A 54,498-nucleotide genomic window follows, 5' to 3' on the forward strand; every position below is an offset into this window, starting at 1 on the left:
ACACTCACGCTAATCAGCAATGCGCCAGATACTAACCAGTACAGGCCTAGGTTTGTATGAAAGTGTGCACTAACTTGTTTTTTATCACTCATCTAAACTTCCTGTTAAAAGAATTTAAATTCACTTTTTTTAGTTATTTATTCTTGATTAAGTGTTTGGTTACAATTACATTACCGGCTTGTGTTGACATTGTTAAATAATAACTTAACTTGGACAGGTAAATTAGAATCCAAGAAAGTAGTTAGCGGTAATATTGTTATCGCAGTTTGCAGTAGTCATGGATATAAAACAATAATTTAACGTTAAGGATGATCATGAAAAAAACTACCCTGTTACGAAGCGCTTGCGCTGTCGCTGTTTCACTCTCTCTTGCTCCGGTTTCACTTATTGCTCAAGCGGCTGATGACGCTCAGGCAAAAGTTGAGCGTATCGAAGTGACGGGTTCTCGTATCAAACGGACTGATATTGAAGGCCCATCACCAGTACAATCACTTAACAAAGAAGACATTGCTAACATGGGGTTTGATAACCTTCAGCAATTGCTTGAACGTATGCCTGCCAATGGTTCTGGTGCATTTTCTACTCGCGGAAACAGCCAAGATTCTACCGCCAACGGTGGCGCATCTATCAGTTTACGTGGCTTAGGCCCAGATGCGACATTGGTATTAATTAACGGCCGTCGTGTTGGTGCAAGTGCCTTTGCCGAAGGCATTTCAAATTCGTTTGTTGATATTAACAACATTCCTGTGTCTGCCATTGAGCGTATCGATATCTTAAAAGATGGTGCCTCGGCTATTTATGGGTCTGACGCGATTGCGGGTGTGGTTAACATTGTCTTGAAAAAAGACATTGAAGGTCTTGAAATTAACCTAGGCTATGGCGATGACAGTGGCACAGGCTACGACGAAACTACAGCCAGTTTAGTGTGGGGCGTAAAAGCTGATAAAGGTAGTGCGTCAGTGATTCTCGATTATTTTACTAACGGCACTTTATCTGCAGAAGACATGGGGCGTTTTGGTACTGCTAACCAATCTCCTTATGGTGGTGAAGATTACCGTTCATCACGCGGATTCCCAGGGTATTTTTATGTTAATGGCGTTAAAACCATCGACCCAGACTGCCCAGCAGACAGCGCAACAGCAAGTGGTAGCTGTTTGTTTGATTACGGCCCATACAATTTAACTATTCCTACGGCTGAGCGTGTCGGTGCCATTGGCCAGTTTGATTATATGTTGGGTGAAGACTTAACCGCATTTTTAGAGTTGTCGGTACAGCACAACACCTCAGAAGCAGGCGGCGCACCAACACCTTTAGATGAAGATGCAGGCTTAACCGTACCAGGTACGCACCCTGACAATCCATTTGGGCAAGACATTGATATTGGTCGTTACCGTACCGTTGATGCTGGTGCTCGTCGTTGGGATATCGAATCGGACACCATGCGTATTGTGGCTGGGCTTCGTGGTGTGATTAACGATTGGGACTGGGAAGTGTCGGCGCAACGTGGCCGTAGCGAATCAACTCAAACGGGCGATCGTTCACAAGGCTGGGTAAGAACAGACTATTTACAAGCCGAAATTGACGCCGGTAACTACAACCCATTTGGCGGCACCATTAACTCACAAGATGTGATCGATCGTATTACCACTAGCCTTGTAAGGCAGGGTAAGTCGAGTATTACCTCTTATGATGCCAGCATTTCTGGCCAGGCATTCACCATTGCTGACCGCGATATTATGATGGCAGCAGGCGCTGAATACCGTGAAGAAAGCGTTAGCGATGTGCCGGATGAGCAGTTCCAACGTGGTTTAATTTTTGGTACTGAAGCGATATCAGCCTTTGGCTCGCGCGATCAACATGCCGCTTATGTTGAATTCTCTATTCCAGTCGCAGACAACTTTGAGTTACAACTTGCTGGCCGCTATGACAGCTACAGTGACTTTGGCTCAACCACTAACCCTAAGGTTGCTTTCCAATGGGGTATTAGTGATGAGTTAACCGCGCGTGGTTCTTGGTCTACGGGGTTCCGTGCTCCATCGCTTGCGCAAATTGGTTTAGGCCCTTCTGAAAAGAGTGACTTTTTAGTCGACAGCTACCGCTGTGCTGCTGACAATGTTGATTGTGAGCTGCTTGATTATAACTTTATCTTTTCGGGCAACCCTGATCTTGATGCTGAAGAATCTGAAACCTGGAACGTGGGTATGATTTGGGCTCCAAGCCAGCAGTTTGATATAGGTTTTGATTTATTCAATATTGTGCAAGACAACAAAATTGACTCACTGCAAAACCAAGATCTGTACGATGAACATTGTGGCGATCAAAACAGCACCGTGTGTGTACGTAATGCACCGCAAGCAGGTGAAACCTTTGGTACGATCGACGTGATCAAATCTGGGTTTGTTAACATTGGTTCGCAAGAAGTCCAAGGCCTTGACTTATCAACTCACTATGGCCTTGAGCTAAACAGCTATGGCGATGTTAAGTTTGGCCTAGAGTACAGTTACTTAATCAGCTTCGAAAAAGAAGTTGATGGCACAACGATTGATTACACTGGTGAGTACGAGTACCCGCAACACCGTTGGTTAGCGACAACTAACTGGATGATGGATGACTTTGCCGCTAACCTAAACCTAAGCTATATCGGTGAGTTTGAAGACTACAACAAAACTCGCACGGTTGATGCGCAACTGTTGGTGGATATGTCTGGTTCGTATCGCGTTAACGACATGGTTAAACTGTCTGTTGGTGTAAATAACGTATTTGACGAAGAGCCATCTTTTGCCATTGGCGACGGCGATGCTGACCTTTACGGTTATGCAATGGGGGTTCATAACCCGTTAGGTCGTTATATTTATACTAAAGTCACAATGAACTTCTAATCTCAGCGTCATAATATAAACAATAGCCACATTCACTTAGGTGCAATGTGGCTTTTTTATTGTAAAAAAAATAGTTATACCATTTCCATTCATTATATGACCAAACAGAGTCACTCAGACTGTTCAGTTTGAGGCGAATTGTTGAAACAATGGTTATTACCTTCTAAGGCAATACAACAAAGAAATGGACAGTCTGAGCGTCTCTTGCAAGGTGGGTTTATGTGCCTTCTGGCATTTTGACGTACGACTGCAAGGACGCAGGAGGTAGAACAACGAAGTAGCAGTTGTCGAGAACAACTATGCCTACAATCCTATTACTTGCCTAGAAGACACAGAGCTCCCGCTGAATGACCAGATCATTGCTGGAATTGGTATTAATGGTTTAAATTCAATTCTATAACAGACCCTAAAACTACAACCCATCCAAAAGTAATCATAATTGATGATTTATAAAACACTTAAATGAGAATATGTTTCTTGTGCTGGCCATCGAATTTATAGGCGCAAGTGATTATGATTGCGAGTTCAAGTGACCCATTATTTTCGATGATAAAACCCGTAGATCACAGTATTTGGCCTAATCATGGAGGAGTCGAACAATGAGTTTTAGTTTGTATCTATTTGCCTTTAACAATCATCAAGTTGATCATCGGTATGGTAACGAGTTAGCCAGCGCACTGTCGGCGCATAGAGATATTAATACCATCGAAGCAAGGCGTTTTGAATATCAACATGAAGATGGTGGTCGTGCTTTATTTAGTATCGCCGCTGACGAAAACGTGTCGAGTATTGATGTCACTGTTTTTCAGATGTCTAAGGGATTGGCCGATTACTTATTTGAGCTACAGCAACAATGGCAATTAGTGCTGATTAATGTTCAAGGCGATGTTAAAACATCAAATAAAGAAGCTGAACACCCGACTATTTTTGTGTTGTCGCAAGCAGACCTTGAACACCTCCCAAGTGATTATCATTCACCGCGTTGCGTACTTGAAAATAACGTCATGCTATACGATTACTTATCTATCTCGTTTACTGCTTGGCAGCGTTATCGCGATCAAGTTATCGGCACTGGTAATTCTCAGTTTGTGGATGACAGCCAGTGTTTATTCGAACTGATTGCTGCACCACTACCGTTAATGTTACGTCAGCAGCTTTGGGCCAAAATTCGGCCTAAGCTAGTTGAGCATGGCGTTGAGGATGCTTTTCATGATGTGTTGTCATCATTAGATGCACAGTTAAATGGCCAAAAGCAGTGGGTATGGTTACAAGTAGATGTGCGCGATCATAATGAAGTGTTATGGCAAGCCAAGGCTATTGCAAAAACGATAGGTTTGGGCGAGTTTATTGATGATGAGCACGCTAAAGATGATTTGATGGCCGACTCTGCCTGTTTACATGCCTTGTCTGGATTTGACTTATGGCTGAGCCAATTTGGGCGCTCATTTATTCTGGTTGAAAATGGCGATACCTATTTCGGTTTTGTCGTAGCAGATGACGATGTCGACAATACGCTCGGGTTATTTAAGCGACTATCGTTGAATGGGCAAGCTATTCGACACATAGCCGATGATTATGTCGCAGCGGTAAAAGAGTCGCTTGATGAAGCCAAAGCGATGGCGACTGAGAAGGGGTTAATTAGTGAATTTTCGACAGATTACCCCATTTTAAAGCAAGATACTGCTCAATCTGGCGTGATGATTGTGCGTGTGGAGGCAAGTAAAACATCGTTGAAAAATAGCGTGGCAGAACAAGCTAACAATGCTTTAGCTTTAGGCAGAATACCATTGATTTGTTTATCAGCACCTTGGTGTGAACCTTGCCAAGATATGTTAGTTGTATTGCATCAACAAGGTGCGCAAACTGTGATGCAAAAGATTGCCATAATCCTATTGGATATAGAAGATTGGGGGGGACATTTACGCAGTATTGATATACAACCTAGCTGTATCCCTGTGTTCTTTGATGTCAATGTTGATGGTCGTGCAGGCAATAAATCGGTTGATGGTAATGCTTGGGGAGAACCTGCTGATGCTATTGAAATAGCAGGTATTTTACGTGAGACCTTTGGATTGCATTAAGCGGATTACATCCAATATTTAGCGCCCAATAAAAAGGAAAACCTATGTTTTCCTTTTTATTTTATGGCGGGGCTAAACGTTATACTAATTGAGTTGCAGCCCATTTGGCACGGCTTTCACGGCTTTCGCTTAAGCCGTTTTCAGCGCGGTAAGCTTTATAGGCTTCGGCATCTAACGCCACTAGGCTCACATCAACCTCAAGCACCAGTTTGCATTCTTTTTTAATGCGCCATGCGGCCGTGCTGTACAGCTCTGTTAATGGTAAGGAGCTTAAAAACTCAGGATTATATTGGGTGTAAACCGCTTGAGTTGGGTAAACCACAAAGGCTAAACGGCGCTTTGGCTCTTTTTTAAATAATTCTTCAATGCCGTCTGTTGTGTTTAGCACCTGCATTTCGATAATGTCATCAATATCGAGTAATTTTTTTTGCACAGCAACTGGAGCGTCTTTTTCGCCAGCTTCCCATGCAAATACGTCTTCGTTGCTGGTCGTGGTAATAGTGGCAACTTGTTCTGTGCTAAGGCCCAAAGACAAACGTAGGTATTGCATTTCAATGGCATTTAAGCCGGTGTTTTTTGACATGGTTATTCTCGTATTCGTTATTTTGTGTACATGCTTACGTTGGTGGCGACAGGGTTACTGCTCAAGCCACACGTCTTCAACCCAATCCCACAAAGATTCCCAACCGTCTTCGTTAAAATCGCCATCTTCCCAAAATTGCACTTCGCCTTCTTCGTTAATGCAATAAAAACCATCGCCAACCTGACAAATCGCAATTTGATCGCGCGGCATGCCAATAGACCAGGCATAACTGGTCACTTCTGGCAGGTAGGTGTGTGAGTGTGGATCGGCAACGGTAACAGGTTCTAAGGTGCCATAAATGACATCACTGGCATACAGTAAGAATTCTTTTAAATCATTGGGTAAACCAATTAGGATTTGTTCTTCAACCTCAACAAGTTGCTCAAATGTTGGCAGTTCAAGTGGTACGGGTACTGTTTCGCTTAATTCTTGCAGTTGGTCAATAATTTCGTTCATGTCAATGTCCTGCAGGGGAACTCTTGGGCGCGAGTATAGCAGATGAGTTTGTTAGTGCGGTTTTTTGATGAAAAAAAAGCGCTCATTGAGCGCTAAAGGGTGGAAAGAGTGATTCAATACGGGAGGTTAAGCCGCTTGAATGGTCGATGGGTACAGGCTTTGGCGTTTATAGTACAACCAGGCTTTGTGGTATTGCTTATGCGAATCTTGGCGTAATTTTGCAATGCTGGCGCGCTCAAGGTCGTTTAACGCTCTACGCTGCTTTTTAGCTTGTAGTTCAATGACTTGAATTTGTTCATACACCTGATGCTCTGGGCCACTTTTAATTTCGGCGATGTCATTTAAATGAAACTGCACTTCTACCACCATTTGGCTTTGTGGCAATTTCACTAATACGTTTAAGTCACGATACCCTGAGGTTTTAGGCTCAGCAAAACGGTTTTTTAATTGCACCACATTTGTAGATTGACGTAATAGTTGGTAACTGGTCAGTAAGCTATTAACATCATTGGCGACCACGCTCGCACGTGCAATATCGGTTAGCTGGCTAGCATCACCATTAAACTTTAATTGCACTTTTTGAGCTGCGCGCTGATAACTTTTTGTCGCGGGAATAATTGAGCTGGTTTGGCTTGCGTGGTTGATATGGTTTAGCAGCGCAATAAGCTCTTGTTGTGCTTGTGGGGCACGTGCCATTAAGGCATCTAAGTCTTGAGTGTCTTGTTGTGCAGATGCACTATGTTGATTGCTTAAGTTGATGAGTTGCTCAATGTCATTATATGACTTTTGACTGAAGTCAGACGGCTCTGCCAGTTTGTTATATTTAATCTCATTTGGCTGAGCAATCGCGCCGCGGGTAGACAGTAGTATTAAGAAAATAAAAAAGGTACGAAATAACTTATTCATTCACTCGCTCCAGCAATTAAACTCTGTGAAATTACTGTACCGTTTTTTGGCGCCATTGGGGGCTTAATGAACAAGGTTTAATCATAAAGCCGCTATCTACAGTTTAAAGTGTTTGGTATCAGCAGTTTATGCCGTTTTTTGGCATGAAAAAGGGCATCAAACGATGCCCTTTTTGTGTGTAAATGTGACCTAAGTCAGCGATTGATTTTGGTGATTACCAAATTTTAACGCGGTTTTCTGGGGCGATATACATTTTGTCGCCTTCTTTCACGTCATAAGTGCTATAAAACTCAGGCATGTTTGACAATGCGCCAAGTGCACGGAAGTGACCAGGTGAATGTGGGTCAGTCGCGACGCGATTACGCATGGCTTCTTCTTTCATCTTCACACGCCAAATTTGGGTAAAGCCCATAAAGAAGCGTTGATCGCCAGTTAGGCCGTCAATCACTGGGGCTTCTTTACCGTTAAGTGACATTTTGTAAGCTTTATAAGCGATGGTTACGCCAGATAAGTCACCAATGTTTTCACCTAAGGTTAGGCTACCGTTAACATTTAAATCGTCAAATACTTTATAGCCGTTGTACTGTGCGATTAACGCTTTACCTTTAGCTTCAAATGCTTTCAAGTCTGCTTCTGTCCACCAGTCGCGTAAGTTGCCTTCGCCGTCAAACTTAGCGCCTTGATCGTCAAAGCCGTGGCCCATTTCGTGACCAATTACCGCACCAATACCACCGTAGTTAACCGCATCATCTGCTTCTAGGTTAAAGAATGGCGGTTGTAAAATCGCTGCTGGGAATACGATTTCGTTCATGGTTGGGTTGTAATAAGCATTCACAGTTTGTGGCGTCATGTGCCACTCATCTTTATCAATTGGTTGACCTAATTTAGCAAGATTTTTGTTGTGCTCAAATATGGCCGCGCGTTTAGCGTTACCCACTAAATCGTCCGCTTTGATGGTGAGTTTGCTGTAGTCATCCCATTTGTTTGGGTAACCAATTTTGGGATTGAACTTAGCCAGTTTGTCTTTGGCAGCCACTTTTGTGTCAGCACTCATCCAGTCTAATGAATCAATACTTGAACCATAAGCGCTACGTAGGTTTTCAACTAGCTGCTCCATGCGGACTTTTGCTTCTGGAGCAAAATGACGCTTAACATAGACTTTGCCAACCACTTCACCAAGGGTGTCACTTACTGTGCTCACACCACGCTTCCAACGTGGTTCTTGCTCTGCTTGACCGTTTAAGGTTTTAGAGAAAAAGGCAAAGTTTTCGTTGTCTAGTGCTTCAGACATGTTGCTAGCATTGTGTGTTAATGTCATCCAGGTTAGGTAGTTTTTCCAGCTATCAAGGCTGTTGTTCTTGACCACTTCGCTTAACCCTTGCACATAGCTTGGTTGGTTAATGATGATGTCTGTTTGCTTATCACCACCTAACGCTGCTAGGTAACCTTGCCAATTGATGTCTGGTGCTAAGGTTGGTAAATCTTTAACTTGGTATAGGTTATAGGTTTTGGTGCTGTCACGTGTTTCAACCACGTCCCAATGTTTTTCTGCAATTTGCGTTTCTAGGGCAAGAATAGCTTCTGCATTGGCTTTGGCATTTGGTAAACCGGCTAGGGTGTACATTTTCTCAATGTGTTCAACATACGCTTTACGGATGTTAACAAAGCGCTCTTCTTGGTTAAAATAGTAATCTTTTTCAGGCAGGCTTAAACCGTACTGCCAAATATGGGTGGCGTAACGGCTAGAGTTCTTGGCATCGATTTCGACATAAAATGCTAAAGGTGTTCCGCCGCCATTTGCTTGGTTTTCACCAAAAAATGCGGTTAATTCATTTTTGTCTTTTAATGCGGCAATTTTGTCTAAATCAGCTTGAATTGGGGCAATACCGATTTTGTTTAGGGTTTCAACGTCCATAAACGAGCGGTATAAGTCAGCGACTTTTTGCTCGTCTGTGCCATCGGCTAAATTAGGGGTTGCACTTAAATCTTCAATAATGGCTTTCACGTCATCACGAGCATGTTCACGTAAATCGTAAAAGGCGCCAATGTTGGTACGGTCGCCAGGGATCTCAGCATTTTTCATCCATGCGCCGTTAACGTACATATAAAAGTCGTCTTGTGGGCGTACTGACTTGTCGATATTGTCAAAAGTAATGCCAGATGTCAGTGCTTTTTCAACGGCAACGGCTGCAGCTGTTTTTGCTACGTCTGCTGCCGGGGCTACTGCTGCTTTGTCGTCGCTACAGGCACTTAGGCCCGCGATAAGTGAGGCACAAAGACCTCCAATAACCAACTTTTTCATTGTGTTTCCTTTGCTTTAAATTGAGGCGCCTAGGGTTCGGCGTGCGAATATATCTTATCTTTATTATTTTTGGGTCAGTGTAATGCCAAAACGTTCACCGACTTTTTTGTGAATGCTATGTTAAGGCCTTCATAGCCTATAAAACAAGGCACTTTTGGGCCTTTTTACCCCATATTGACTGAGGATATGTAACCAAAAATTACGTATACCGTAAAAAGATCACTGATTGATTTCTATTTGCGCTTGTAGGCCGCATAATAGCGTCATTATCGTTAAAGTGAGTGTGTATAGTGCGTTTAGACAAATTTATCTGTGAAAGTACCGAGTTAACCCGTTCATTGGCCAAAAGGGCCTTGCATCGTGGTGATGTTACCTGTGATGGTGAGGTGGTTAAAGATTCTGGTTTTAAGGTGTTACCAAGCATGGATATACGCCTAGAAGGCCAATCGATCAGCGTTGTCGGTGAACGTTATGTGATGATGAATAAACCGGTCGATACAATTTGTTCTACAATCGATGAGCAATATCCGTCAGTGTTAAGTTTGATGGACATTGAAAAAGCTGACACGCTGCACATTGCTGGGCGACTTGACGCAGATACCACAGGTCTTGTGTTGATCACTAGCGACGGTCAATGGTCGCATAAAATTACCTCACCCAAAAAAGATTGTGGTAAGCGGTATTTGGTTGAGCTTGCCGATGCCATTGACGACAGCTTTATTCAGGTGTTTGCAGACGGTATTGAACTGCGTAATGAAGACGGATTAACTAAACCAGCGCTACTTGAAATTATTGAGCCTACTCAAGTGCGCTTGACTATTAGCGAAGGTAAATATCACCAAGTAAAACGTATGTTTGCAGCGGTAGGAAATAAAGTGGTTAATCTGCACCGTGAAGCGGTGGGTCGCATTGAGTTAGATGCCGATCTTGCCCCTGGTGAGTGGCGATATTTAACCGATGATGAAGTTAACTCGGTAAAATAAATGGTGTTTACGCTTTGTCTTTAGGTGAGATCATAAAACCACAGTGCCCAACGACAGTAATGTTACTGGGCACTGTGGTTTTAAGCGATTTTCCCATGCAATCTCTGTTCACTTATTTATTTTGATAGATATTAATCGTTTACAGATACATTTTTTGCGTATCGGCCTGGGTTTAACGGCTTAAAACGTTCATGGCCACATAACTTTGATAATGATTACTTAGTTTAGTTATTTGTTTCTTAGCCGATAACCTATAATGAACAATACAACAAAATAATAAAAAAACGGTGTAGTGTTCAACAAGAATTAAATGCTGTATTTTATTGAATTATAACAATTAAAATGGACTTTGCTTTTACTTTGAGGTGGTAATCACTATGCTTATTCGTTCTAAACTCATGTTGAGCGCGGCAATTTCCGTTTTATCTATTCTGGCGATGTTTGGTTTACAATCCTATTCGGAATCAGTGTTAACTGAGCTATCAACAACATCCAGTAATATTGTTGAAATAGAAAGGAAAGTTCTTGAATTAAGAACAGAGGAAAAGGATTTTCTGCATCGTGCAGACACTGAATATGTCGACAAGTTTACTCAAAGCATGGCTGATATTTTGGTTTATATGGCCGATGTGCGTGCCGCTTTAGAATACCAAAACATGGATGTGGCGGCGTTAGATCATTTCAAAATAAATCTCAATCAATATAACGTTATTTTTAAAGAAGTGGTGGCACTTAAACTCGCCATTGGTTTAACGCCAGAAACGGGCTTGTATGGTGATTTACGAGCCGCGGTAAAAAAAGTTGAAACGTTATTGAGTCAACATAACGAAGAGGCATTAATGGTCAATATGCTGCAACTACGCCGCAGCGAAAAAGATTTTATGCTGCGCCGAGATGTAAAATATGTTGAGGCTTTTGATCAAGGGATTATCGCGTTTTTATCACAATTGCAGGCGTCTTCGTTGACCTTTGATCAAAAGCAGCAAATTACCGCAGACATTAACAATTACCAAGTCAACTTTACCAATCTTGTTAATAAAGAAATGCAATTTGGTTTAACCGATAATGACGGCATTATGGCCACGTTACGCGATACCATTCATCAAACCGATGAAGACACGATTGTACTGCGCCAGCAAACGTTGGCTGAGATTAACGCAGGTAAGCACAGAGCCTTTGTGATTGGGCTGAGTATTTTTTTACTGATTACTGCAGCGCTCATTACTTCTACTTTATTGATTATTCGCAGTATTATTAAGCCTGTTCAAAGTATCACATCTGTGATGGTATCAATTGAGCAAAGCAAAAACTTATCGATGCGCTGTGATGAGTCTGGTAATGATGAATTAGCGCTAGTGGCTAAGCATTTCAATCGTATGGTGATGACATTTCAAGAATTAATTCAGCAAGTGAATGAATCTGTGACTGCGATGAATGCCTCGTGCCATGATTTATCCCGAAATGCCATTACCGCTTCAGAAGGTGTTTTGCGACAATTAAATGAAACCGATATGGTGGCGACTGCGGTCACTGAAATGGGTGCTACCATTGATGAAATTGCCCAAAATACAGAGTTAGCCGCGACCAAGGCAAGCCAAACCCACGACAATGCTAAAGCCGGTCAAGACGGAGTTGAGCAAACAATTTCTAAAATTAATTTATTAGCAAAACAATTAACCGACTCTGCCGCCGTGGTGTCTGAGCTTGAGCGCGATAGCGTAACGATTGGTAGCGTGCTAGATGTGATCCGCGGGATTGCAGAGCAAACCAACTTATTAGCATTAAATGCTGCCATTGAGGCGGCAAGAGCTGGTGAGCAAGGGCGAGGCTTTGCCGTTGTGGCAGATGAAGTTCGCTCACTCGCCATGCGCACTCAAAGCTCTACTCAGCAAATAACCACGATTATTTCAACCTTGCAAGAGCGTACTCGTTCGATAGTTGAACTGATGCAAGACAGCCAACAACAAGGGCGACAAAGTGCCGAGCAGGCAGCTGTGGCTGGTGATGTTTTACGCCAGATCACCAATGATGTGACCAATATTATGGACATGAGTACCCAAATTGCTGCAGCAATTGAGGAGCAAAGTATGGTCGCTGCCGAAGTCAATAAAAATGTGATTGTGATCCGTGATATTGCCGATGAGTCATCACAAGCAGCAAAAGAAAATGCAGCAGCATCTGAAGATGTGCGTATTCGTGCCAAAGCACTCAATGAGGCGGTAAGCCAATTTAAAGTGTAGTGTTATTGAGCGAGATAAAAAATGGCCGAGCGTGTTTGCTCGGCCATTTTGTTTAACAATGTTGTGGGTACATTACAAAGTAACGGTTTTTACGCCCTCTGGTGTACCAACGAGTAATACGTCTGCGCCGCGGTTTGCAAATAAACCATTGGTTACTACCCCCACGATGGCATTAATTTTTGTTTCCATTACTTTGGGATCTAATATTTGCATGTTATACACATCTAAAATCACGTTGCCGTTGTCGGTAACAACGCCTTGGCGGTAAACCGGATCGCCGCCTAATTTGACTAGCTCGCGAGCCACATAAGAGCGTGCCATTGGAATAACCTCAACCGGTAGAGGAAACTCACCTAAAATCGACACTTGCTTGGTGTTATCTACAATGCAAATAAATTGTTTAGCCACAGCAGCGACGATTTTTTCACGAGTCAATGCTGCGCCGCCGCCTTTGATCATGTCCATGCGGTCGTTAATTTCGTCTGCACCGTCAACGTAAACATCAATGCTATCAACACTGTTAAGGTCAAATACTTCAATGCCGAGTTCTTTGAGCTTTTTTGTTGACGCTTCAGAGCTTGATACCGCACCTTCAATGTCATCTTTTATGGTGGCTAATGCATCAATAAAATGATTAACAGTAGAGCCTGTACCAACACCTACTATGGTGTCTTTTTTAACATATTGCAGTGCAGCCCAGCCTGCGGCTTTTTTCATTTCATCTTGTGTCATGATGTCATTCCTAGTGCTTATCATTGGTGTCAGTTGTAATGGCGCGATTATAACGCACATTAATGCTGTATCGTTTGTTGTGCATCATAAAAGTGTGCATTTTTAAATGCGCTTAATACTCTTATGTTGATGTCACTGATAAATTTTTTCTCTAAACGCACATCCATAACATAGGCTTTAACGGTAATGGTTTGTAAAAATTCGCCTAACTCATATTCATTACCTAAGTTGACAATGATGGGTTTATTTAAAAAGGTGTAAGGCGAGCATTGCGTGGCCTCTCTTGCAAGCGCAATGGCTTTATTGTGATCTACTCTCATGGGCAGGGTAAATTTAACCACGACCATTTCATCAAGTGCGCCGCTGTTGGCATTTGACACCGCTGTTTTTAGGGCTTCTGCGTTAGGCACCATGACAGTATTGTCGTCAAAAGTGCGCAGCCAGGTCACGCTCCATTCAAGTTTGGTCACTTCGCCGTAATGGCCAGCCAGTGTCACCATGTCGCCAACCCGGTAAGGCGGGTTAAGCATAATGATAAACCCAGCTATCATGTTTTTAGCCGGCTCTTGTGTCGCTAAACCTACCACAATACTGATTGAGCCTACCACGGCTAAAATTAAGTTTTCATGCGGGTCAATAATGCCAACAATTGAGTAGATGATGACGCACAACCACACAAATAGGCGCACAAAGGGGTAAGTTCGATTCCAAATTAAGCGGTATTTGGGCAATTTATGATTGAGCTGGTTTAAGCAAAATTGCACTAAGAATAAAAAGACCCATGCGGTTAAACACAGCAATAAAATACTTAATATTCGGTCAAATGAAATAACATCTAACAATGCTTGTAATGCTTTGCGTGAATCGTCCATTGTCGCCTCGCTTAATTAAACAATTTATTGTTATTGACCAAATGATTGGCGATGATTTTGGTTAATGTTGGGGTAATAAAATAAAAGTGCTCGGCAAAGTCTTGTTGTGAATATTGTGCAATGACAAAACCATGGCGGGCTAGGTAGCTTAATTGTAGGCTGCTTTGTTCGATAGTTTGAGCAAAGATGTGGGCATGTTGCTCAACCTTTAGGCCGCCGTGGACATAAATCTCAGCCAGCGAAAACAAGTCGTTATCTTGGCATAGCTGTAAAGCCGAAGCGTTTATTTTACAAATGTCAGTTTTATGGTGCTCAACAGATGAGATTTCGTTTTGATGCGATAATGAGTATTGCAGTAACAATGCCGCTAATTTGGGGTGGCCTTGGCTAATGGTATACAACTGTTTTAATTGGTCATGGTAAGGATTTACAGCTTCTTTTTTATCATCTGAAACTGGCGCTTTTTTAGCGTGTTCATTTACCCCGTTGTCGATGGGTTCTAGGTAGTCGGTACTGATTAAGCCCAGGTCGACCAACTGCCGTGTTTGCAAAATGGCTAAATCGCTTGCGTTAAAATAATCAATTGTAATCACATGTTTAATAAAATGAGTGATTTGATATTGAGCACTGAGTCGTTGCCATGCGTATTTTTCACAGCCTAAAATCCAGCAATGATGTTTACGGGTTTCCATTATTATGGTGGCAAAGGTCACTAAAGCTTGGTTGTTTCCCATCATTCTTAGCATGAGTTTGTGCAGATCATCAATAATGATCAGTTGCGGTTGTTGCTGATTAATAGCATAAATGGTTTCGGTGATACTGCTGTCGGTGATGGTATTGGGCGGTGAAATATTAAAGCAATGACAGACATAAATGATGGCTTCAAGCGCACTGAGTGGTGCTTGATAAAAGCTCATGATTAACCATTTATCGGGTAACGCTTTAGCTTGCGGTGTTGGTTTGTTTTCGCTGTCGTCACGAATTTGCTGCAATAAGGTTGGCATGTGGCCTAAAAATGCCGACAAACCAGCCCCTGCTGGGGCTACAATCGCACAGACCTCGCCATGATGATGGCGCCAAAGATTAATCACCTCGATCATTTGTTCAGATTGAGATTGGCGGCTAATAAAATACTCTGTGGAATAAAATGGTCTTTGTGGGAGCGAGGGCTGCAACTGGCCTTGTGGATATTGGCTGGCAATGGTTTTGAGTGAAATAAGCCCTTGCTGTGCGTCATCTGATTCAGATTTTAATGAGCTGTTAGGGGCGATTACGTTCGTTACCCATTGGCTTAATCGGCTAAAAAAACGCAAGTTAATGTCCATTTAGACTCTCTTTTTACTTTCTTTTTAACGATTTACTTTATCTTATACCAATCCTTATTAGAATGTGATCTATTTTAGGCTGCGTCACTAGCCCCAGTACAATGAAAATGACTGCAGGTGTAGCCATCTACATCAAGGTCATTTGAAGCCGTAATGGGGTTTGTGACGTAGCCCCGAAGGGCGAATTTATCAGCGTGGTATTCTTTGTTAGCCTTTCTTAACATAGTGCACTATGCCCTCAAAAGGCTGCCTCGACTACCTCAATGATAACTTTCGCTAAAAGAGCACATTCTAATGCGGATTGGTATTAACATGACGCTAACAAAAGTGGTATTTGGCTGATTGCTGTAACTCGTTACCGTAAGCCAACGTCCACTGGTTAAACGCCCTAAGTGCTTAAATTGTGTGAATATTAGCCGAGACTAAATTTGAACACTTGATCTACGTTAATTAATTGCTAAAAACCGAGCCAAAAGTCGTATTTATCTATTGTCGAACTCAGCCTTTATCGTATACTCAGCGAAATATTGAGTCTAATTTTCCAAGTGAGAGTGATGAAGCTTCGTTTCCTTTTTGCCTGCACTTTATTGTGTGCGACTTCGCTTAATAGTGCGGTCTCTTTTGCTGCCCAGGCTGTGCAAGTCAAACCCCAACAAGAATTAGCATCGAGTAGCGCTATGTTAGTTGATTTAGCGACCAACGAAGTGCTGTATGCCAGTAACACTCATCAGGCAGTACCAATCGCTTCTGTGACTAAATTAATGGCTGCCATGGTCACCTTAGATGCAAGATTGCCTTTAGACGAAAAAATATCGGTGAAGATTACTGACTCTCCGGTGATGCGCAATGTGTATTCACGCGTGCGCCTTGGCAGTGTGGTTACTCGTGAGACCATGTTGTTATTGACCTTGATGTCATCTGAAAACCGCGCCGCGACTTCTCTTGCCCATCATTACCCTGGTGGATTTAAAGCGTTTGTACGGGCAATGAATGACAAAGCGGCAGCCCTTGGAATGAAGCAAACCCGTTATGTTGAGCCAACGGGCTTATCTCCCGATAACGTATCTAGTGCGAATGATCTGATTATATTGTTAAAAGAGAGCCAAACTTACCCTATGTTAGGTAAATTGAGCTCTACAACCAAAAAACACGTGATTTTTGAATCACCTCGTTATGCATTAGATTTTCAAAATACCAACAAGCTGGTATTTAAAAACAATTGGAATATTGCCTTAACGAAAACTGGTTTTACCAATAAAGCAGGCCATTGTTTGGTGATGTTAACCGAAATGAATAAGCGCAAAGTGGCGTTTGTGGTGTTGGACTCTTTTGGTAAATACACCCACATGGCAGATGCCAGTCGGTTGAAAAACTGGCTTGAAACAGGCCGCACAACTCCTATCCCTGAGTCAGCAAAAGCCTATAAAAAACAACGCCAAGCGATTCAGCAAAATCGTATTTAATGCTTTTGTGCGTTAATAAGCCATGCCCCTGGGGCTGCTGATCTTTTAAGGTTGTTTTTGCAGCGAATTGTTGGCCATTTATACATAACAGCCCATTTATTTGTATTAAATGGGCTTTTTTATTATGGGTATTAACACCTGATAGGTACCTAAAAGTACCTACTTTTTTATCTATATTGAAAGCCTTACACTGTTGTCATTCATCGTGTGTGAGGTATTAGTATGTTAAACATGGATTTTAGCCAGCGCGTGGTTATCAATACAGCAGCTATTGAATGGCAACCAAGCCCTGCAGCAGGCGTATTACGAAAGCGACTAGCGCGTGAAGAGGCTGAGCGTGGCCATGCGACTAGTATTGTTAAATATGAGGCTGGGGCGAGTTTTAACTCCCATCCTCATCCGTTAGGTGAAGAAATTTTAGTGCTTGATGGGGTGTTTTCTGACGAAACGGGTGACTACCCAGCAGGTACGTATTTACGTAACCCAGAAGGTTTTGTCCATGCGCCGTTTAGTGTTGAAGGTTGCACATTATTGGTTAAGTTACACCAATTTCAACCGACAGACTTACAACAAGTGGCTATTAATACCAATGAAACACCGTGGTTGCAGGGGCAGGGGCAGTTGCAAGTTATGCCGCTACACCAACATGGTACAGAATCTACTGCATTAGTGAAGTGGCCCGCTGGCGCACATTTTCAGCCGCATCGTCATTTTGGCGGTGAAGAAATCTATGTCATTAGCGGGGAGTTTATCGATGAGCTGGGGCGTTATCCTGCCGGAACCTGGATCCGCAGTCCGCATTTAAGTCAGCATAATCCGTATGTAGAGCAAGACACGGTGATTTTAGTGAAAGTGGGCCATCTGTAAGTTGATACTGTGTTATTTTGACATCAGGTTATTTAGTGTCTTGCTCATATGCCGAGCCAATGCGCCTAGTTTGGCGCATTTTAATGGTGGCTAAATGTCATTATCTTCGATACGATTAAATCATTAATACCAATTCCATTAATTATCTGGTCATTCAGCGGGAGTTCTGTGTCTTCTAGGCAAGTAATAGAATTGTAGGCATAGTTGTTCTCGACAACTGCTCCTGCGTTGTTCTACCTCCTGCGTCCATGCTGTCGTACGTCAAAATGCTATTAAGCAGCATAGAAGGCACAGAAACCCGCCTTGCAGGAGGCACTCAGACCGTTCATTTCTTTGTTGCATAGTCTTAGAAGGGAATAACCATTATTTCAACAATGCGCCTCAAACTGAACAATCTGAGTGACTCTGATTGGTCACATAATTAATGGAATTGGTATAAGCGGTTTTACAAAACCGAATCCACTTTGTCTGTTATCATTTATTTCAGCGTCACTCTTTAAGGATAAAAAGTGCACAGCGATGTCTCTATAGCACGGTTTAAACAGTTTCCACGGTTGATGTGGATTTTGTTGTTTGGTTCGTTTATTACCCGTGGAAGTTATTTCATGGTGTGGCCATTTTTGGCGGTCATTTTGTATGAAAAATTTGCCTTAAGTGCAACTGAAGTTGGCCTGATATTGTCTTGTGCTGCTTTTATTGCGGTATTCACAAGCTTTATTGGTAGTGCATTATCAGACCGAATTGGTCGTCAAAAACTCATGTACCTTACCGGCACTTTGTACATTATTTCATTTTCACTCTTGGCCGAGGTTGACTCTGTTAATGGCTATGCCATTGTGATGACGCTGTGTTCTATTGCCACCTCATTATGGCGACCGCTTACCTCTGCTACCATCGGCGATATTATTGACGATCCACAAACCCGTGAGCTAGCAATGCAGTCATTGTACTTTATTGTTAACGTTGGCTGCGCAGTTGGCCCTATGATGGGAATATGGTTAGGTTTAACGGGTCAGCAATCGAGTTTTTACATTACAGCTGCCGCATTTGCGGTATTGATATTATTGTTATATTGGGGTTTTGCACACCAGGCTTTGCAAGGTGTTAATGGCAAAGTTGAGCAAGTGCCAGATGAACTTATACCGGCCATGGGCGATGCAACCTCAGCTGTTAAACGAAAACCGGCGCATGTGAGTCACCAACAAGTCGTTGCGATTTTATTGCAAGATAAGCTTTTGCAATGCCTTATTTTTGCCAATATTTTGTGTATGTTTATTTATGCTCAAATGGACAGTTCGTTAATTCAATATCTCACCCGCGCTAATGCACCTGACTTATTGCAGCTCATCTCAGCGATGATTTTTACCAACGCGTTAGTGATAGTGTCGACCCAGTTTTTATTACTGCGCTTAATGGCGAGTTATAGCTTAATTCGTCGTATTCAGTTTGGGTTAGTGCTGCTTGTGGTTTCACAAGTTTGGCTTGCCCATAACCCGATAGATTTATTCTGGGGGTGGATTGGTGCCATTGTGGTGATGAGCCTAGCGGAAACCATTTTATTTCCAACCATGAATGTACATATTGACCGTTTAGCGCCTAGGCATTTACGTGGGGCTTATTTTGGGGCGTCATCATTTTATGAAGTGGGCTTTGCTATTGCACCATTGGGTGGCGGGATCATACTGGATCATCTAGGTGGCTATTGGTTGTTTATCATTGGCGCAATATTGTCTTTGGTGGTGATTTATTTATACAGCATGTTGGAAACGTTACCACGGCCAGATTTTGCTGCAATGAAACGGGAATAATTAAGGCTGTGATGTTTAACTCGCCCGTTAATTTCCCATTAACCGTATCGCGAAATTAGGTGATCTCAATGCTTGCTATATAAACGCTCGCTTATTAAATGGTGTCAGCTTTTTATATTAAGTCTTTTTCATTATCGGTTCGGCCGCTATTTTGTTATTGTTTTGCTAATTAAGTTGATGAAGTAGGGTAACGATTATGTCTGTAAAACAAGTGAATGAATTTATCACATCGTTAGATGTGAGAGCAGATGTTTTGCGCTTTGAAGAAACCATGGCTTTGATCGATGCGCATTACGACTTTACCCCAAGTGCTTTTAAAAATGGTGAGCAATTAAATGATGCAGGGCAAAACTCTGGATCTTGTAAAGTGTTTGCGTTTGGGCAAATCCATCAATTAACTAAGCTGCAAACATTAACCTTATTTGGCGAACACTATCGGGATGTGGTTGCGACACCACAGGGGGATGATCATCAAAATATTCGCCAATTTATGCAACATGGCTGGGATGGTGTGTTGTTTTCACAATTAGCATTAACGCTTAAGTAATACCATTGCGCAAATCAGCCATAGGTGTGATTAAATCTCTAAGCCTGATGTTTTATGTTGGCAAGCACAAATTGACAGGAACTATTATATGAAGCGCTATTTACTGCCTTTTACGGTACTGAGTACTTTACTGCTGTGCTCTTCTGGTGTGAGTGTTGCTAAAGACCATGAGTCTAAAGATCAAAGTAAGCATCAATCTGACAAACATGAAAAAAAACATAAATCTGATAATGACAATAACGATCAGGTTTATTTTAACAACGATCGCCAAGTCATTATTAATAACTACTATTACACCAAGGGTAATGCAAAGAGCTGCCCACCCGGATTAGCAAAGAAAAACAATGGCTGTAAAGCGCCTGGAAAAGTAAAAAAATGGCGTAAAGGTCAGCCTTTACCTTCTGATGTAATTTATTATGATGTGCAACCAGAGCTGATCGTGCAATTAGGTCGTATACCTGAAGGGCAAAAAATTGTCCGAGTAGGGGCCGATTTGCTATTAATTAGCATAGGTACTGGTATGGTGATTGACGCAATCCAAGACCTAAATGATATCTTTTAAGATTAAGTCATTAACTTGAATGGGCTAGGTTTGACCCAATAAGCATGCCCTCATTTGTGAAGGGCTGCGAGTCATCGAGTCTATTTAACTTTCCAATAAGATTAGCAGCATCAACTATTTTATCTACTGTGTTTTTATTGTGTTTATGCCACAGCGAATCACCTATTAGCAATAACTCGAAAATATGTTGGGGTTAAAATGATGCGCTGTGGCAGAGCTCTCAAATAATTCATTTGGTTGATATCTCCCGCAACTGTTGTGATTAACTCAACGACTTTGCGCGAAAAACTATCAAATAATCATGTTCATCCATACACTAAGATTAGCTTAACTATCGTGAGTGGTATTGATGAAACCCATTATTTGTCATACAGCATTAGAGGCTATTTCGTTAATTAAAAGTGGTGAAACCCTGTGGACTCATTCTATGGGCGCGACGCCACAATTACTGCTTGATGCGCTGGCTCAACATGCACTAACACGGTCAAATTTGACCTTATTGCAATTGCATACCGAGCATGCGGAGTCGTTAAGTCACCCTAGTTTAAAAAATCATCTTCGCCATCGTTGTTATTTTGGTGGCGCGCCAACTCGAAAATTATTGCAGCAAGGTGAAGCAGACTATGTACCGATTTTTTTGTCTGAAGTGCCTAAGTTGTTTCGCTCTGGCGAGCAAAAAATCGATACCGCTATTATCCAAGTGTCGCCGCCAGACAAGCATGGTATTTGTTCTTTAGGGATCTCGGTTGAGGCGACACTCGCAGCTTGCCAGGTTGCGGATAAAATTATTGCACACATTAATCCTATGATGCCCCGCACCCATGGTGATGGTTTTATTCATTACAACAACTTGACCGCCGTGTTTGAGCAGAGTAAGGCATTACCGCAACATGTTATTGATTCAAGTGATAAAACGAGCCAGGCAATTGGCCGCCATGTGGCCACTTTAGTGCGCGATGGCGATTGTTTACAAATGGGCATTGGGGCTATTCCTGACGCGGTATTATCGTGTTTATGCGGGCATAAAAATCTGGGTGTACATACCGAGTTATTTTCTGATGGTGTATTAAATCTAGTGGAGTTAGGTGCTATCAATAATAGTCGTAAAAAGGTCCATCCAGGTAAAACGGTTACGGGTTTTGCGCTTGGCAGCCAACGACTCTATGACTTTGTCGATGACAATCCGTCAGTGATTTTTATGGACATTGAACAGGTCAATGACACCGCGATTATTCGTAAAAACCCCAATGTCATGTCTATCAATTCTGCACTGCAAGTGGATATTTCAGGGCAGGTTTGTGCCGATTCTATTGGTACTCAGATTTACTCTGGTGTGGGCGGACAAATGGATTTTATTCGTGGTGCTGGGTTGTCCGAAGGTGGGCGCTCGGTCATTGCGCTACCGAGTACAGCGTTGAATGGCACTGTTTCTAGAATTGCCACAGTATTATCACCAGGGGCGGGAGTGGTGACGACTCGTGCTCATGTTCACTATATCGTTACAGAATATGGTTGTGCGTATTTACGTGGTAAGTCTTTAAAAGAACGTGCCCGTGCTCTGATTGATATTGCTCATCCTAAATTTAGAGAACAGCTTTGCCAAGAAACCTTTGAAATGTGGCGACTTCAGTTGTAGTGCTTGAGGTGATGTGAATAAGTGTATAGGTGGACTTGTGCAGCCCGCCTGTTGATTTATTCGCAGCATGCAGGCTTTATGACGAGGCGTTCTGTTTTCATTGCGACTGACTTACCCACAATAAAAATAACCCAGTTTGGTATCATTTTATTTACAATGTAAAAATTTTTGTAAACCTTTGTATACATTTGGTGGTTTTATTTCAGTAATTCTCTTGGTTGGTGTCACTGATAAAGTTAAAGATATTCGCTACACTGCGCGACTCTGAGCCTGTTGCGATAAGCGAGTGCTAGAGCAAAAGAGCCTAACTACTGGTTATGTCATTAAAGGATACACTTGCATGCAATTCCCAACACACCGATTTTACGAAGACATTATGGCTTTGTTTTGTGCCGGTGTGATGGTGTCTTTAGGGGTTACGCTCTACAACAGTAATCAGTTGATCACTGGCGGTACAGCTGGCATTGCAATTATTGGTATGCACCTGTCATCGTTAAGTTTTGGGATGTTATTTTTTTTAGTCAATGTGCCTTTTTATTATATTGCATGGACCAAGCTTTCTAGGCGATTTACCATTAACACCTTTATTTCGGTTTCTATTATCTCGGTAATGACAGATTACATGCCGATGGTTATCCATATCGACAATGTACACCCACTTTTTGCAGCAACCGTTGGCGGAATGTTAATTGGCGTTGGTATGCTGATTATGTTTAGGCACAAATCGAGTCTTGGCGGTTTAGGTATTTTGGCGCTTTACTTGCAAAATAAGTATGCGATCCGTGCGGGTAATTTTGGTTTGTTAATCGACACCATCATTTTAAGTGCTTCGTTATTCATGTTTCCCGTTGAGATAGTATTTTTGTCGGTAATGGGTGCAGCTATGCTCAATGTATTGATTGCGATAAACCACAAACCAGGCCGTTATCAAGCGTATGTTGAGGCTCAACCTAAAGAAAACGCTTTGGTTTACAAACAAGGTAATGTGTAACTTTATTACGTTGTAAACTTATTTACCTGCTGAAATAGCACACTAGGTCAGTTGGTGGTAAGCGAGTGATAAAGACAAGGTTGCGTTTTTTATATCGCCATCTCCCCCTAGATCTAGTTAACCATTTTACCTAAAGTCTATGTTATAGTTGGTAAAAATGTTAAAAATCTCCTCTTATAACAATCAGACAGTTAAACTGTCCCTGGAGCATTAGCCGTATGCACAGCGTTAAAGGTTCACGTCAAACTGGTTTTACCCTTATTGAGTTAGTGGTCGTTATCATTATTTTAGGTGTGTTGGCCGTAGTGGTGGCACCTAAATTTATCAATTTAAAAACCGATGCCAATATTGCCGCAATCAAAGGCGCTGTAGGGTCAATAAAAACTGCAGTGACATTATTTAAAACTAAAACCTTAGCCTCTGGTAATGCCATGACAGACACAGTGGAGTTTTCGGGTGTTAAAGGCAGCAATTATCAACCCTGGGCTGCTGCGGCTAATACTAGTGGCAGTGGTTTTAATGCCGGTTACACAACACCTTCTGAAATCTTTGAGGGTGCAGGTATAGATATGACTGAATGGGCTTATCGCATCTATGTATCAAATGGCAGTTATGCCGTAGCCGCTGCACCGCGTGCAGCACTTAATGTTGCACAGCCAACTTCTGCGCAAGTTATCGCAACCAATTGTTATTTTCAGTACCACTGGAAAAGTGCAGGAGAGCCAGAGATAACAACAGTAACTAGCGGATGTTAGTTGTTTTGCTGTATCACTAAGTGAGCTTGTGACAAGGCCAACATTTAGAGTAGATACCTTAGCGTTGGCCATAAATATAAGGATGTTTTATGATAGATTTTAACAATAAAGGCTTTTTTAAACTTAAACAAAACACTGATTTTGCAGAAAAAGTAACTGATTTACTGTTAGATGATGAGCACATCGTCGACTCGTATAAAACCATGCGTGATGGTGTTGTTTTTACCAATAAACGGATCATTGCGGTGAATGTTCAAGGTATTACGGGCAGTAAAAAAGATTTTACCTCTTTGCCTTACAAAAATATTGTGGCTTATTCGATTGAAACATCAGGCACGTTTGACCTTGATTCTGAATTAGAAATCTATTTCTCGGCCATCGGCAAAGTGAAATTTGAGTTTACGGGTAAATCGTCAATGTTAGAAATATCAAAAATAATATCGGGCTACTTACTATAAGCGCAATTGTTGCCATTATGGTGAGCTTACCTAGATTTACCTAGATGTAACAAACCGCTGCGGTTCAAATACCCTAAACATTAGGCATTTGCGGCCGCAAATGGTGTAAATAACCTGAGCTCGGGATAATAAATGCCTTTCAAACAGTCCTTTGCCCTGCTCACTGCGTTGAATCGACTTACAATAGGCTAGCTATTGACGCGTCAATTCGCCTTGTTAGCAGAACAAATGACAAGCTTGAAAGTGAGAATGGGTAACATGTTGATTTTAAATAGTATAAGTTCATCCCTTATCCCGAGCTCAGGTTAAATAGCATTGTTCATTCGATTAACACACCAACAAGGTTTATGATTTGAACGTCTCAATGATGAAGTAGATGAGGTCATATCATGATAATAGCTTGTCCACATTGCTCGACTTTAAATCGGGTGCCAGATGAACGTCTTGAACAACAACCAACTTGTGGAAAATGTAAACAGCCGGTGTTTGTGGGGGAACCCGTTGAACTCACTGCAGCTAATTTTGCCCACCATGCTAATAAATCTGAATTGCCATTAGTTGTCGACTTTTGGGCCAGTTGGTGCGGTCCGTGTAAAAGCTTTGCACCTGTGTTTACCCAAGCGGCTAAAAAGTGGGAGCCACGATTTCGCTTTGGTAAGCTCAATACCGAAGAGCAACAAGCTTTGGCCGCGCAGTTTAATATTCGCTCTATTCCAACCTTAATGGCATTTAAACAAGGTAAAGTGATTGCACAGCAGTCTGGCGCGATGCCTGCATTGTCGTTTAATCAATGGTTAGCGTCGCTGAAATAGCACTACATTTTTTAACGAGGCACAGAGCTAATTGTAAAAACGCGATAATATATCGCGTTTTTTAATGCGTAGTGCCACTAAGAATTGAATTTACATAACCTACGAGTCTCACAAGCATTGCTGGTTTTAGCCTTACGGTTATTAATAATCGAATGGGTTATTGTTTTTTTACGTAAAAGCCGTTATTCGTGATAATTTATTTTAACTCAACATCATAATGGAATATGAATGCGTAATTTACTTGTCGTTTTACTACTCACCTTAACCGGGTGTGCAAGCCAGCCAGAACCTTTCAGTGTGGTGATTGATCCACTCTTAGCAAACACAATTGTTTATCGTGGTGAAATCAACGCCGATAATGTCGCCTCTTTTGAACAACTAATCACTAACAGCCCAACACCCATAGAATCGCTAATCATTAACAGCGGTGGCGGTGAAGTATTCGCAGGCATTCGATTTGGTGAGCTGGTATATCAATACCAGTTAAAGGTGATAGTAGACAAAATTTGTGCATCATCTTGTGCTAATTATATTGCTACAGCCAGTAATGATGTCACGGTTAGAGAAGGCGGCCTATTAGGTTGGCATGGCGGTGCATTACAACCGATTTATCTCCCGAATTTTAATAACCAAAGTACTAACAAGAGGTTGCGCAAAGATGAGAATGACTTCTTGACTAGATGGCGTCAAAAAGAGCTCGATTTTTTCAACAAGGTAAAGGTGAATCAGATTGTGACTGTGATAGGCATGATGCCGGGGTTGCACGATAAAAGAGACGCGCAGTTATTCAGTTATGATCAGAAAACCTTAAAACAATTAGGCTTACACATTGCCTATGAAGGTGAGCAAGCAACCCACTCAGCATCTGGTGAGTACGTAGTGCAAATATTTAGTTTATCGCCTGAGGTATTGGACTTGTTGTTAATGCAGCATAGTAAGATTTTAGAACAAGAAAAACTTGGCTTGTTATCACAAGGGATTTTATAATCATGAAAAAAATACTGCTCATTGGCTTACTCGGCATTGCGTTATTTGGCTATTTAGCCAAAAACGTTCAAACCACGCAAATTGTACAAAACGTTTTCGCGGCTGGTGCCAGTAATAGTGCAAGTGCCAGTAATAGCGCCTTACAAAATGCCATTGATAATCAACAGAGTAATGTTCAGGTTGCTGGGGCTGGTGAGGTGATAAAAGTGCTTGGTGACGATCTAAAAGGCAGTCGTCACCAACGATTTATTGTAAAAATAGCCAGTGGCGGCACCTTACTTGTTGCCCACAATATCGATTTAGCCCCACGCATAAATGGCCTTAATGTTGGCGATACTGTCGAGTTTTACGGTGTGTATGAGTTTAATAACAAAGGCGGGGTTATCCACTGGACTCACCACGACCCACGCGGACAACATATCGGCGGCTGGCTCAAACACAATGGCAGCACTTATCAATAAACCGCAGCTTTAATCGTATCCATACAAGTCAACGTCTTAGGGCAACAATCTGGTTGAATGATCCATAAGAGGTGCCTTGTGCTAAGCGATTTTTCTTACGCAATCTCTGATCAATTATCCTGATTGGTATTAATCCAAACGACGTTTGGACATAAAAAAGAGTAACCATGATGACTCAAGGTTACTCTTTATTTAAATCACTCTCTATTTGGGAGGATTCTTTATTCAGAGGCACTCTTTACTCTGGAGCACTCTCTACTCAGGATCATAGTCCAGCACTGGGGCGAGCCACTTTTCGGCTTCTGCTAAGCTCATGCCTTTACGCTTAGCGTAGTCTTCTACCTGATCTTTACCGATGTTGGTCACACCAAAGTAGCGTGATTTAGGGTGGGCAAAGTACCAGCCAGATACCGCAGCAGTTGGGTACATGGCAAAGCTTTCGGTGATGTTTAAATCGATGGTTTCATCGGGTTTGAGCAAATCCCATAGCAAGCCTTTTTCGGTATGATCTGGGCATGCTGGGTAACCCGGTGCTGGGCGTATACCTTTGTAACGTTCACGAATTAACGCTTCGTTATCTAACTCTTCATCTGCAGCGTAACCCCAAAATTCTTTACGAACACGTTCGTGCATACGTTCGGCAAACGCTTCGGCTAAACGGTCTGCTAAACATTTGAGCATAATGGCATTGTAGTCGTCGTGATTAGCTTCAAAGCGCGCTACGTGCTCGTCAATACCATGGCCTGCGGTAACCGCAAAGCCGCCCATGTAGTCGGCAACGCCGCTGTCTTTTGGCGCAACAAAGTCAGCTAGACAAAAGTTGTCGTTACCTACTCGTTCAAGTTGCATACGCAAATGGTGAGTGGTCATTTCAACTGTGGTGCGGCTTTCGTCGGTGTACAGCTCAATGTCGTCATGATTAACCGTATTGGCAGGGAATAGCCCAATCACGCCTTTGGCGGTTAACCATTTCTCTTTGATGATGGTCTCAAGCATGGCTTTACCGTCGGCAAACAGTTTGCGTGCTTCTTCGCCTACGATGTTGTCGTTTAAAATTTCAGGGTAATGGCCGTGTAGTTCCCAGCTTCTAAAGAAGGGTGTCCAGTCGATACGCTCTACTAAGTCTTCTAACGGATAGTCATCAAACACCTGACGACCTAACACATTAGGCGTAAATGGGGTGTAACTTTCCCAGTCGTGTTTGCAGCGGTTTTCGCGTGCCGCTTCAATCGATACGATGGTTTTACGCTTGGTTTGCGACAGGCGTTTTTCACGCATGATGTCGTATTCTGCGTAGGTTTCGTCAATGGTGGCTTGGCGAGTTTCATTGTTAACTAACTTTGACACCATTGGTACTGCACGCGAGGCATCGGCAATGTAAATGGCGCCATGGGGATAGTGCGGGGCAATTTTCACTGCGGTGTGAATTTTAGAGCAAGTTGCCCCGCCAATAATGGCTGGTATGGTTAGGCCTTCGCGGTGGAAGGTTTTTACGTTGTGCACCATTTCATCTAGGCTTGGCGTAATCAGCCCAGACATTCCAATAATGTCGATATTGTGCTCTTTTACCGCCTCGAGAATTTTCTCAACCGACACCATCACGCCCAAATCGAATACTTCAAAACCATTACAGGCCAGCACAACGCCAACAATGTTTTTACCAATGTCGTGCACATCGCCTTTTACGGTCACCATTAAGATTTTACCGTTAGATTGACCTTCGACCTTTTCAAGTTCAATAAACGGATTGAGATAAGCCACGGCCTTTTTCATCACCCGGGCAGATTTAACCACCTGGGGTAAAAACATTTTACCTGCGCCAAATAAGTCGCCCACCACGTTCATGCCATCCATTAATGGCCCTTCGATGACATCGAGTGGGCGGGTGGCTTCAAGACGCGCAGCTTCGGTGTCTTCGTCGATAAATTCGGTAATGCCTTTAACCAGCGCATGAGACAGGCGCTCTTTAACGGGCCAACTGCGCCATGCTAAGTCTTCTTTTTTGGCCACTTGCGAGCCGTCGCCACGATATTGCTCGGCAATGTCGAGTAACTGCTCGGTGTTGCTTGAGTCTGCTACTGGGCAAGGCAGATTAAGTACCACATTTTCGACTTTGTCTTTTAGCTCTTTATCGATGTCATCATAAATCGCTAACTGGCCGGCGTTAACAATCCCCATGTCCATACCGGCTTGAATCGCATGGTATAAAAACACTGCGTGAATGGCTTCACGTACTGGGTTATTGCCCCGGAACGAGAATGACACGTTAGACACACCGCCTGAAATCATTGCATGTGGCAAAGTGGCTTTGATGTCTTTTATGGATTCAATAAAGTCGACAGCATAGTTGTCGTGTTCATCAATGCCGGTGGCGATAGCAAAAATGTTCGGGTCGAAAATAATGTCTTCTGGGGCAAAACCGACTACATCCACCAAAATGCGATAAGCGCGGGTACAAATTTCGGTTTTGCGGGCGCGAGTGTCAGCCTGGCCTTGCTCGTCAAACGCCATTACAATCGCCGCAGCGCCATAACGTTTCACTAAGGTGGCTTGTTTAATAAACGCTTCTTCGCCTTCTTTCATCGAGATTGAGTTAACAATCGACTTGCCTTGTACGCATTTAAGGCCTGCTTCAATGACGTCCCATTTAGATGAGTCGATCATGATAGGCACGCGTGAAATGTCTGGTTCAGAGGCAATTAAGTTTAAAAACTTGGTCATTGACGCGGCGCCATCTAGCATGCCTTCGTCCATGTTGACGTCGATGATTTGTGCGCCGTTTTCAACTTGCTCACGCACCACATCGAGTGCTTCTTCAAATTTTTCTTCTTTGATTAAGCGTAAAAATTTAGCTGAGCCAGTGACGTTAGCGCGCTCACCGACGTTCACAAATAATGAGTCTTTGTCGATGGTTAATGGCTCTAACCCTGATAAACGACAGGCAACGGGGATCTCCGGTAATGCACGCGGTGCATGGCGTAATACCGCCTCACGGATGGCGCTAATATGTGTTGGCGTGCTACCACAACAGCCGCCGACAATATTAAGCATGCCTGCTTCTGCCCATTGAATAATGACCTCGGCCATTTCTTCTGGGGTTTCATCATAACCACCAAATTCGTTGGGTAGGCCCGCATTAGGGTGGGCAGACACATAACATTCGGCAATGCGTGATAACTCTTCTACGTAAGGGCGCAGCTCTTTAGGGCCAAGGGCACAGTTAAGGCCAATCGATAACGGCTTAATATGGCGCAATGAGTTGTAAAACGCTTCGGTGGTTTGCCCGGTCAGCGTACGGCCTGATGCGTCGGTAATGGTGCCAGAGATCATTACAGGTAAGCGTTCGCCGAGGTTATCGAACACGGTTTCTATGGCAAACAAGGCGGCTTTGGCGTTTAAGGTATCAAAAATGGTTTCGACCATAATGATGTCGGCGCCACCTTCAATTAATGCGGTAGTTGATTCAACATAGGCTTCTACTAATTGATCAAAGCTGATATTACGAAATCCAGGGTCGTTTACATCTGGGCTGATTGAACAGGTGCGGTTAGTGGGGCCAAGTACCCCTGCAACATAGCGTGGGTTACCGGTTTGTGCGGCTACTTCGTCAGCGGCCTGGCGAGCAATGCGGGCACCTTCAAGGTTAATTTCGGCAGACAAGGCTTGCATGTCGTAGTCTGCCATGGCGATGGTGGTGGCGTTAAAGGTGTTGGTTTCAATAATGTCGGCGCCGCCGAGCAGGTATTTAACATGAATGGCTTTGATAAGCTCAGGTTGGCTGAGTACCAATAAATCGTTGTTACCTTTAACATCGCAATGCCAATCTTTAAAGCGCTCACCGCGATAATCTTCTTCTTGCAACTTATGGTCTTGGATCATGGTGCCCATTGCACCGTCTAAAATCACAATACGCTCTGCTAATAATGCGTTAAGTTGTTCAAGTGTTTGACTGTGAGAAGTCGATTTCGCCATAACAGTTACCTTTTTATCACTTTGCAGCAAATACCTTATTGAAGATAAGCATACCCTTATTTTTACAACCTGAGGGTGATTAAATCACTGTTAGAGACAATGACTCTTCAAACTGATTATCTTTTAAGATAGTATTTAGACATATAAACGTATAGACGTCCATAATACGCGACTTTTTACCACTAGAGCAAGGCTGAATTCAATGAAGCGAGCCAAGATTACGTTATTACGGCATGGCGAATGCGAAGGTGGGGCCATATTTAGAGGCCAAACAGATGTGGCATTAACCGCAACAGGGGTAGCGCAAATGCAACACGCATTAACTCAGGTTACTGCGCCAATAACTCATGTGTTTAGCTCGCCTTTGCAGCGATGTTTTGGGTTTAGCCTAGCAACAGCACAAGCCTTGTCTGTTCCATTACAGGCATTAACAGCCTTGCAAGAAATTGATTTTGGCCTATGGGATGGACAGTCATTTGAACGTATTTATCAGCAAAGCCCACAGGCATTTGATGCTTATTGGCGCGACCCATGGGCTAGCGAAAATACGCCCGAAGCTGGTGAAACGCTAAGCGATTTTAATGCGCGTGTCGAAACCGGGTTAATGGCTATTACCGATGCGCTGTGGTTGCAGGTTAACAATGATGCTGCACTTAATCAGCAAGCTGAGCTTGAGCCACATGCGCTGGTGGTCACTCATGGGGGCGTTATGCGCTGTTTAATGGGCTATGTATTAAATGCAGGCCAAAGCAGTGGATTATTCGCTAACCTAGCGCTCCCCTATGCTGCTATTATGTCGCTAGATGTTTATTGGGCAGACAATGTAGAGGCGGCTCTACAAGGTCATGACAATAACCCTCAATTTAAGGTTAGCTTTACATTGCATTGGCCACAAACTGCGGCGATGCCAGTACGTTAATCATTATGCAATTCAAGGTATTGGGAATTGGGATAAGCCCAAACTGTACCCGCAACTGTAGATGTTCAATAGCCTTTTGAATATAAGTCAGATACCAGCCTTGAGATGCCGTTAAATCCATACCTAAGCGGGTGACTTAGGGGAGCAAATATGTTGCATTGTATTTTTATCAATCAGGCATGGCGAGGTGCATGGCATGTCTGAACCTGTATTAGACGTTAATCATCTTTTTTGGCAAGTCGATGGGAAAACCATTTTAGCTGATATTCATTTCAATTTGCCCAAAGGACAAATGCTGGGATTGATTGGGCCTAATGGGGCTGGTAAGTCGAGTCTACTCCGTTGTTTGTACCGTTATATTGTCCCAAGTAGCGGAAATATTGATTTATTTGGTCAAGATTTATCAACTTATTCGGCTAAAGCCCTGGCGCGTTCGGTTGCTGTTGTGCAGCAAGATACCCCACATTATTTTGACTTAACGACCGAGCAGTTAGTTACTATGGGGCTAACGCCGCATAAAGGGTTATTTGACGCAACCACAGCACAAGATAAAGCCTTGATTAACCATGCACTCACTAAAGTGGGTTTAGCTAAGCATGCCCAGCAACCCTACGAGCAATTGTCTGGCGGCGAAAAGCAACGTGCTCTTATCGCCCGCGCTATTGTGCAGCAACCTCACATATTGATTTTAGATGAACCCACCAACCATTTAGATATTCGTTACCAAATTCAAATTTTAGAGTTAGTGGCTTCATTGGGGATTAGCGTGATTGCCTCTATTCACGACTTAAACCTGGCCAGCGCCATGTGCGATAAATTGTTGTTACTGGATCAAGGTAAGTTGATTGCAAAAGGTCACCCTAGCGAGGTGCTCACCGAGCGACAAATCAGTGATGTATTTGGCGTTTGCTGCGAGGTTAATGTTCATCCGCAACACCAAAAACCGTTAATCAGTTATTTTTATGGGTATCAAACCGCCAATAAAAAAGAGGTGGCTTATGATTAACGCTTCTCAACGGCGATATTATTGCTGTGTCGGGGTCGTCATACTTGCCACATTATTGACCCCAATGTTGGCTGCAAGTTTTGGTGCAGCTAATATCCACTTTGCTGATGTAATAACAGTGTTTAAATCGTTATTAACCGGTAATGGCTTGCTAAGCGCTGACGAAAACTCCGTGATAAGCACCTTAAACCAGCGCATTGTATTTGATTTGCGTTTACCGCGTATTGTGCTGGCGTTTATTGCTGGGGCGGGGCTGTCTATTGCCGGTAGTGTATTACAAACCGTAACTCGTAATCCATTGGCCGATCCCTATCTATTTGGTATTAGCTCTGGTGCCTCATTTGGGGCGGTCTGCGTTATTTCATTGTTTAGTCAAACAGGGTTGTTTTCTGGTTGGTTTGACGGTGCTTTGCAAATGTCGACTCATGGGCAACATGCGTGGTGGTCTTGGTCAATGTTAAGTTTGCCGCTTGGTGCATTTATTGGTGCTAGCTTATCTGTGCTTGTGGTGGTGGCCTTGTCTGGTTTTGGCCGAACGAGTCAAATTGAACGCATGTTGTTATCTGGAGTGGCAACGTCATTTTTATTTGGCGCGTTAACCAGTTTGTTGTTGTATTTTTCAAGCCCGCAAGCAGCTGCCTCGGTGTTGTTTTGGAGTTTAGGCAGTTTTGCGAAAGCCAATTGGGCACAATTGTGGCTACCGAGTGTAACGGTTGTTGTTAGCTTATTGATTATGTTGGCTTTTAAAAGGCAAATTATGGCGTTGCAAGCCGGTGACGAAAGTGCCCATACCCTAGGGGTGAATGTGGCAAAACTGAGGTTAAGCATGTTGTTATTGTGCTCGTTAATTACCGCCATGCTGGTGGCCAGTTGTGGTGGTATCGGCTTTGTAGGGTTAATGATCCCGCATACCGTTAGGCTATTGTTTTCTGGGCGTCAGCCGATGATATTAACCGCAGTATTTGGCGGATTATTTATGGTGTGGATTGATGTCATTGCACGCTGTTTATTGTCTAACCAGGAGCTTCCTGTGGGCATTATTACCGCAGCACTTGGCAGTGTGTTCTTTTTGTTTATTTTGCGTCATCGTCGATAAAAGGGTCAAGAATTGAACCAACAATCTATTGCACAATCGTTATTTTCTGTTACCGCAGCGAGTCGCCAATATGATGAGGCCATAGAGCACAAAATTAACCAAAAAACCAAACCTCTAGGTGCATTAGGGCAGCTTGAGTCTTTAGCGATGCAAATCGCCAGGGTGCAATACAGCCGTGAAAGTGAATTAAGTCATACTCTCGTTAATCGCACTGAATCGAGCCTGAGTGCGACTCATTTGCCGTTATCTATCACTCAGCCAACAATGTTGGTGTTTGCTGCCGACCACGGCATAGCCGCTTATGGTGTGTCGATAGCCCCCAGTGAAGTAACCACCCAAATGGTGCACAACTTTATGCAAGGTGGTGCTGCTATCAATGTGTTTTGTCGCCAGATGGGTTTTGATTTACACGTGATTGATTGTGGAATGTTACAGCCGATAAGTGAATCAACTGGGGTGATCAATCAACGCCTTGGTGCGGGTACTTATGCAATGCATTTGCAGGCGGCAATGTCGACTGCACAGGTACACCAAGGGTTTGCACTAGCAAAACAATTGGTTACGCGCCATGTTAAGGCTGGGTGTAATATACTGGCGTTAGGCGAAATGGGCATTGGCAATACTTCGGCGGCTTCCGCTGTGATGGCCGCATTACTTCATGTTGACGTTGACCTGTGTGTGGGGCGAGGCACGGGGATAGACGATGTGACATTAATAAAAAAATCACAATTAATTAATCAAGCGATTGAATTACATCGTACTAAACTTACCTCGGTCGAAGCAATTTTGGCGCATTTAGGCGGTTTTGAAATTGTACAAATGACTGGGGCTATTTTGGCGGCTGCCGAACAAAAAATAATAGTGCTGATAGATGGTTTTATCGCTACTGCTGCGGCATTAGTTGCGGTAAAATTAGCTCCACAATCAAGTGACTATTTAGTCTTTGCCCATGAGTCGCACGAGCAAGGGCACAAATTAATGCTACAACAACTACAAGCAACACCTTTGTTGTCGTTGGGATTAAGGCTCGGAGAAGGAACAGGTGCCGCATTGGCCTTGCCTTTGCTTCAAGCTGCAGTCAATTTTTATAATCAAATGGCCAGTTTTAAAGAGGCTGGCATTAATAATGTGGTTTAAGGGAGCAAGATGTCTGGCGATATAAAATGGTTGCGACAGTTAAATTTATTTTTTGTGGCGATGAGTTTTTTTACTCGGATCCCGGTTCCTTCATGGGTTGTGGTAGACAATGACCGACTGAGTAAAGCGAGTCGTTATTTTGGCATAGTAGGCTTAGTCATTGGCCTGATGTGTGCTTCAGTTTTTTGGTTAGCTCAGCTCATTTTACCTGCTAGCATTGCCATATTACTGGCCATGGTGGCAGGTGTGATAGTCACAGGGGCTTTTCACGAAGATGGCTTAGCAGATACTGCCGATGGCTTTGGCGGCGGCCACACCGTAGAAGACAAGTTGCGCATTATGAAGGATTCGCAATTAGGCAGTTATGGTGCTTTATCTCTGGGGTTAGTTTTGTTGTTAAAGTGGCAGTTGTTGGTTGAGCTGGCATTGTACAGCCCAATGGCAGCGGTGAGCGCACTTATTGCGGGCCACACTTTAAGCCGTGTTGTTGCCTCTAGCCTTATTTTTAGCGAGCAATATGTGCGCGACGATGCCACCAGTAAAGCTAAGCCGATAGTTCAGGGCCAGCATTTAAATGATTTGTTTATTTTAATCGCGAGCGGCATTTTTGTATTGTTATGGCTTAATGGTGTTGCGGCATTTGTTTTATTTATTACCTTATGGCTTTTACGTATTTTGTTAGGCGGCTTTTTCCGTAAACAAATTGGTGGTTACACAGGTGACACATTAGGCGCTGCACAACAGATTAGCGAGGTGTGTTGTTACTTAGTGATTTTAGCAGTAGGTTTAAGCTAATGATCCATTTGGTGTTGGGTGGTGCGCGTAGTGGTAAAAGCCGATACGCTGAGCAATGTGTCGCTCAGTATGCAGCCGTGGGCTACTCTTGCGTTTACCTCGCCACCGCAACCGCATTAGACACTGAAATGTCTGAGCGAATTCGCCAACACCAGCAAGACCGAATGTCCAGCGCCCACAGTTGGACATTGCACGAACAAGCCTATGATGTAGCGCAAACTTTAGTGGCCATAGACAAACCTCAGCAAGTCATTTTAATAGACTGTCTTACGTTATTGTTGACCAACCATTTGTTGGATAACTCTCCTAGCCGTTGGTCTTCTCAAAAAACCTTACTGCTTAATGTGCTGCCAACCTTGCAAAGCGAAGTGGTGATAGTGAGTAATGAAGTGGGATCAGGCATAGTGCCTATGGGCGAGCTTAGCCGCCAGTTTGTAGATGAAGCCGGTTGGCTAAACCAGGCTATTGCGAAAGTCGCAGACCAAGTGACCTTAGTGGTTGCAGGTCTTCCTTTGGCGTTAAAAGTCTAGTGTGTTTGTGGTGTCATTAACCCAAGCTACTCCCATTCTAACTGGGGCGCTAATGGTGCAAGGCACCACGTCAGATGCAGGCAAAAGCACCTTGGTCGCAGGGCTTTGTCGAGTACTGGCAAGACAACACATTAAGGTTGCACCGTTTAAACCACAAAATATGGCATTAAATAGTGCCGTGACAATTGATGGTGGCGAAATTGGCCGCGCCCAGGCACTGCAAGCTATTGCCTGTAACCTGCCGCCGCATACTGATTTTAACCCCGTATTACTAAAACCTAGCTCAGACACTGGTGCTCAAGTCATCGTCCATGGCAAAGCATTAACCACCTTAGAAGCCAAGGCATTTTTTGGCCCACAAAGCAAAAGCTATAAAACCCTGGCATTAGCCGCGGTGATGCAATCTTATCAGCGCTTACAGCAACAGTATTCGGTTGTGGTGATAGAAGGTGCTGGCAGTCCTGCTGAAATCAATTTACGCCAAGGCGATATTGCCAATATGGGCTTTGCTGAAGTGGCCGACTGTCCTGTGGTTATTATTGCAGATATTGATAAAGGCGGGGTATTTGCTCATCTTGTTGGTACACTTGCGCTATTAAGTCCAAGCGAGCAAGCACGAGTAAAGGGCTTTGTTATAAATCGTTTTCGCGGTGACATCAGCTTATTACAGCCGGGTATTGATTGGCTTGAACAATACACCCGCAAACCGGTATTAGGCGTGCTCCCCTATTTGCATGACTTACACCTAGATGCCGAAGATGCGTTAGTTGACGCGCCGTTGCACCGCACAAATACGCCGCCATTACCCCAGCAAACGCCCCGACTTACTGTACTGGTATTGGTGTATCCAAGGATCAGCAATCACACAGACTTTGACCCACTGCGCTTACACCCGCAAATCGATTTTCATTATGTGAGTATGCAGAGTATGGCTCAGTCATCCGATTGGCCCGCAGCAGATTTAGTCATATTGCCTGGCAGTAAAAATGTCCGGGCCGACTTAGCGTTTATGCGTCAACAAGGTTGGCATACCAAGCTTAACAGCCATTTACGCTATGGTGGTAAAGTCATCGGCATTTGCGGCGGTTATCAAATGCTCGGCCTGCTGATTGATGATCCTTTAGGCATTGAAGATAGTGCTGGTTGTAGTAAAGGGTTGGGCTTATTACCGGTTAACACCGTATTAAAAGCAAATAAAACATTAACTCAAGTAAGGGGTCACTTACGCTTACAAGGCCATCAAGCCGAGTTTTGTGGGTACGAAATTCATTGTGGTGAGTCCTCACTTACCCAGCCTGACGTGACTCAGCCTATTGTGATTGAACAAATCGCTGAGCAAGGCTTAACAGTGGCAACGCCCGATGGTTTGGTCAGTGACGACCAACAAATTTTAGCGACTTACATACATGGCTTGTTTGACAACCCACAGGCATGCCAACTCATTTTAAGCTGGGCTGGGTTAACCCAGGCACAGCATATTGATATTAACCAGATCCGCGAGCAACAGCTTGAAAGACTCGCCGACGTGTTAGAAGCACATCTGGACATGAACACACTAAAAGGATTAATAGCATGACAACTGAAAACCACAATACCGAGCAAGCCGATACGACTGCCTCTCAAAAAGCAGAGCGCCATAAAGCGCGGCAGCAAAAGGTAAAGCAAGGCGTTGATGCCAAAATTGCCGCAGCACAAGAGGAAAAAGGCATTCTGCTTGTGCTTACGGGTAATGGAAAAGGCAAATCAACTTCTGGTTTTGGTTCAGTTGCCCGCGCGGTTGGCCATGGTCATAAGGCGGCCGTGGTGCAGTTTATTAAAGGCACCTGGGCATGCGGTGAACGTAATTTACTTGAAGGTGCAGGGGTTGAATTTCATGTTATGGGGACAGGCTTTACCTGGGAAACCCAAGACAAAGAAAAAGACACTCAAGCCGCAATGGAAGCCTGGGTTGAAGCCGAAAAACTACTCAAAGACGAGTCGGTTAACTTGGTACTATTAGATGAGTTAACTTACATGGTGAGTTATCACTACATAGAGCTTGAGCGAGTATTAACGGCGTTAAAAAATCGCCCACCAATGCAGCATGTCATTATTACCGGCCGCGCCTGTCACCGCGACATTATTGAATTAGCCGACACAGTTAGCGAGGTGCAACCCGTAAAACACGCATTTAATAACGGCATTAAAGCGCAGTTGGGTTTTGATTATTGATGTTGTTTGTGTGATGTAAACAGCCAAATAGACAGTCAAGCCTCTTGTCATTTTATGGGAAGAGGCTTTTTGATTTTAACCAGTAAGAAGGCTCACATTTTTGTGCTGATTGTTAAAAGTTGATGCGAACTATCGAGTTGGAATATGTATTGTGCCTGTTATTGCTGAACAAAGTAACGGCATTCTCAATGGTTTCATTTGCAGCAAATTAGGCATATTGATGAGGGATGAAACTCATCTATGCCCCTAAATGAGTCAGCCGCTGGCTAGTTATATTCATTTTGAAATATCTACATAGCAATATTCACTTCAATGCTAAATCAAAAGTCGCAAGTTGCAGGTTTGTATGTAATCGGGCTGCGAAGCGGGTATAAATAAACCAATGTTGGCTCAGTTACTCAGTTACCTTGGGAGTGGCAACTCGAGGGGCAAACCAACGAGCTGTGATGGCGGCGAGCTCGCCATTTTGTTTTAAGGTGACTAAAGCGTGGCGCATTTTTTTTGCTAAGGCCTCGTCGGTGTCTTTATGGGTGGCTATGCCTATTGGCATGTTTACCACCGGCAGTGCAGCGGTAAAATCACCGATGTTATAACCCATTTTTTTAACGTCTTCGTTAAACCCCACTTCGTTATTATAAATTAGGTCTACGCGGTCAAAATTAAGCATTTTTAGTGCTGCGGTTTGGCTTCTTACGAGGTATACATTAGGGTGCTTATTATCAAGTTTTAATCTGTCTAGCGCCGCATGACTGCGTGATAATGCCAAAGTGTAACGATTAATATCGTCGATATTGTCGAGCACAATATCTGGGCGGTTAGTTTTTTTGTAGATCATATCCTGTACAGTATAAAAATTACCGATCCATTTAAAATAGGCTAAACGTTTATCTGTATTGGCAATGGAAAAAATAAAGGTGTTGGGTTGGTGTTGTGCATTATGATAAGCGCGGCTCCACGGCATAATTTGAATGTCGATATCAAAATCAAGATACGCTTGTGCCGCTTGTAATATATCAATAGAAAATCCAACCAGCTGACCTTGTTGGTTAGCAGACTGAAATGGCGGATAAGGCTCGGTATAAAAAATCACTTTATCTTTGGCGCAAGCCATCTGCGAGAACAATACGCTAGCGAAAATGATAATGACTAACACAAATCTGATCATAAATACCTATTGCAATAACATCAGTGGTGGACTGTAGAATGTGTGTACCTATGAGTCACCCGTATGCATGAGTGTCGTGTCACATTTTTGTGACGAGCTTGAGCGTGTTGACTACTATTTTTTTTTTTGAGATGCCATAAATTTATTTTAGATGATACAGATGAAATAGCTATTAGGTTACATACTCATCAGCCCACTCTTTTAAGCGTTCTAAAATATCTAATGCCGTGCGGCCCAGCTCAGTAATGGCGTAAGATACCGCAATTGGCCTGTCGTTAATGACATGACGAGTGACTAACCCCTGGGCTTCTAGCTCTTTCAGCCGCTGGTCGACCATTTTTTTACTGGCGCCGCCTAACATGCGTGACAAATCGTTAAATCTAACCGGCCCGTCTTGCAAGTGCCACAAGATTGATGCTTTCCATTTTCCGCCTAATACTCGCATTCCACGTTCTACCGAGCAAGGTTCGGCGCATGGGTTAATAACTTTTTTGTGGCCGTTAGCCATTGTTTCTATTTTAGTTTTCATTGTGTTTGTTTTATTTTAGCTAGGTTACCAAAAGTATACTGGTTGCATTTATATCCTACAGTATCAGAATAGGCGCTAATTAGACTAGTACCATTAAGGAACATTTCTCCATGGCTGTATTAACTTCTTATGATGCGGGTAGCTACCATAAAGTGGCTGGCAGCGACAGTATTCAAGCCACTGCGGTGGGCAGTGTTGATGCTTTAGCGATATCGGATCTTCCACAAGTCATCGCTCTAGCCAAAACTGCTCAAAAGGCCTGGGCCAGTTTTTCTTTAATTGAACGTCAGCAGTTAGTGGTAAAAGCCTATCAACAATTGCACGCAGTACAAGATGAGTTGGCAACACTCATTAGCCAAGAAATGGGTAAAGATTATCGCAGAGCCACTTATGAAGTGGGCGGTACATTGCAAAATGCAGGTTATTTTGCAAGTGAGATTGCAGATGCATTCGCCACTGAAAATGTGGGCAACCGCACTGAATTGCAATACCGTCCTTTGGGCGTTGTTGCGGTTATTTCACCCTGGAATTATCCACTTGCGATGGCCAATAACCTATTAATGCCAGCCTTAATTGCAGGTAATAGTGTGGTGTTAAAGCCATCAGAAGAAACCCCGTTAGTGGCGCAGTTGTTTATTGACACCTTAAATAAGGTGTTACCGCAAAATGTGCTGCAAGTGGTGCAAGGTGACAAAAGCCTGGGTCAGGCACTTGTGAGCGCCGACATTAATATGGTGGCATTTACGGGGTCGATGGCCGCCGGTAAACACATTATGGCCAATGCTGCGTCTGGCTTAAAACGCTTGGTAATGGAGCTTGGCGGCAACGACCCTATGATAGTCATGGCCGATGCCAATATGGATGCCGCAGTGCGTTTTGCGGTCGCCAGCTCGTTTGAAAATGCTGGACAAATGTGTACATCCACCGAGCGCGTTTATGTAGATGAACGCATTGCCGATGAATTTGAGCGCAAAGTCGTTGCGCTGGCCAGCCGATATCGTGTTGGTGCCTGGGATGCTGGCAATGTCAACATTGGTCCGATAGTCAACCCAACACAGCATCAAAAAGTGCTTGAACAGTTACAAGATGCTAAAGCAAAAGGGGCTCAGTTTTTATTGGGCAGCGATGACTACCCATTACCCTATATTCAGCCCACTGTTGTTAGCAACATAACTCCACTGATGCAACTCGAAACAGAAGAAACCTTTGGGCCTATTGTGGCGATAAGTCGCTTTAGTGATATTAATGACGCGATTAGCCGTGCTAATAACAGTCATTATGGTTTAGGTGCGGTGGTGTTTGGTGGCCCAGGTGCCAATGCCGTAGCCGATCAGCTTGAGGCTGGCATGGTGGGCATCAATCAAGGCGTGGGTGGTGGCAATGCCCCATGGGTTGGTGCAAAACAAAGTGGTTTTGGTTTTCATGGTACTGCTGCGGGCCACAGACAATTTGCGCAAGTACGTGTGATCAGTCGTTAAGGTGAATAAAATGAATACTACAACCGTAAATGACCAATTCTTTGTTGCCGCTTTTGAGCCAGGTGCAGAACATCCAGCATTACCAACTTGGGCAAGCCGAAGTGATAATAGTGCAGATCTCGCATTGTCAGCACCTCATACCGTGAGCAAAAAGCCGTTAACGGATGTGCCAGGGGCATTTCAACTATTAAATGTTTTGAGTGCAGATGAATGTCAGCAACTTATTAACGTTAGCGAAACTATGGGGTTTTTACCTGACGCAGCGGTGTCTTTACCGCGTAATGTGCGTCATAACGACAGTTTAACCTGGGTGGTTGATAACTGCACCGAACGGCTTATTTGGCAACGAGTTGCAGGGTTAATGACTGATGATTTAGGTATTTTTAACGGCAAAGCCGCACTAGGATTAAATAATCGTTTTCGATTTTATCGCTATAAAGAGGGTGATTATTTTAAGCCGCATTCAGACGGCTCATGGCCGGGAAGTCAAATGGTTAATGGCCAACTGGTGCGTGATGCGTTTGGCGACCGTTACAGCCAACTCACGTTTTTAATTTTACTCACAGAAGACTTTGACGGTGGTGCGACGCGCTTTTTAGTGAATGCAGATAACCCTCATTTACCAGCTAAACGTGGCGACAATGTAAAACAGGTGGATGTGCGAACACCTGCGGGAAGTGTATTGTGCTTTGCGCACGGTATGCACCCACTGCATTGTATACATAGTTCAGAGCCAATTTTTTCAGGGGTTAAATACATTATCCGTACCGATGTGTTGTTTGAGTTGTAACCATTAACCCATTACAACAGGTTGGCTTGACGATAGGCCAACCCGTTGACGAATTGTTCAACGTTTAGCGGAGTAAAGCACAATGTTCGCTCTGTTTGAGTGCCTGCTGTGGTGTTTACATCCGCACCGTCCACATGTGGTACATGTTGCCAAATTATCTGGCTCGATACGTTAATATGTAATGCGTGCCCATGTTGCCAATCACAAAAGAGCAAGCTTGCAATGGGGTTTTCGAGTAGGTTACCCAAAGTATTAAAAAAGCCATTACCAGGATAATCATTAACCATTAATTGGCCTTGCTCATTTATCGACACAAAGCCCTGTGGTCCGCCACGATGCGATATATCGGCACCACGATTATTCAATTGCTGACCATCCTCAAAACCGCTGGCAATAAAAAAGGTATCGGCATGGGTGATAAGGTGTTTATCTGCCTGGCTGAGTTGCCGTTTTGTTGATGACATGAACTTACCATAATCTTGATTAGCCATAAACGCGATAGGTTGAATGTACTTAGGGCAATTACCGTAGCTTTGTAGCACAGTGACGCGAATACTTTTTTGATTAATGTCAGTAATCATCCCATTAACACGGTTACGTCTTTTGCTTGTAAATACAATGCCTAGAATACCAATACGATCGCCCACAGCCAGATGGGCATGAATAAAATCCCCCATCGAGTGTTGAGTGTTTATGAGTAATTCAGTGTCGCTGACACACTGAACAAAGCCTGGCGTGCCAAATAACACACTTGCACGGGTATGCAATGGTTGTTCAGCATAACCAATAAACAGCATTGAGAGCGATTCGAAAAAATCTCGATGCTGCTGCGGAAGATATTGGCGAATAAACTTTGGCCCAATATCGGCCATACGTTTGTCTGTACCGGCTCGCTGTTGTATCGCTAACTCACCTTGATGCCAACTCGGTGCCAATGGCTTGTTCATTGTGATTCCTTATGCCAACGCCAAGTTTACGCTATCAGTTCAAGCCTAATGCCACCAGGGATCGTACACATCATGTGATGTATTGGTAAATTACCTAATGGTTCTGGCGAAAACTCAATGTTGACATCATCGAGTTTAGCGAGCCGTTGATGTATGTATTGCAATTGCTCAAGGTTGGCCACGTTAAGAGCAAAATGATGTAAGCCTACATTGTGGCATCGGTCGAAATTGACCATCTTATTATGTTGTTTAATCTGCCAAAGTGTCAGCATAGCGGTACCGTCAGAGACAAAAATAGCTGGATAGTCTGGTTTTTCGCCCACTTGCTTAAAATGTAATTGGTCGATAAAAAATGCGGCTGTTTGTTTTATGTCTGGCACGCTTAGACCGAGGTGGTGGATACCTAATGTATTAAAACTAGCGGCATTTGTGTGTGGATGAGCGGTAGTGCTGCACATAATTATAACCCTTACAATAGTCATTTAAACTTGAAGTGAACAAATCTGTCTACCACTATAGGTGAACAGAACTGTTTACGTCAAGCTTAAAGTGGTTATAATTAACCTGAGCTCAGGTTAATTAAGCATCAGTCATAAAGGTAGATTGCCATGCAACCCAGAAAACAACATTTAGTTGACACGGCGTTAGCCTTGTTTAATCAGCAAGGTTATCACGCGACAGGCATTGATTTGATTTTGGCGCAATCAGGTGTGTCAAAGGCAACGTTGTATAAACATTTTCGCAGTAAAGATGAGTTAATTTTGGCGGCATTAGAGCAACGTCATTTGCACGTGCTTAATGCCATTAGTACCAAAATTGACAGGGCAATTAAGGCCGGTGATTCGGGGGTGTTAGCCATTTTTGATGCACTAAATGAATGGTTTAACAGCGAACAGTTTTTGGGCTGTAATTTTATTAATGCAAGCGCTGAATATGGCGATGCACAGCACCCTATTCATAGGCTTTCAGCACAACATAAACAGGCTATTATCGAGCTTATTCGTGCTCAATTGCCGCCAAATGATGCTGAAAAAGCCGACCAAATTGGCTTGTTGGTTGATGGTGCGATAGTCATGGCTCATACCAGAGGAATCAAAAATGCGGCCTTTATAGCAAAAGACATGGCTAAAATAATATTGTTTTAGTGTTTTTTTACACTGGCATAGTGATGTAAAATTCTTGTTAAAATGTTTTTTAAAATCAATGTAATATCTTGTTTGTTTTACCCATTTGCATTTATCAGCAAATGCTGATAAATCGCGAGGTTGCAAGGATTACATTAACTCGAATTAATGAAAAGCAGCACTTGCATTTTTTGTTTTTAGGCTGTTTAATTGCGCCGACTCTACCCCCGTATTATGGAGGCGTTAAATGAAAACAGTACTTTGTAGTTTGTTAGTAGTTGGTGTTGTTGGTGTTACTGGCTGTGCTTCACCGCAAAATAATTTTGCATCTAAAGTGAAAGCCGAAAGCGAAAAACATCTCGACTTATCTCAGCAATGGGAGCAAGGTCAAAAGGACGTTAAAAAAGGCCAAGAATTGCTTGCAGATGGTCGCAAAGCAATGGACAAAGGCAATGCGCAAATTCGTGAAGGCGAAAAGTTGATGGCGCAAGCCGTACAAGAAGCCCAAAAGCAGCGCCAAGCATTTCAATCGATGGCGAGTTCTTTAACAGGCGCGCAAAATGGTAAACGTGCTGCAGCAATCGTCGACAGATTAGATGATATTGCTGACGATTGGGAAGATGCCGATGAAAACTATGTTGACGGCAAAGAACTTGTCGAAGACGGCAATACCAATCTTGCTGAAGGCCAAAGTGAAACTGAACAGGGTCAAGCTCTGGTCAATAGCGGTCGCAGCAGAATGCAACAAGCTGAATCAGCATATCAGCAACGTACAGGCCAAGGCCTAGTTGAGCAAATGCACTTAGAAGAACGACCAAATAACTTCTAAATAGCTGTCGTTTTATCAACGCTAATGCGTTAATCAAAGCCGATATTGTTTACGCAATATCGGTTTTATTGTTTATAGATTGGCATTTGGTTTATTCAAAATCCGCTTTAAATTCAAACATCATCGCTTCACCCGTGGCTGGGTGTGTTAACGCCAAATATTGAGCATGTAAGTGTAAGCGATTTGCGGCAACACCGTATAAGTCATCACCCACGATTGGCATGTGTAAACCATCATGATGAGCGCAATGCACACGTAATTGGTGCGTTCGGCCTGTTTTAGGGTACAAATACACCAAGGTGCGCTGATTAAGGTGCTGATGCACTTGCCAAAAAGTTTCTGCGTGCTTGCCGTGTTCATAACAAACAAGCTGCTTAGGTCGGTCGTCTAAATCTACTCTGAGTGGCAAACTTATCTCACCTTCATTTTGGCTTGGCACACCCTCAATTAACGCTATGTAACGTTTGGTTACGCTGCGCTGTATAAATTGTTGCTGTAAGGCTTTGTTGGCCTCTTTGGTGAGTGCTATCACCATCAGCCCTGATGTTGACATATCTAGGCGATGCACAATCAGCGGCCCCGTTGCATTAGGGAATTGTTGTTGCATACGGCTAAATACTGAGTCGGTGATATTTTTGCCTGGTACCGATAAGAGCTCGGCGGGCTTATTAATAACCGCCATTACATCGTCTTGATAAATAATATCGATGGTTAAGTCTTTACCGGGATTAAGCAGTAATGGATCTGCATCAACCTGCATACCCGCCAGCATGTGGGTTAAAATTGGCCGGCATTTTCCGTGGCATGCAGGGTAGAAGTTTTTATGCTGTTTAATGTCTGATTTTGGCGATGCGCCCCACCAAAACTCGGCCATAGCAACAGGCGTTAACTGTTTTTTAAAGGCATATTGCAGCAACTTAGGCGCTGCACACTCGCCAGCACCTGCTGGTGGTAAGTGATTAGGTGCATCGTTAAAAATATCGTTCAAGTCTCGTGCATCACCCAAGGTATTTAAAAACTGATACTGGGAAAACAGCTTTTTTTGCAAGCTGTTAGACAGCTGCTTACGCTGGCGCTTAAGCTGTTTTATTTGCTGCTGTAGCTCATTAAGCTGGGTTTGCGTTGCCATGATTTGGCTTTGCCAATGCTGCTTTAATGTATTGAGCTGATGCTTTTGCTGCACGCTTTGGCGGCTAAGCTCAATTGATAAGGTTTTATGCTCATCACTGTTGATGTCAGCCTGGGCTAATGCGTTATCGGCTTGCTCGCGTTGGTGTTTACGCTGTTTGCGGCCTTCAACTATTGCGTTGCGTTGCTGCTCAAGCTCACGTTCGGCTTGCTGTTGTTGCTGAGTTAACTGCGCGCTTAAGCTGGCCAGTACTGGGGCGCTTTCATGCTGGTGGAGTAACTGGTTTATCTGGTTAATTTGCTTGTTTTCAACACTGAAAAAGCTGTCTTGGGTTAGCATGTCAAACACGGGCGGCACAAAAGGTGGCAAGATATTTTGCTCGGCTAATTTGCCTGAAAACGCCGCTAAAAAACCAAGTCGCCCTTGGGTGTCTTTTACTACCAATACCCCAAACATTTTACCGATGACCATGCCGCGATCTGTGCTGCTGTTTAGACCAAAGTTATGCTGCCATGGGTTTGCTTCAAGTAACTCTTGCTGCAATTGTTGTGCGGCCAGTATGGTGAGTGGGTGAGGTTGATAATAAAACGGGAAAGTAAAAGACTCTGGTAATCCGTGTTGTGCAAGTGCGCTACTGAACGCTATCGCATCATGAAAAGGAATAACACACGGGTCGCTAACAGTCATTACATACACTCACAGCATAAAAGGGCGGCTATTTTACCCCGTAGTAGTCTGCGATGCATCTAGTAAGTTTTTTAACGATAAAGCGATATTTGCTAGTAAAAATGAGTTATAGCGTCAGGATGCATCATTATTGGCATCCTGACTTGCACCTAGCACTCAACACCTTTTGCACCTAGCACTTAGCATCTAGCTACTTAACGTGATACCTAAACAATACTAGGTTGTCTAAAATGACATTACTTGACCAAATAAACGCTGCTCCCGAGCCTGAAAATTGCTGCTGAAAATTCATGTAGGCTTTTTTGTTGTCTACGCCAATTTCTTGCTCGGTAAATTCAACAGACTTTGGCCAACTGACATATTCATTATTAGTCTGCCAGTCTTGAGGTATTTGCCAATGCAGTGAATAAGCCCGGTTATAGCTATTTCTGCCTTCAGTATTACAATTATTAGTTAACCGTTGTTGGCCCACTTCAGTCGCGCAACTTAAGTCATAAATGGGGGCGGTATAAAACGTTTGCGCAGACCACTCGGCGTGAGTTGTGGTGCCATCAGAGAAGCTGGCAATTAAGCCACCATCGCCTGGATGATATTGTTTACCGCGATTATTTTCTGTTCCTAACCCTGAGTTTTCTTCCCAATCGACGACTTTGATAGCGATGTCATAAGGCTTTTTAACTTTAAATCGGACAATATTGGAATTAAATGGCGTAAAAGGAATGGGATCTACGCCGATGAGTTTGCCGTTAATAAAGAGTTCAAAGTAATTATCGGCAAAAATATAACCGGTTATTACCTCGCCATCGTTATCGACCTCGATAACAGGCACGGCCGATAAATCGACTTCAGCTATTGATGTCGGCGTAACCCCTGAGCATTCATTATAAAGATCTGCCGTGAAGTATTGTGGTTGGTATTGAAGCGATGCAGGCACTGTAAACTCATGGCCGTTATCGCTTTTTACGCCAGTAGGTGATGTACGCGACTGGCCATGTTGGCAGGTAAATAAGTTCGCTTTTGTGACGGTTGCTTGGCCTTCAATAACCTGTGCCGTGCCGTTGTAACTTACTGGTGCTGCGGTTGTCGCAAAGCTGGCGATCAGCACTAATGGGCATAATTTAAATTGCATTGAGTACTCCACTGACTTGATGTTGGCAATACTAAGCCCTCACTTTGTCCCCTTCAATTAAATACCAATAAGTTTACATTTACTTACTTTATATAAAGACATCTATCAAACGGTGTAATCTGGTGTCGGTAAGTTGAAGTGTTTTTTGTATCGCGTAAGTAACGAATAATGGCAATGCATTGTGATTAAATAGAGGTAGGCGAAGTAGTAGGGCCTGTTGATTTTTCAAGGTTGTTTTTGCAGCGAATTGCTGGCTATTACTCACATATTCAACTGTGCGGCAGAGACTTTGAGGTGTCGTTATTCTGCATAAAAAGTTGATAATGCAGTAAAAATGGCCAACAAATGCTGCCCGAAGAGTTCGGCTAAAAACGTTTTACGCTTTGTTGAATGATGCTTTGCCAATAAAGAGTTGCTTAGATGACTAGGCATCAATCCATTCGCCTCGATTAAAACGTTTTTAACTCGATCTAAATTCAACCAGTAAAGATCATCAGGCCCTAGCACCTCACCTAATTAGTTGATTAATGAGTGCTTATTAGCCTTTTGCTACTCGGTGCAGAGCACAAAGCTTGTTACCATCTGGGTCACGAAGGTAGGCTAGGTATAAGTCAATCCCCGAGCCTGAACGCACACCTGGCGCATCTTCACAGGCGGTGCCGCCATTAGCAACCCCAGCAGCATGCCACGCGTCTGCTAGTTCAGGTGTTTGTGCTGCAAAACCCAGAGTAGAGCCATTACCGTGACTAGCCGGCTCGCCATTAATCGGTTTAGTGAGTAGGAATATGCCTGTAGGGGTCATGTAAACACAACGACCTTTAGGGTCAATCTTTCCGGGTGCAATGCCTAATGCCCCTAAGGTAGCATCATAGAATTTTTTTGACGCTTCAATATCGTTAACGCCGATCATAACGTGACTAAACATGGTAACTCTCCTTGTGTAAGTTCAATTGAACTGTAATTAACACACTATTGATATTGTGGTTTAACCTTGAGGTTGCTCGGTCAGTAAATCTATGGTGTGACTTAGCAGCGAAGAATCACCGATGTTGCCATGCCCAGGGACGACCATTTTTGCCGCTGTAAATTGTGCTTGTACCTTTGCCACCGTCAGTGGCCATTGTTGTAGGTTTGCTTCGCCGGTATAACCAAGAGTGCGTGAACTTAATGATTTAATTAAACAGCCACCAAATAAAATCTGTTGTTTTGGCAGCCACACCACTAGGTTGTCGACCGTGTGACCAGCGCCAAGGTCAAACACTTCAATGAGTTGTGGTTGCAATATGTGTTGATTACCTGCAAATGTATGCGTGGCTGTTGCGAGTTGGTTGGCTGTTAATATACGCTGAGTTTTATCTGACACCCAGGTGGCGATGCCTTGGCTGTTAAGATAACCAATACCGCCGGCGCGATCTTGGTGAGAATGAGTCGAGATACTGGCTGTAACGGTTAAATCTTGCTGGGTAATCCAATCAACAAGCTTAGCGGTATCTTTATCTGTCCAGGGGGTATCAATAATAAACGCCTGCTTATTTTGCACCACCACTAGGCCGTTCGACTCAACTAATCCAAAACCTTTTACTGCCTGATATGACCGATGTAAATACACATCTGGCGCAATTAAAGCGACACTAAGTTCGTCAGTTTGAGTCAGTGTTTTACTTGGCTTTTTAGCCGATGTTTGCTCTGTGTCATGGGCTAGCGCACTTGTGCTAAGTAAAAGTACCAGCCAAAAAACAGCCCGATGTAGCCGCGATATTTTACCGATAAACATAGGGTGTCCTATTGTAATTAAGCGTGGTCAACTGACTGTAACAGTGTCTAACAATTGTGTTTACTTTGGCTCGACACCTTCAAAAACAATTGGTTAACGTTTATTTTTGCGTTAAGTTTTGCGGCCAGTAAATACATGCCCGCTAATTTTCGATGAATAAAAATAGCATCGGTAGGCGGTGTATGCCATTCATTTTGTTGGGTACTCATGGCTTTACCTGCCTTTGTGATACGTTTTGCCAGGTCACTGTTGCCAAAGTGATAGTCCCCCTGTGCACGTAATGGCTCACAAGCCAGATAAAAAATATCAATAATAAGTTGTTTTTGTTGTGGGTCTATAGCGTCTTGAAAGAAGCCAATTTGCTGTGCCGCCATCGCCATTTGTTGTTTGTCTTGTGCTATCGCGCCTAGCATCAATTGCATATAGCCTTGCGATAAGGTATCGCTAATCGTGCGGGTAGCACCAAAGTCGAGTAACACTATTTTTTGGCTGTCAGCCTGATACTGAAAATTGGCAAAATTGGGATCCGACTGCAGCAACTTAAACTCAAATAACTCCCTAAAGCACAACTCCATTAAGCGACTGGCAACGAGGTTGCGCACCTCTTGCGAGGCCTGGGCGACTGATTCAATGGGGGTACCTGCAACAAATTGCATGCATAAAATACTGTCGTTGCTCAATTGCTGATAGACCTTAGGAACGATAAAGGTAGGGTCGTCACCTAAGTGCTGCTGATAAAGTGCGATTTGCTCGGCTTCAAAGTGATAGTCGGCCTCATTATGTAATTGCGCTTTGGCTTCGGCGAGTAAGGTATCAAGCTTAACGTTTGCGGGGATAAGCCTCGATACTTTTAATAAGGTGGCAACGTTGTCAATGTCGCTGTCTATGCTGTCTCGTACGCCGGGATATTGAATTTTGACCGCTAACTTTTCACCCGTATCTAAATAGGCTAAATGCACCTGGCCAATAGAGGCTGCGGCAAAAGGGCGCAATTCAAATTGGGCGAATGGTGCTAACCAATCTCTGCCCCATTGTTGTACCAGTAATGTGGTTAATTGCTTGTGCGGCATGACTTTAGCGTCTGAGCGCAACTTAGCGAGTACCTCTGCTAATTCTGGCGCGACGAGATCACCGGCATCCATTGACAACATTTGACCGACTTTCATGGCCGCACCGCGCAGTTGTGATAACTTTTCGGCCACATGACCAATGTTCGATGGGGTCATCACCAATTGTTGTAACTTAGGCGACTGCCCTTTACTCAGTTGCTTTGCTCCTTCAAATAATACGTTACCCGCCAAGCGCGATGCGAGGCCACCCATTTTAGATAAACGGGACAAACGGCCACTGGGGACTTTTGCTTCATTATTTTTCATAGAGGTTTACGCTAAACACAATGGTAAGGTTAGATTATTTTACGTGGTTCGGTGGTTAAGTGATCAGATTTCGATTTTATATTAAGGCTCTAATTATTTTAAGCCGAGAGTCATCGATTGTATTGCGATGTTTTTCAATGCGAACTCAGTGTGGGTTAAGCTAAAGTGCATTTATAGTTAATAAATACACTTTAATGATACTGCATATGGCTACTTTATCAGCTTGAGTAATGCCTTAAAGCGCTCGCCTTGGGCAACATGCTGTAACTCAAACAATAACGACTCAACGTTAGTGAGTTTAGCGCCATCGTTTAGCATCATTTGTACTCCCAGAGTTTTATTTTCTAATTCTCTTGATGACACAGCATCGTTAACCACATGCACTTGAAAGTAGTTGGCCTGTAAGTCTTGGCAGGTTTGGTAAACACACACGTGGGTTTCAATCCCGGCCAAAATAACCTGGTGACGGTTTAATGCATTGAGCTGTTGCTTTACCTCATCACAATGCCAACCGCTGAAATGTTGTTTTGCGATGGGTTGAGTGGTTTTTGAGAGTATGTGTGCTAACTCGTCACTGGTATGGCCCAGTTTGTCTGGCAGTTGCTCTAACCAAATAATAGGAATATCAAAAAGTTGTGCCCCTTGAATGAGTACGGCCAGTTTTTGGTGTAATAGGGTCGATTGTTGCATCACTTGGGCAAGCTTGCCTTGTACGTCAACAATCATTAGTACACTTTGCGCTGCAGTGATCATTTCGCGGTTCCTTTTGCTGAGGGTTAATTGACGAGTATTGGTTATTTTTTGTCGGGTTCAAATTGGCTTTTAGTCTATAGTGGTGACAGGACGACTATGATTGGACGACTTAGGCAGGGAGCAGGAAAACTAATGAAAAAACGAATTGTCATTTGTGCCGACGGAACTTGGAATCGGCCTGAAAAGGATCTTGAAAAAGATCACGCAACCAATGTACTCAAACTCGCCAGAGCGATTAAACCCATTGCCGATGACGGCGTACCGCAACAGGTATTTTATGATTGGGGCATCGGCTCATACCATGATGCATTCATTGGCGGCGCAACCGGACGCGGTTTACATAAAAACATCATGGATGCTTATCGCTATATTGTGCAAAACTACTCCCCAGGCGATGAGATTTATTTATTTGGTTTTAGTCGTGGTGCTTATACCGTGCGTTGTTTATGCGGCCTTATTAACAACTGCGGTATTGTGACCCGGCCCGATGCTAAATTGATTCAACAAGCATTTGACCACTATAAAATGAAGACCAAACCATTTGCGCCAGACGGTGATCGTTCGGTTGAATTTAGGCAACAGCATTCGCATCCATCGCGCAAAGTGGCGTTTGTCGGCGTGTGGGACACCGTAGGCGCAATGGGGATCCCTGTGTCATTTTTAGGGCTATTTGAAGACAAAGATGAGTTTTACGACACAAAACTGGGGCGCAATGTTAACGTAGCTCGCCATGCTTTAGCACTGGATGAGCATAGAAGTGACTTTGAGCCCACGATATGGGCGCCCAGAACGAGCACTGATATTCAACAAGTGTGGTTTGCGGGCGCTCACAGTAATATTGGGGGGAGTTTTGCCCCTAATGATGATGGCAGTACCTTGTCAGACGTTACCTTACAGTGGATGATAACCCAGGCTCGAGCGGTCAACCTAACGGTTGAATTGCATTTAGCCGATGCGTTATTGCCTAACCCCATGGCCGATATTCACGATTCATACCGCAGTTTTTATCGAGTTAAAAAACGGTTTATGCGCCAGCTAGATCCACAGCAAGTGCCAATTTTACTGCACAAGTCAGTGAAAACTCGTTGGTTGAATGACAACAAATATCGGCCTCAAAACCTGGTTAATTATATTAATCAGTATGGTTGGCCTGACAAACTGGTAGAGTAGACGTTGTGACACAAGGCGCTGAAAAGAATACATGATTAAGGAATACATTTTGCTACGTACATTGTTATTGCCCATTACGCTTGTTGTGCTGTTGCCTGTCTCGTTTATTTTAGGTGCTGCCGAATCGACCCATTTACCAAAGCCACAGCAGCTAGCTAAACGGGTTATTGCATTATCACCCCATGCTGTTGAGATGTTGTTCGCCATTGGTGCTGGTGACACAATCGTTGCCACTACAGACCATGCCGATTACCCAGCCACAGCTAAAAACATTCCTAGTATTGGTGGCTATTATGGCATTCAAGTTGAGCGAGTGATTGAGCTAAACCCTGATTTAATCGTGGTATGGCAAAGCGGCAATAAAATGGAAGACATCAAGCAACTGCAAGATTTAGGCTTCAAGCTTGTTAATAGCGACCCTAAAACCTTAGCCGATATTGCAACCAATCTTGAGCAACTGGGTCAGCTTACAGGGCATTCAATTAAGGCCAAGCAAGTGGCAGATGACTATCGTCAGCAATTGGCTGAGATAAAGAGTAACAATCAAAATAAACCCGCGGTAAAAGTCTTTTATCAATTGTGGTCAACCCCACTCATGACAGTGGCTAAAGGCAGTTGGATCCAAAACTTGATAGAAGTGTGTCACGGTGAAAATGTGTTTTATGACGCCGCCAGCGAATACCCACAAATTAGTATCGAAAATGTGCTATTAACCGGTGCTGAGGTGATTTTACAAAGCCAGGATGAAGGCAACGTATTAGGCATTAACTGGGCCGATTGGCCAGAGCTCCCCGCAGTAAAAAATCAGCATATTTATCAGTTCGATGCAGACTTACTCCACCGCGCAACCCCAAGAGCCATACTAGGTGTTAATGCGGTTTGCGGGGCATTAGATAAAGTAAGAGGGTAGATGATTAAACTGGTGAGTTAGGCACGGTTTCTTATGGCCTGCGGCCACTAAGGTCGTGGCGCTTCGCCCACACCAGAATGTTCAAACTTCGTTTGAAATAAGATTGAAAGCTTCCACCCTGCACGGGTTAAATATTGCGTCATTCCGGCAATGCTTTTGAGCCGGAATCCAGGTGTTTGCTTTTGTTGTTTGGTTGTTTTGTACTCATGGCCTGCGGCCACTAACGTCGTGGCGCTTCGCCCACACCAGAATGTTCAAACTTCGTTTGAAATAAGATTGAAAGCTTCCACCCTGCACGGGTTAAATATTGCGTCATTCCGGCAATGCTTTTGAGCC

General features: G+C 43.4%; 49 protein-coding genes and 1 riboswitch (1 of these 50 cut by a window edge). Of the genes, 30 read left to right on the forward strand and 19 right to left on the reverse strand.

Translation table 11 applies throughout. The features are described 5' to 3' along the window. On the reverse strand, positions 1-92 hold the 5' portion of the coding sequence (locus tag L2703_RS12365; protein ID WP_248971394.1) for a PH domain-containing protein. Its footprint begins 448 nt before the window's first position; only the first 92 of its 540 coding nucleotides appear in the window; its start codon is at positions 90-92; the stop codon falls past the left edge of the window. Between the two features lie 222 nt (positions 93-314). Between L2703_RS12365 and L2703_RS12370 the strand changes: the two genes are divergently transcribed. Together L2703_RS12370 and L2703_RS12375 are read left to right on the forward strand one after the other, a co-directional pair. Next, complete coding sequence (locus L2703_RS12370) at positions 315-2,879, forward strand: TonB-dependent receptor (protein ID WP_248971395.1); 2,565 nt, start codon at positions 315-317, stop codon at positions 2,877-2,879. Positions 2,880-3,478: 599 nt separating this feature from the next. Then, positions 3,479-4,960, forward strand: coding sequence for a hypothetical protein (locus L2703_RS12375; RefSeq protein ID WP_248971396.1), 1,482 nt, complete (start codon positions 3,479-3,481; stop codon positions 4,958-4,960). 79 nt (positions 4,961-5,039) lie between these two features. Here the strand turns inward: L2703_RS12375 and L2703_RS12380 are convergent, their stop codons facing one another. The 4 genes from L2703_RS12380 to L2703_RS12395 form a co-directional block, all read right to left on the reverse strand. Further along, positions 5,040-5,543 carry a DUF4447 family protein gene (locus tag L2703_RS12380; RefSeq protein WP_248971397.1) on the reverse strand — a complete coding sequence of 168 codons (504 nt, stop codon included), beginning with the start codon at positions 5,541-5,543 and terminating at the stop codon, positions 5,040-5,042. Positions 5,544-5,597: 54 nt separating this feature from the next. Further along, positions 5,598-5,999: an SMI1/KNR4 family protein gene (locus L2703_RS12385; RefSeq protein WP_248971398.1), complete on the reverse strand. Its 402-nt coding sequence runs from the start codon at positions 5,997-5,999 to the stop codon at positions 5,598-5,600. 126 nt (positions 6,000-6,125) lie between these two features. Further along, positions 6,126-6,905 carry a RelA/SpoT domain-containing protein gene (locus L2703_RS12390; protein WP_248971399.1) on the reverse strand — a complete coding sequence of 260 codons (780 nt, stop codon included), beginning with the start codon at positions 6,903-6,905 and terminating at the stop codon, positions 6,126-6,128. 214 nt (positions 6,906-7,119) lie between these two features. Then, on the reverse strand, positions 7,120-9,207 hold the full coding sequence (locus tag L2703_RS12395; protein ID WP_248971400.1) for a M13 family metallopeptidase: 2,088 nt from the start codon (positions 9,205-9,207) through the stop codon (positions 7,120-7,122). A gap of 290 nt (positions 9,208-9,497) precedes the next feature. Here L2703_RS12395 and rsuA point away from each other — a divergent pair, with 290 nt between their 5' ends. Then, positions 9,498-10,190, forward strand: a complete 693-nt coding sequence (gene rsuA, locus L2703_RS12400; protein WP_248971401.1) for a 16S rRNA pseudouridine(516) synthase RsuA — start codon at positions 9,498-9,500, stop codon at positions 10,188-10,190. A gap of 377 nt (positions 10,191-10,567) precedes the next feature. Continuing rightward, positions 10,568-12,430, forward strand: coding sequence for a methyl-accepting chemotaxis protein (locus L2703_RS12405; protein ID WP_248971402.1), 1,863 nt, complete (start codon positions 10,568-10,570; stop codon positions 12,428-12,430). Positions 12,431-12,502: 72 nt separating this feature from the next. Here the strand turns inward: L2703_RS12405 and rpiA are convergent, their stop codons facing one another. Genes rpiA through L2703_RS12420 form a run of 3 tightly spaced genes read right to left on the reverse strand, consistent with a single transcriptional unit; the run spans position 12,503 to position 15,359 of the window. Beyond that, positions 12,503-13,162 carry a ribose-5-phosphate isomerase RpiA gene (gene rpiA / locus L2703_RS12410; RefSeq protein WP_248971403.1) on the reverse strand — a complete coding sequence of 220 codons (660 nt, stop codon included), beginning with the start codon at positions 13,160-13,162 and terminating at the stop codon, positions 12,503-12,505. Positions 13,163-13,221: 59 nt separating this feature from the next. Beyond that, positions 13,222-14,034: a mechanosensitive ion channel family protein gene (locus L2703_RS12415; protein ID WP_248971404.1), complete on the reverse strand. Its 813-nt coding sequence runs from the start codon at positions 14,032-14,034 to the stop codon at positions 13,222-13,224. An 11-nt stretch (positions 14,035-14,045) separates the two neighbouring features. Further along, positions 14,046-15,359, reverse strand: coding sequence for a hypothetical protein (locus L2703_RS12420; RefSeq protein ID WP_248971405.1), 1,314 nt, complete (start codon positions 15,357-15,359; stop codon positions 14,046-14,048). Positions 15,360-15,913: 554 nt separating this feature from the next. Here L2703_RS12420 and pbpG point away from each other — a divergent pair. From pbpG to L2703_RS12480, 12 genes are all read left to right on the forward strand, one after another. Then, entirely contained in the window at positions 15,914-16,822 is a 909-nt protein-coding gene (gene pbpG, locus L2703_RS12425; protein ID WP_248971406.1) for a D-alanyl-D-alanine endopeptidase, read from the forward strand. Positions 16,823-17,044: 222 nt separating this feature from the next. Further along, positions 17,045-17,689, forward strand: coding sequence for a cupin domain-containing protein (locus L2703_RS12430; RefSeq protein ID WP_248971407.1), 645 nt, complete (start codon positions 17,045-17,047; stop codon positions 17,687-17,689). 509 nt (positions 17,690-18,198) lie between these two features. Further along, positions 18,199-19,497: an MDR family MFS transporter gene (locus tag L2703_RS12435; RefSeq protein WP_248971408.1), complete on the forward strand. Its 1,299-nt coding sequence runs from the start codon at positions 18,199-18,201 to the stop codon at positions 19,495-19,497. A 196-nt stretch (positions 19,498-19,693) separates the two neighbouring features. Further along, positions 19,694-20,044 carry a HopJ type III effector protein gene (locus tag L2703_RS12440; RefSeq protein ID WP_248971409.1) on the forward strand — a complete coding sequence of 117 codons (351 nt, stop codon included), beginning with the start codon at positions 19,694-19,696 and terminating at the stop codon, positions 20,042-20,044. Between the two features lie 88 nt (positions 20,045-20,132). Then, the gene (locus tag L2703_RS12445; protein WP_248971410.1) at positions 20,133-20,606 is read left to right on the forward strand and encodes a hypothetical protein; all 474 of its coding nucleotides are present in this window, start codon (positions 20,133-20,135) and stop codon (positions 20,604-20,606) included. A gap of 349 nt (positions 20,607-20,955) precedes the next feature. Further along, positions 20,956-22,242 carry an acetyl-CoA hydrolase/transferase family protein gene (locus L2703_RS12450; RefSeq protein WP_248971411.1) on the forward strand — a complete coding sequence of 429 codons (1,287 nt, stop codon included), beginning with the start codon at positions 20,956-20,958 and terminating at the stop codon, positions 22,240-22,242. Between the two features lie 340 nt (positions 22,243-22,582). Beyond that, entirely contained in the window at positions 22,583-23,233 is a 651-nt protein-coding gene (locus L2703_RS12455; RefSeq protein WP_248971412.1) for a YitT family protein, read from the forward strand. 218 nt (positions 23,234-23,451) lie between these two features. Beyond that, positions 23,452-23,988, forward strand: a complete 537-nt coding sequence (locus L2703_RS12460; protein ID WP_248971413.1) for a type II secretion system protein — start codon at positions 23,452-23,454, stop codon at positions 23,986-23,988. An 89-nt stretch (positions 23,989-24,077) separates the two neighbouring features. Next, on the forward strand, positions 24,078-24,446 hold the full coding sequence (locus tag L2703_RS12465; protein WP_248971414.1) for a PH domain-containing protein: 369 nt from the start codon (positions 24,078-24,080) through the stop codon (positions 24,444-24,446). 389 nt (positions 24,447-24,835) lie between these two features. After that, positions 24,836-25,258, forward strand: coding sequence for a thioredoxin TrxC (gene trxC / locus L2703_RS12470; protein ID WP_248971415.1), 423 nt, complete (start codon positions 24,836-24,838; stop codon positions 25,256-25,258). A 228-nt stretch (positions 25,259-25,486) separates the two neighbouring features. Continuing rightward, a complete protein-coding gene (locus tag L2703_RS12475) occupies positions 25,487-26,245 on the forward strand; it encodes a hypothetical protein (protein ID WP_248971416.1) in 759 nt (252 codons plus the stop codon). A gap of 2 nt (positions 26,246-26,247) precedes the next feature. Continuing rightward, positions 26,248-26,706, forward strand: a complete 459-nt coding sequence (locus L2703_RS12480; protein WP_248971417.1) for a DUF3465 domain-containing protein — start codon at positions 26,248-26,250, stop codon at positions 26,704-26,706. Between the two features lie 255 nt (positions 26,707-26,961). Here L2703_RS12480 and metH read toward each other — a convergent pair whose 3' ends face one another. Continuing rightward, positions 26,962-30,678, reverse strand: coding sequence for a methionine synthase (gene metH / locus L2703_RS12485; RefSeq protein WP_248971418.1), 3,717 nt, complete (start codon positions 30,676-30,678; stop codon positions 26,962-26,964). Positions 30,679-30,880: 202 nt separating this feature from the next. Between metH and L2703_RS12490 the strand changes: the two genes are divergently transcribed. The 8 genes from L2703_RS12490 (at position 30,881) to cobO (ending at position 38,372) form a co-directional block, all read left to right on the forward strand. Next, positions 30,881-31,597, forward strand: a complete 717-nt coding sequence (locus L2703_RS12490) for a histidine phosphatase family protein (protein WP_248971419.1) — start codon at positions 30,881-30,883, stop codon at positions 31,595-31,597. Further along, positions 31,596-31,714: riboswitch (cobalamin riboswitch) on the forward strand. (Overlaps the previous gene by 2 nt.) A gap of 79 nt (positions 31,715-31,793) precedes the next feature. Further along, positions 31,794-32,603: an ABC transporter ATP-binding protein gene (locus L2703_RS12495; RefSeq protein ID WP_248971420.1), complete on the forward strand. Its 810-nt coding sequence runs from the start codon at positions 31,794-31,796 to the stop codon at positions 32,601-32,603. Beyond that, positions 32,596-33,699 carry a FecCD family ABC transporter permease gene (locus tag L2703_RS12500; protein ID WP_248971421.1) on the forward strand — a complete coding sequence of 368 codons (1,104 nt, stop codon included), beginning with the start codon at positions 32,596-32,598 and terminating at the stop codon, positions 33,697-33,699. Before L2703_RS12495 ends, L2703_RS12500 begins: the two co-directional genes overlap by 8 nt. A 27-nt stretch (positions 33,700-33,726) precedes the next feature. Next, positions 33,727-34,836: a nicotinate-nucleotide--dimethylbenzimidazole phosphoribosyltransferase gene (cobT, locus tag L2703_RS12505; RefSeq protein WP_428848658.1), complete on the forward strand. Its 1,110-nt coding sequence runs from the start codon at positions 33,727-33,729 to the stop codon at positions 34,834-34,836. A 9-nt stretch (positions 34,837-34,845) separates the two neighbouring features. Continuing rightward, on the forward strand, positions 34,846-35,631 hold the full coding sequence (locus L2703_RS12510) for an adenosylcobinamide-GDP ribazoletransferase (protein ID WP_248971423.1): 786 nt from the start codon (positions 34,846-34,848) through the stop codon (positions 35,629-35,631). Next, entirely contained in the window at positions 35,631-36,161 is a 531-nt protein-coding gene (gene cobU / locus L2703_RS12515) for a bifunctional adenosylcobinamide kinase/adenosylcobinamide-phosphate guanylyltransferase (protein WP_248971424.1), read from the forward strand. The genes L2703_RS12510 and cobU overlap by 1 nt, the downstream gene beginning before the upstream one ends. A 52-nt stretch (positions 36,162-36,213) precedes the next feature. Then, positions 36,214-37,737 carry a cobyric acid synthase gene (locus L2703_RS12520; protein ID WP_248971425.1) on the forward strand — a complete coding sequence of 508 codons (1,524 nt, stop codon included), beginning with the start codon at positions 36,214-36,216 and terminating at the stop codon, positions 37,735-37,737. Continuing rightward, positions 37,734-38,372 carry a cob(I)yrinic acid a,c-diamide adenosyltransferase gene (gene cobO / locus L2703_RS12525; RefSeq protein WP_248971426.1) on the forward strand — a complete coding sequence of 213 codons (639 nt, stop codon included), beginning with the start codon at positions 37,734-37,736 and terminating at the stop codon, positions 38,370-38,372. Before L2703_RS12520 ends, cobO begins: the two co-directional genes overlap by 4 nt. 394 nt (positions 38,373-38,766) lie before the next feature. Here cobO and L2703_RS12530 read toward each other — a convergent pair whose 3' ends face one another. Both L2703_RS12530 and L2703_RS12535 read right to left on the reverse strand, forming a co-directional pair. Further along, a complete protein-coding gene (locus tag L2703_RS12530) occupies positions 38,767-39,537 on the reverse strand; it encodes a substrate-binding periplasmic protein (protein ID WP_248971427.1) in 771 nt (256 codons plus the stop codon). Positions 39,538-39,709: 172 nt separating this feature from the next. Continuing rightward, positions 39,710-40,066 carry a winged helix-turn-helix transcriptional regulator gene (locus L2703_RS12535; protein ID WP_248971428.1) on the reverse strand — a complete coding sequence of 119 codons (357 nt, stop codon included), beginning with the start codon at positions 40,064-40,066 and terminating at the stop codon, positions 39,710-39,712. A 110-nt stretch (positions 40,067-40,176) separates the two neighbouring features. On the opposite strand from L2703_RS12535, the gene L2703_RS12540 reads away from it, so the two are divergent. Beyond that, entirely contained in the window at positions 40,177-41,544 is a 1,368-nt protein-coding gene (locus tag L2703_RS12540) for an aldehyde dehydrogenase family protein (protein WP_248971429.1), read from the forward strand. A 10-nt stretch (positions 41,545-41,554) separates the two neighbouring features. Then, positions 41,555-42,334, forward strand: a complete 780-nt coding sequence (locus L2703_RS12545; protein ID WP_248971430.1) for a 2OG-Fe(II) oxygenase family protein — start codon at positions 41,555-41,557, stop codon at positions 42,332-42,334. Between the two features lie 11 nt (positions 42,335-42,345). Here L2703_RS12545 and L2703_RS12550 read toward each other — a convergent pair whose 3' ends face one another. Together L2703_RS12550 and L2703_RS12555 are read right to left on the reverse strand one after the other, a co-directional pair. Next, complete coding sequence (locus L2703_RS12550; RefSeq protein ID WP_248971431.1) at positions 42,346-43,281, reverse strand: pyridoxamine 5'-phosphate oxidase family protein; 936 nt, start codon at positions 43,279-43,281, stop codon at positions 42,346-42,348. Between the two features lie 26 nt (positions 43,282-43,307). Then, the gene (locus L2703_RS12555) at positions 43,308-43,739 is read right to left on the reverse strand and encodes a VOC family protein (protein WP_248971432.1); all 432 of its coding nucleotides are present in this window, start codon (positions 43,737-43,739) and stop codon (positions 43,308-43,310) included. Positions 43,740-43,889: 150 nt separating this feature from the next. Here L2703_RS12555 and L2703_RS12560 point away from each other — a divergent pair, with 150 nt between their 5' ends. Next, a complete protein-coding gene (locus L2703_RS12560) occupies positions 43,890-44,426 on the forward strand; it encodes a TetR/AcrR family transcriptional regulator (protein ID WP_248971433.1) in 537 nt (178 codons plus the stop codon). A 226-nt stretch (positions 44,427-44,652) separates the two neighbouring features. Next, a complete protein-coding gene (locus L2703_RS12565) occupies positions 44,653-45,234 on the forward strand; it encodes a hypothetical protein (protein ID WP_248971434.1) in 582 nt (193 codons plus the stop codon). 91 nt (positions 45,235-45,325) lie between these two features. Here the strand turns inward: L2703_RS12565 and L2703_RS12570 are convergent, their stop codons facing one another. From L2703_RS12570 to L2703_RS12595, 6 genes are all read right to left on the reverse strand, one after another. Further along, positions 45,326-47,050: an RluA family pseudouridine synthase gene (locus L2703_RS12570; protein ID WP_248971435.1), complete on the reverse strand. Its 1,725-nt coding sequence runs from the start codon at positions 47,048-47,050 to the stop codon at positions 45,326-45,328. Positions 47,051-47,240: 190 nt separating this feature from the next. Continuing rightward, the gene (locus tag L2703_RS12575) at positions 47,241-48,179 is read right to left on the reverse strand and encodes a hypothetical protein (protein ID WP_248971436.1); all 939 of its coding nucleotides are present in this window, start codon (positions 48,177-48,179) and stop codon (positions 47,241-47,243) included. Positions 48,180-48,717: 538 nt separating this feature from the next. Next, positions 48,718-49,104, reverse strand: coding sequence for a VOC family protein (locus tag L2703_RS12580; protein WP_248971437.1), 387 nt, complete (start codon positions 49,102-49,104; stop codon positions 48,718-48,720). A gap of 60 nt (positions 49,105-49,164) precedes the next feature. Next, a complete protein-coding gene (gene blaDIM / locus L2703_RS12585; protein WP_248971438.1) occupies positions 49,165-49,953 on the reverse strand; it encodes a DIM/SIM/IMP family subclass B1 metallo-beta-lactamase in 789 nt (262 codons plus the stop codon). A gap of 47 nt (positions 49,954-50,000) precedes the next feature. Then, entirely contained in the window at positions 50,001-51,329 is a 1,329-nt protein-coding gene (locus tag L2703_RS12590) for an ABC1 kinase family protein (RefSeq protein ID WP_248971439.1), read from the reverse strand. A gap of 210 nt (positions 51,330-51,539) precedes the next feature. Then, positions 51,540-52,082, reverse strand: a complete 543-nt coding sequence (locus L2703_RS12595) for an isochorismatase family protein (protein WP_248971440.1) — start codon at positions 52,080-52,082, stop codon at positions 51,540-51,542. A gap of 132 nt (positions 52,083-52,214) precedes the next feature. Between L2703_RS12595 and L2703_RS12600 the strand changes: the two genes are divergently transcribed. Together L2703_RS12600 and L2703_RS12605 are read left to right on the forward strand one after the other, a co-directional pair. Continuing rightward, positions 52,215-53,252, forward strand: a complete 1,038-nt coding sequence (locus L2703_RS12600; RefSeq protein WP_248971441.1) for a T6SS phospholipase effector Tle1-like catalytic domain-containing protein — start codon at positions 52,215-52,217, stop codon at positions 53,250-53,252. A gap of 106 nt (positions 53,253-53,358) precedes the next feature. Then, positions 53,359-54,162 (forward strand): cobalamin-binding protein, encoded by an 804-nt coding sequence (locus L2703_RS12605; RefSeq protein WP_248971444.1) that lies wholly within the window; start codon positions 53,359-53,361, stop codon positions 54,160-54,162. Positions 54,163-54,498: the final 336 nt, after the last annotated feature.

This window comes from Shewanella basaltis (assembly GCF_023283885.1).
Classification (GTDB): domain Bacteria; phylum Pseudomonadota; class Gammaproteobacteria; order Enterobacterales; family Shewanellaceae; genus Shewanella; species Shewanella basaltis.

What these genes read in the sequence shown, in the direction of transcription:
- L2703_RS12580 (WP_248971437.1), bottom strand. Translation starts at nt 49,104, where the DNA reads ATGTTTAGTCACGTTATGATCGGCGTTAACGATATTGAAGCGTCAAAA.
- blaDIM (WP_248971438.1), bottom strand. Translation starts at nt 49,953, where the DNA reads ATGTTTATCGGTAAAATATCGCGGCTACATCGGGCTGTTTTTTGGCTG.
- L2703_RS12375 (WP_248971396.1), top strand. Translation starts at nt 3,479, where the DNA reads ATGAGTTTTAGTTTGTATCTATTTGCCTTTAACAATCATCAAGTTGAT.
- L2703_RS12530 (WP_248971427.1), bottom strand. Translation starts at nt 39,537, where the DNA reads ATGATCAGATTTGTGTTAGTCATTATCATTTTCGCTAGCGTATTGTTC.
- L2703_RS12455 (WP_248971412.1), top strand. Translation starts at nt 22,583, where the DNA reads ATGCAATTCCCAACACACCGATTTTACGAAGACATTATGGCTTTGTTT.
- L2703_RS12380 (WP_248971397.1), bottom strand. Translation starts at nt 5,543, where the DNA reads ATGTCAAAAAACACCGGCTTAAATGCCATTGAAATGCAATACCTACGT.
- L2703_RS12545 (WP_248971430.1), top strand. Translation starts at nt 41,555, where the DNA reads ATGAATACTACAACCGTAAATGACCAATTCTTTGTTGCCGCTTTTGAG.
- L2703_RS12440 (WP_248971409.1), top strand. Translation starts at nt 19,694, where the DNA reads ATGTCTGTAAAACAAGTGAATGAATTTATCACATCGTTAGATGTGAGA.
- L2703_RS12555 (WP_248971432.1), bottom strand. Translation starts at nt 43,739, where the DNA reads ATGTGCAGCACTACCGCTCATCCACACACAAATGCCGCTAGTTTTAAT.
- L2703_RS12370 (WP_248971395.1), top strand. Translation starts at nt 315, where the DNA reads ATGAAAAAAACTACCCTGTTACGAAGCGCTTGCGCTGTCGCTGTTTCA.
- L2703_RS12480 (WP_248971417.1), top strand. Translation starts at nt 26,248, where the DNA reads ATGAAAAAAATACTGCTCATTGGCTTACTCGGCATTGCGTTATTTGGC.
- rpiA (WP_248971403.1), bottom strand. Translation starts at nt 13,162, where the DNA reads ATGACACAAGATGAAATGAAAAAAGCCGCAGGCTGGGCTGCACTGCAA.
- L2703_RS12560 (WP_248971433.1), top strand. Translation starts at nt 43,890, where the DNA reads ATGCAACCCAGAAAACAACATTTAGTTGACACGGCGTTAGCCTTGTTT.
- cobU (WP_248971424.1), top strand. Translation starts at nt 35,631, where the DNA reads ATGATCCATTTGGTGTTGGGTGGTGCGCGTAGTGGTAAAAGCCGATAC.
- L2703_RS12570 (WP_248971435.1), bottom strand. Translation starts at nt 47,050, where the DNA reads ATGACTGTTAGCGACCCGTGTGTTATTCCTTTTCATGATGCGATAGCG.
- L2703_RS12430 (WP_248971407.1), top strand. Translation starts at nt 17,045, where the DNA reads ATGTTAAACATGGATTTTAGCCAGCGCGTGGTTATCAATACAGCAGCT.
- L2703_RS12600 (WP_248971441.1), top strand. Translation starts at nt 52,215, where the DNA reads ATGAAAAAACGAATTGTCATTTGTGCCGACGGAACTTGGAATCGGCCT.
- L2703_RS12420 (WP_248971405.1), bottom strand. Translation starts at nt 15,359, where the DNA reads ATGGACATTAACTTGCGTTTTTTTAGCCGATTAAGCCAATGGGTAACG.
- L2703_RS12500 (WP_248971421.1), top strand. Translation starts at nt 32,596, where the DNA reads ATGATTAACGCTTCTCAACGGCGATATTATTGCTGTGTCGGGGTCGTC.
- L2703_RS12520 (WP_248971425.1), top strand. Translation starts at nt 36,214, where the DNA reads ATGGTGCAAGGCACCACGTCAGATGCAGGCAAAAGCACCTTGGTCGCA.
- L2703_RS12395 (WP_248971400.1), bottom strand. Translation starts at nt 9,207, where the DNA reads ATGAAAAAGTTGGTTATTGGAGGTCTTTGTGCCTCACTTATCGCGGGC.
- L2703_RS12450 (WP_248971411.1), top strand. Translation starts at nt 20,956, where the DNA reads ATGAAACCCATTATTTGTCATACAGCATTAGAGGCTATTTCGTTAATT.
- L2703_RS12490 (WP_248971419.1), top strand. Translation starts at nt 30,881, where the DNA reads ATGAAGCGAGCCAAGATTACGTTATTACGGCATGGCGAATGCGAAGGT.
- L2703_RS12385 (WP_248971398.1), bottom strand. Translation starts at nt 5,999, where the DNA reads ATGAACGAAATTATTGACCAACTGCAAGAATTAAGCGAAACAGTACCC.
- trxC (WP_248971415.1), top strand. Translation starts at nt 24,836, where the DNA reads ATGATAATAGCTTGTCCACATTGCTCGACTTTAAATCGGGTGCCAGAT.
- L2703_RS12575 (WP_248971436.1), bottom strand. Translation starts at nt 48,179, where the DNA reads ATGCAATTTAAATTATGCCCATTAGTGCTGATCGCCAGCTTTGCGACA.
- L2703_RS12465 (WP_248971414.1), top strand. Translation starts at nt 24,078, where the DNA reads ATGATAGATTTTAACAATAAAGGCTTTTTTAAACTTAAACAAAACACT.
- L2703_RS12535 (WP_248971428.1), bottom strand. Translation starts at nt 40,066, where the DNA reads ATGAAAACTAAAATAGAAACAATGGCTAACGGCCACAAAAAAGTTATT.
- cobO (WP_248971426.1), top strand. Translation starts at nt 37,734, where the DNA reads ATGACAACTGAAAACCACAATACCGAGCAAGCCGATACGACTGCCTCT.
- L2703_RS12495 (WP_248971420.1), top strand. Translation starts at nt 31,794, where the DNA reads ATGTCTGAACCTGTATTAGACGTTAATCATCTTTTTTGGCAAGTCGAT.
- L2703_RS12565 (WP_248971434.1), top strand. Translation starts at nt 44,653, where the DNA reads ATGAAAACAGTACTTTGTAGTTTGTTAGTAGTTGGTGTTGTTGGTGTT.
- L2703_RS12595 (WP_248971440.1), bottom strand. Translation starts at nt 52,082, where the DNA reads ATGATCACTGCAGCGCAAAGTGTACTAATGATTGTTGACGTACAAGGC.
- L2703_RS12390 (WP_248971399.1), bottom strand. Translation starts at nt 6,905, where the DNA reads ATGAATAAGTTATTTCGTACCTTTTTTATTTTCTTAATACTACTGTCT.
- L2703_RS12475 (WP_248971416.1), top strand. Translation starts at nt 25,487, where the DNA reads ATGCGTAATTTACTTGTCGTTTTACTACTCACCTTAACCGGGTGTGCA.
- L2703_RS12460 (WP_248971413.1), top strand. Translation starts at nt 23,452, where the DNA reads ATGCACAGCGTTAAAGGTTCACGTCAAACTGGTTTTACCCTTATTGAG.
- metH (WP_248971418.1), bottom strand. Translation starts at nt 30,678, where the DNA reads ATGGCGAAATCGACTTCTCACAGTCAAACACTTGAACAACTTAACGCA.
- L2703_RS12510 (WP_248971423.1), top strand. Translation starts at nt 34,846, where the DNA reads ATGTCTGGCGATATAAAATGGTTGCGACAGTTAAATTTATTTTTTGTG.
- L2703_RS12540 (WP_248971429.1), top strand. Translation starts at nt 40,177, where the DNA reads ATGGCTGTATTAACTTCTTATGATGCGGGTAGCTACCATAAAGTGGCT.
- L2703_RS12445 (WP_248971410.1), top strand. Translation starts at nt 20,133, where the DNA reads ATGAAGCGCTATTTACTGCCTTTTACGGTACTGAGTACTTTACTGCTG.
- L2703_RS12415 (WP_248971404.1), bottom strand. Translation starts at nt 14,034, where the DNA reads ATGGACGATTCACGCAAAGCATTACAAGCATTGTTAGATGTTATTTCA.
- L2703_RS12550 (WP_248971431.1), bottom strand. Translation starts at nt 43,281, where the DNA reads ATGAACAAGCCATTGGCACCGAGTTGGCATCAAGGTGAGTTAGCGATA.
- L2703_RS12405 (WP_248971402.1), top strand. Translation starts at nt 10,568, where the DNA reads ATGCTTATTCGTTCTAAACTCATGTTGAGCGCGGCAATTTCCGTTTTA.
- pbpG (WP_248971406.1), top strand. Translation starts at nt 15,914, where the DNA reads ATGAAGCTTCGTTTCCTTTTTGCCTGCACTTTATTGTGTGCGACTTCG.
- L2703_RS12590 (WP_248971439.1), bottom strand. Translation starts at nt 51,329, where the DNA reads ATGAAAAATAATGAAGCAAAAGTCCCCAGTGGCCGTTTGTCCCGTTTA.